This is a genomic window from Streptomyces flavotricini (assembly GCF_020639365.1).
Lineage (GTDB): Bacteria > Actinomycetota > Actinomycetes > Streptomycetales > Streptomycetaceae > Streptomyces > Streptomyces flavotricini.
In genome coordinates, this window is the sequence record NZ_JAINUL010000001.1 from 5,428,092 (window position 1) to 5,485,762 (window position 57,671).

Here is a 57,671-nt window from a genome sequence, read left to right on the forward strand (position 1 = left end):
GGCGCGGCGACGGTCCGCCCGGACGGCGCGGCGGCCGGCCGCGCAAGGGCGGTGGTGGCGGCGGCAGGCGCAAGAGGATCCTGGTCGTCACCGGCGGCACCCTGGCCTTCCTCCTGGTCGCCGGTTCGGTGGGCGCTTACCTCTACTACGACCACCTGAACAACAACCTCAAGGTCACCGACGTCGGCGACGCGGGCACGGGCGGGTTCAAGAAGGACCAGCCCATCAACATCCTGGTCATCGGCACCGACAAGCGCAGCGGCGCGGGCAACGAGGGCTACGGGGACGCGGAGAGCGTCGGCCACGCCGACACGACGATCCTCTTCCACGTCTCCAAGGACCGCAGCAACGCGACCGCGCTGTCCATCCCGCGCGACCTGATCACGAACATCCCGGCCTGCCCGACGAAGCAGCCCGACGGTTCGACCAAGACCATCCCCGGCGAGAAGGGGACCCGGTTCAACATCAGCCTCGGCCAGGAGGGCCGCGACCCGGGCTGCACGATGCGCACCGTGAAGGAGATCACCGGGATCACGGTCGACCACTTCATGATGGTCGACTTCAACGCGGTGAAGGTACTGAGCACGGCGGTCGGCGGCGTTCCGGTCTGCCTGGCCAAGGCCGTGGACGACAAGGACTCCAAGCTGAAGCTGGACGCCGGCGAGCACCGGCTGCAGGGCGAGGAGGCCCTGGCCTTCGTACGGACCCGGCACTCCTTCGGCAACCACGGCGACCTCGACCGGATCAAGACCCAGCAGCAGTTCCTGGGGTCGATGATGCGCGAGATGAAGTCGAAGGAGACGCTGACCAGTCCGAAGAAGTTCTTCTCCCTGGCGGAGGCGGCCACCAAGTCGCTGAACGTGGACTCGGGCATAGGCTCCATCGACAAACTCACCAACCTCGCCGGTGAGTTGAAGGACATGGACCTGAAGAACATCACCTTCACCACGCTGCCGGTGCTCGACAACCCGGCCGAGCCCGAGGGCAAGAAGGCGACCGTCGTCATCGAGCACGGGTCGGCCGATCCGCTGCTGAAGATGATCCAGGGGGACGTCTCCCTGACGGAGGTCGAGAAGAAGGAGCAGGCGGCGAAGGACGCGGCCGACGCGGAGGCCAAGAGCAAGGCGGACGCCCTGCTCCAGGGCAACCGCGCCCCGGCCGGCGACGTACGGGTGGACGTCTACAACGGCGGCGGCCCCAGCGGCTCCGCGTCCACCACGCTGGCCTGGCTGCAGAACACCAAGGGCGTGAACAAGGCCAGCAACCGCGGCAACGCGCCCGCCAAGGTCGACACGACCCAGCTGGAGTACGCGCCCAACCAGGCCGACCAGGCCCGGGCGCTGGCCGACATGATGGGGCTGCCGGCCACGGCGCTGAAGATGGGCTCGGCCGACGCCGCGCCCAAGACCCCGATGAAGCTGACGCTCGGCGCCGACTTCAAGGGGGCGGGGATCTCGCTGAACGCGCCGCAGAAGGCTCCGGAGGACATCCAGCGGGTCGAGGCCGACAAGGCGATCTGCGCCAAGTAAGGCGGCCGAGGCAGGCAGGGACGCAAGGACGCGGCGCGCGGACGGGCCGGCCGGGAGCCGGCCCGCAGGCCGCCGCGCCGCACCACGGCAGGGCAGGCGAGCCGAGCACGACCGAGCAAGGCCAGCAGCCGGGCCGGCAGGGCCGGTGGAACCGACACAGGCACCGACACCGGCACACCACGACACGAAGTGAATCTTGAGGGGGACGTGTGAGGCACAGCAGCGTGCGAGGGGAGGGGGCGCCCGCCCGGTCCGGTGAGATATCCGGCAGTGGATCCGGCACGTCCGGCGCCGTCCCCCCACCAAGAGACGGGTCCGGCGGCGGCGCTCCCAAGCGGCGCGGCCGCCGGCGGGTGCTGCGCTGGGTGTCCTCCGTCCTGTCGTTCCTCATACTCGCGACTGCGGCGGGCGGCTACCTGTACTACCGCCACCTCAACGGCAGCATCAAGACGGACGTCCTGAACCTCGGCGAGAACAAGCTGGGCGGCTCCAAGCCCAACGCCTTCGGCCAGACCCCGCTGAACATCCTCCTCATCGGCTCCGACGCCCGTGACGACGCGGCCAACCAGGCCCTCGGCGGGGCCAAGGACACCTTCGACGGCCCGCCCCTCGCGGACGTGCAGATGCTGCTGCACCTGTCGGCGGACCGCAGCAACATGTCGGTCGTGTCCATGCCGCGCGACACGATGCTGATGATGCCGAAGTGCACCGAGCCGGGCGGCAAGGTCCACCAGGCCAGCAAGGGCCTCGTGCAGACCAACGAGTCCCTCGGCCGCGGCGGGCCGGGCTGCACGGTCGCCGCCTGGACGGAGCTCACGCGCATCCCGATCGACCACTTCATGATGATCGACTTCAAGGGCGTGGTGACGATGGCGGACGCCATCGGCGGCGTCCCGGTCTGCGTCCAGCAGAACGTGGAGTCGCGCACCAAGGACGGCAAGGGCTCCGGCCTGAAGCTGCCCGCGGGGACCAACACCATCCAGGGCGAGCAGGCCCTGCAGTGGCTGCGCACCCGCTACGGCTTCGAGGACGGGACCGACCTCGGCCGCACCCACGCCCAGCACATGTACATGAACTCGATGGCCCGCGAGTTCCGCAAGAACGCCAAGCTCAGCAACCCGGTGAAGCTCAACAGCCTGGCGCAGGCGGCCATCAAGGCCATGGTCGTGGACCCCGGCCTGGACAAGATCGACAAGCTGTACGACCTCAGCATGGAGCTCAAGAAGGTCCCCACCGGGCGGATCACGATGACCACCATGCCGTGGGTGTACAGCACCCGTGAGGAGGGCCGGGTCGAGCCCAAGCCGGTCGAGGCCGAGGCCCTGTTCCGGATGGTCCGCGAGGACATCGCGCTCGACGGCAAGGGCTCCGGGGACCCGGCCGCCACCCCGGGAGGCAGCCCGTCGACGGCCGCCTCCCCCTCGGCCGCGGTCCCGTCCCAGCCGGCCGCCGACCCGGCCGCGCCCCCGGCGAAGATCGCCGTCGCCGTGCGCAACGCGACCGGCGGCAAGGACGGCGCGCAGACCCGGGTCAAGGGCCGGGCCGAGGACGCCGCCGCGATCCTGGTCGGCAAGGGCTTCACCAAGGCCCAGGCCACCCAGCAGACCGGGGCCGAGGACACCACCGTGGTCCGCTTCTCCAGCCCCGACCAGGCGGGTGACGCGGCTGCCGTGGCCACCGCGCTCGGCCTGCCGGCGAGCGCCGTGGAGAAGTCCGAGGACGTCACCGGGATCGTGCTGTTGGTCGGCAAGGACTGGCGGACCGGCAACGCGCCGACCCCGCCGCCGCCCGCCCCGACCAAGGCCCCGGACTCCGCCCGTCCGCTCAACGGGGACGACGACAAGGAGTGCATGGCGATCCAGCCGGGCTTCACCTGGTAGGACCCGTACGCGCGAAGGGGCCCGGTGGCGTCAGCACCACCGGGCCCCTTCGTGCGCGTGCGTACGCGGCCCGCTCAGACCCCGTCGGCGAAGTCCCGGCTCACCGCCGGGCGGCGGCTCGCGATGACCTTGGCCGCGAGCGAGCGCGGGCTGGTCAGGAAGCCGAAGCCCCAGGACATGTGCATGGTGGCCATGGCCACCGGGATCTGCGCCCGCGCCTTGAGGGAGAGCCCCTTGCCGGCCGGGACCGAGCCCACGGTGATCGCCGCGAGGTAGCCGGCCGGGACCGCGAAGCCCCACGGGCTGACGGCCGCACCGACCACGACACCGGCGGCGATCGCGCACAGGGCGGTCGGCGAGGCGAGGTAGCGCAGGTTGATCGAACCCGAGTGGTAGCGGGCCACCACGTGCCGCCAGCGGCCGTAGTCCTTGTACTGCTTGGCGAGCGCCCGTACGGAGGGGCGCGGGCGGTACTGGACCTTCAGCTCGGGCGAGAACCAGATGAGCCCGCCGGCCTCGCGGATGCGGAAGTTCAGCTCCCAGTCCTGGGCGCGGATGAACTCCTCGTTGTAGCCGCCCGCCCGCTCCAGCGCCTCGCGGCGGAAGACGCCGAGGTAGACGGTGTCGGCCGGACCGGCCTTGCCCCCGGTGTGGAAGGCCGCGTTGCCGACGCCGATCCTGGAGGTCATCGCGGCGGCGACGGCGTCCTCCCAGGCGTTCTCGCCCTCGGCGTGCATGATGCCGCCGACGTTCTGCGCGCCGGTCTCCTCCAGGAGGCGGACCGCGGTGGCGATGTAGTTCGGCGAGAGCATGCCGTGACCGTCGACGCGTACCACGATCGGGTGACGCGAGGCCTTGATGGCGGCGTTGAGGGCGGCCGGGGTGCGGCCGGAGGGGTTCGGAACGGTGACGACGCGGGGGTCCTCGCGTACGAGCTCGGCGGCGATCTCGTCGGTGCGGTCCTTGGACGGCCCCAGCGCGATCACCACCTCCATCTCACCGGCGTACTCCTGTCCGAGGATGTGGCGGACGGAGTCACGCAGATGGCGCTCCTCGTTGAGCACCGGCATGATCACCGAGACTGCGGGCTGCTGGGCGGGCATGTGGTCCTTCAAGGTCGGGTATCGGTGTCACGTTACCGCGTACGGGGGAAACGGGTGCGCGCCGCATGATCGGTAGGGACAACGGCTGATCGTATGGGCCTACTGTTCTGACGATCTGCCCGATGTGTCCGGTCCGATGAGTCCGGCCCTGATGTGTCTGGTTCGTCCCGGCAGGCCCAGCAGGCCCTGCTGCCCCCGCGGAGGTGTCCCCCGTGCCCCAGCCGCACCGTCCCACCCGACCCGCCCGGCCCCCGCGGCCGCAGCGCGCGCGGCGCGGCGGTGCTCCGGACCGGCGCCGGGGCAAGGACCGGCCCCGGTGGGGAGTACGGCTGGCGGCCGGGCTGTCCGTGGTGGTACTGGGCTCCGGGGCGATCGGCCACGCCGTGATGACCGGCCTGGACACCGGGATCGAGCGCGTGGACCCGTTCAAGGACATGAAGAACCGCCCGCAGGCCGGGCACGGGCTGAACTTCCTGCTGGTCGGCACCGACGGACGGGACAAGATCACCCCCGCGGACAAGCGCGAGTACCGCCTCGGGGGCGCCCCCTGCCACTGCACCGACACCGTCATGCTGGTGCACCTCTCCGCCGACCGGGAGCGGGCCAGCGTGGTCAGCCTCCCCCGCGACAGCTACGCCGAGCTGCCCGAGCACCGGGACGAGTCCAGCGGGAAACAGCACGGGCCGCACCCCGTGAAGCTGAACGCGGCGTACGCGGAGGGCGGGCCGCAGCTGACCGTGCGGACCGTCGAGAGCATGACCCGGGTGAAGATCGACCACTACCTGGAGGTCGACTTCGCCAGCTTCATGAAGACGGTCGACGCGATGGGCGGCGTGGAGATCTGCACCGCCAAGGCCCTGCACGACCAGAACACCGGCCTGGACCTGCTGCCGGGCAGCCACCGGCTCAGCGGCGGACAGGCCCTGCAGTACGTGCGCTCGCGCCATGTGGACGGGGCCGCCGACCTCGGCCGGATGCAGCGCCAGCAGCGGTTCGTGGCCGCACTGATCAAGCAGGCGACGGGCGGCGGGGTGCTGCTGAACCCGGTGAAGTTCAAGGAGGTCAGCTCCACCCTGCTGGGCTCGGTCCGGGCCGACCGGGGCTTCGGCTCGGAGCAGATGCTGGCCCTGGGCCAGGCCCTGCGCGATTTCACCCCGTCGTCCTCCGAGTTCGCCTCGGTCCCGATCGGGAACCCCTCGTACGCCGTCAAGGGCATCGGCTCGACGGTGAAGTGGGACGAGCCGAAGGCCTCGAAGCTCTTCGAGGCACTGCGCCTGGACCGGCCGCTGGCCCCCGCAGCGCCGGGACGGCAGCCCGCGAGCCGCCCGCAGCGCCGGCCCGCGGTGCCGGTGGACGTTCCGCCGGGGCAGATCCGGGTGCAGGTGGAGAACGGCACCCGGATCGACGGGCTCGGCGGCCGCGTGGACACGGCGCTGCGCGCCACCGGCTTCGACACCACCCGGTCCCCGGGCAACGGCGCGAGCCGCGACGTCAAGCGCACGGTGATCGCGTACGACCCGCGCTGGGACCGCTCGGCCCGTACGGTGTCGACCGCGCTGCCCGGCAGTGAGCTGCGGGCGGTGGCGGGCCAGGGGCGGACCGTCCTGGTGATCGCCGGGGCGGACTACCGGAAGGTGGTGCCGGTCCGGCCCGAGGATCCGCACCAGGGCCAGTTCGGGGTGGTCACGGGCGACCAGGTGATCTGCGGCACGTAGCGGGACGGCGGGAGCGTCAGTCGTCGCCGAAACCCTGGGCCGCGCGCTCCTCGCGCAGCGCCATGATCGCCCGGCGCCGGGCGAGCCGGTGCGTGCGGCGGATCTGGGCCTCCTGGTTGCGGCGGCGGTCCTGGTCGGTCTCGGGGAGCACCGGCGGGACCGTGCGCGGCTTGCCCTCGGCGTCCACGGCGGTGAAGACGAGGTAGGCGCTGCCGACCTGGGTGGCGGGGGTGGACTCGTTCCACCGCTCGGCCAGGACCCGTACGCCGATCTCCATGGAGGAGCGGCCGGTCCAGTTGCACTGGGCCTTCACGTGGACGAGGTCGCCCACGCGGACCGGGGCGAGGAAGGCCATCTCGTCCATGGACGCGGTGACGGCGGGGCCGCCGGAGTGGCGCCCGGCGACGGCGCCCGCGGCGTCGTCCACCAGCTTCATGATCACGCCGCCGTGCACCGTGCCGAGGAGGTTGGTGTCGTTGGCCGTCATGATGTGGCTGAGGGTGGTCCGCGAGGCCGAGATCGGCTTGCCCTGGGGTTCGCCGGCCGTCACGCCCTGTATCTCTGTCATACGGCCACCTTAGGCGGCGAGGCGCGGCGCCGGGCGACCCAGGCCCGGCCCTGACCCGTCGGTCACCGCCCAAAGCCGACGGGCAGGCATCAGCTCTGCAACAGCACCGGAACGAAGCGCCGCCCGGACTGTCGGGCACCCCGTCCGGCCGGGCATCCTAGGCGGCATGAGTGAGTGGCCCGAGGGGCGCAACGACAACGGCGACGACCGGTACGGACGCGGCAGCGCGCAGGCGCAGCCCGAGGGTGCCCGGCGGATGCCGCATGTCCAGCGCCGGCAGCAGCGGCCGGTGCCGCCGCAGCACCAACCGCAGCGACCGGCGCAGCCGCCGGCCCGGCCCGGGCAGCCGCCCGCGTACGGGGTGCCTCCGCAGCAGGCCCCGAGCCACGACACGTACGGCGGCTACGACAGCGGCTACAACACCGGCCATGTCTACGGGCGGCCGCAGAGCAACCCGGCGGGTCCGGGAGGTCCGGGTGCGCCGAGCGGTCCCGGTGGCCCGGGGGGTCCCGGCGGGCGGCCCGGCCGGCCGGCCGGACCGGCCCCGGACTGGCGCAAGCGGATCAAGATCGGCTCCATCGTGCTCGTCACGGCGCTGCTCGCGACCACCATCGGCACTTACTTCTGGGCCGACTCCAAGGTGCGCCGCGAGGTCGACCTCTCCAAGGTCATCGAGCGCCCGAAGGAGGGCGACTGCACGACGTACCTGGTCGTGGGCTCCGACAGCCGCGAGGGCCTGTCCGACGAGGAGAAGAAGAAGCTCCACACGGGCTCGGCCGAGGGCAAGCGCACCGACTCGATGATGATCCTGGCGGCCTGTTCCGGCGGCAACACGATGATCTCGCTGCCGCGCGACTCGGACGTGGAGATCCCGTCCTTCGTCGGCTCCGAGTCCGGGAAGAAGTACCCGGGCACGGGCAAGCACACCAAGCTCAACGCGGCGTACGCGGACGACGGCCCCGAACTGCTCGTGCGCACCGTGGAGCACAACACGGGCCTGCGCATCGACCACTACGCGGAGATCGGCTTCGCCGGGTTCGCGAACATCGTGGACGCGCTCGGCGGTGTCGACATGAACATCGAGAAGGGCTTCAAGGACGAGAAGTCGGGCGCCGACTTCAAGGCCGGCGAGCAGACCCTCAACGGCAGCCAGGCACTGGCCTTCGTCCGGACCCGGTACGCGTTCGCGGAGTCGGACCTGGCGCGCACGAAGAACCAGCAGAAGTTCCTGTCGACGCTGGCCAACCAGGCGGCGACGCCGGGCACGATCCTCAACCCCTTCAAGCTGTACCCGGTGTTGGGCGCGGGCCTGGACACGCTGATCGTGGACAAGGACATGTCCCTGTGGGACCTGGCCGACATGTTCTTCGCGATGAAGGGCATCAGCGGCGGCGAGGGCGTGTCGATGAACATGCCGATCTCGGGCGAGCGCGGCGGCAACCTGCTGTGGGACAAGGCGAAGGTGCAGCAGCTCGTCAAGCAGATCCAGAACGACGAGAAGGTCACCGTCACGGCCAACTAGCCGACGCGGACGCGAAGATGCCGCCGGCCCCTTGGGGGGTCCGGCGGCATCTTCGCGTGCTGTCAGCGGTCGGAGGAGAAACGGACGGCCGCGGAGGGCAGTTCGGCCCCGCACCACACCCGCGCGCCCGCGCGCAGTTCGTTGTCCGAGCCGACGACGGACCCGTCCCCGAGCACCGCGCCGTCCAGCACGGTGCGCGGGCCCACGGTGGCGCCGACGCCGATCAGGCTGGCGCGTACCCGGGTGTCCGCGGAGATGACCGCGCCGTCGAGCACGATGGAGCCGTCGACCACGGCGCCCGCCCCGATCCGGGCTCCGGCGCCCACGACGGTGCCTCCGGACAGCTTCGCCCCGTCCGCCACCTCGGCGCCGGGGAGCACCAGCGACTCGCCGCGCGGGCCCGGCACCGCCGGGGAGGAGACGACTCCGCGTACGAGGTCGGCGGAGGCCTGGACGAAGGACTCGGGCTTGCCGAGGTCCAGCCAGTACGTGTTCTCGGTGACGCCGTGGAGCCGGGCCCCGGAGGCGAGCAGACCGGGGAAGGTCTCGCGTTCGACGGAGACGGGGCGCCCGGCCGGAATGGAGTCGATCACGCTGCGGCGGAAGACGTAGCAGCCGGCGTTGATCTGGTCGGTGATGATCTCCTCGGGGGTCTGCGGCTTCTCGGTGAAGGCCAGCACCCGCCCCCCGGAGTCGGTGGGGACCAGGCCGAACGCGCGCGGGTCCTCGACCTGCACCAGGTGCAGGGAGACGTCGGCGGCGGCCGTCCGGTGGGAATCGACGAGCCCGGCGATGTCGAGGCCCGTCAGGATGTCGCCGTTGAAGACGAGGACGGACGAGTCCGGCCCGCCGGTCAGCCGCTGCGCGGCGTTGCGGATGGCCCCGCCGGTGCCCAGCGGCTCTTCCTCGACGACGTACTCGAGCGAGACGCCGAAGGCGGATCCGTCGCCGAAGTACGGCTCGAAGACCTCGGCGAGGTAGCAGGTGGCCATCACGATGTGCGTGACACCGGCGGCGGCGGCCCTGGCTATCTGGTGGGCGAGGAACGGAACACCGGCCGCGCGCACCATCGGCTTGGGGGTGTTGACCGTGACGGGGCGCAGACGCGTCCCCTGCCCCCCGACCAGCAGGATGGCTTCCAAAATTGTTTCTCCCCACCCGGTTCGGGCCCTATGAGGGTCCCAAGTTAGCCCATCCGGGTAAGCACCCGCCCACGCCCGAAAGAGACGAGGCCCACACCACTCGGCTCCTTCCGGGCGGCCGCTCTACGCGGCGGTGTGGGTGACGCGTTCCGTTTCGGTGCGGGCCGTCAGGGCCTGCGGGTCGAGGCGGTCCAGGTTGCGGCACAGGACCACCGAGGCGTCCGCGGCCAGGGCGGCGAACAGGCCGGCCGAGAGGCCGTCCCAGGTGTCGTAGCCCAGGCCGGAGAGCAGGCGGGAGCCCGCGGTGAGGCCGCGCTCCGCCGCGTCCTGGCGGGCGCGGTCGACGAGCTGGGCGTGCGTGAACTCCTCGCCGTCGACGATCAGCGCCGGACCGTCCGCTTCCACCGGGACGAAGGGGGCGAAGCGGTCGCCCTGGCCCGGGACCTCCACCGCGTAGTCCGCGAACCCGGCGGGCGGCTGCGGGAAGCGGCCGCCCAGCGGCCGCAGCGCGAGCGCCACGCGCTCGCCGTCGCACGCCAGGGCCTCCTCCAGGGTGTCCGGCCCGCTGACGACGAGATCGGCGTCGTCCGGGCGGCCGGCCACCGAGGCCACGACCCCGACCGAGTCGCAGGCGAGCAGCCAGACGGCGCTCTGCCAGTGCGCCGGGAGCAGCAGCGCGAGCCGGTCACCGGGCTCGGCGCCCAGGTCGCCCTGGAGCAGATTGGCGGTCTTGGCCACCCAATTGGCGAAGGTGGCGACGGACAATTCGACCCGTTCGCCCGTGGCGTCGTCGTAGAACGTGATGAGCGGGCGGCCCGGATCGGCGGCGAGCGCGGATCGCAGCAGGTCGGCAGGGGTGCGGTCGGTGGCGTTCACCCGGCCCAGCCTACGCGGGCCCCTCGCCCGTACGGCGGGCGCCGGCTCCTCCGTACGGGCGAGGGACGCGCCGACCGGATCGGACGGGCCGTCAGTTCTCCGATGGCGCCCGGTGGTGACTGTGGTCAGCATCGCTTCCATGCGTGGATTCCTTGCTTCCTCGATCGGTGTCGCGACGGCCGCCGCCCTGGCCCTGCCGCTCGCGCTCTCCGCTCCGGCCCTGGCCGCGCCCCCGCTGGGCGCGGCCGCCGCCCCCGTGACCCCCGCCGGGTCCACCCAGTCGCTGCCGCTCGCCCCGCTGGGTCCCGCGGCCGACCGGTCGCCCGGCTTCCCCGGCATGAGCACCTCACCGCGGCTGCCCGAGACCCGGGGGCTGCCCCCGCGCGAGGTCAAGAGGTTCTCGCTGGTCGGCGTCGTCTGGGACGACGTGAACACCCAGCTGTTCGGCCGGGTCCAGGTCCGCACCCGCGCCGTGGCGACCGGGAACTGGTCCGACTGGCAGGACATCGAGACCCACAACAGCGAACACGCCCCCGACCTCGACACCCGGGAGAGCGGCTCCGGCCGGGTCCGCGGCAGCACCGCCCCGCTCTGGGTCGGCGACTCCGACGGCGTCGAGGTCCGCGTCCAGGCGGAACCGGGAACCCCGGCCACCCGCGCGGGGGCCCGGCTCCCGTCGGGCATGCGGATCGAGCTCGTCGATCCGGGTGCGACGGACCCGGTGACGGTGGTCGACGCCAAGAACGGCTCGGCGGGCACCGCCGACGAACCCGCGGGCGACGACAAGGGCGACGTCGTGGCCCTGCCGGGCATGACCATGGAGACGGCGGAGTCCTCGTCCGCCAACGTCCCGCTGGCCGCCCTCGGCGCGAAGGAGATCACCGCCCTGAACAAGGCCGACTCCACCGCCGACGCCGTCCTCGCCGGGGACGGCACCCTCAGCGCGGCGGCCCGCCCGTACATCGGCCCGCGACCGCGGATCGTGACGCGGCTGGGCTGGGGCGCGGACGAGTCCCTGCGCGAGTCGGGCTTCGTCTACACGAGCACGGTCAAGGCGGCCTTCGTCCACCACAGCGCCTCCGGCAACAACTACGCCTGCAAGGACGCCCCGGCGGTGCTGCGCAGCCTGTACCGCTACCACGTGGTCAGCAGCGGCTGGCGCGACCTCGGCTACAACTTCGCCGTCGACAAGTGCGGCACGGTGTACGAGGGCAGGGCGGGCGGAGTCGCCAAGGCGGTGCTCGGCGCGCACACCATGGGGTTCAACACGGACAGCATGGGCGTCGCCGTGCTCGGCACCTACACGAGCACCGCACCGCCGGCGGCCGCCGTCAAGGCGGTGGCGCAGCTCACGGCATGGAAGCTGGGGCTGTTCAACCGGGACCCGCGGGCGAAGACCACGCTGAAGTCGGGCGGCGGCAACCTCTTCAAGAAGGGCACGAACGTCAAGCTCAACGTGATCTCGGGCCACCGCGACGGCTTCGCCACGGAATGCCCGGGCAAGCTCCTCTACGCGCAGCTCCCGCCCACCCGCACCTCCTCGGCAAAGCTCCAGGGCCGCCCCTAGGGCACGTGCCCGGCGTCGCGGGGCAGGCGGGACCTTGCGGACACCCCCTAGGAGGCCGTCGGCCGGGCTACGCTCGAAACATGGCCGGCCGCTTCGACCCCCTCACCCGCACCGCCGTCCGCGGCGGCCGCACCTCCGTGCCCGCGCCCACCGGGGCCGACGCGGTCACCGCCGCCGGCGCGGGCGCCCGGTCCCGGGAGTGGGCGCCCGGCCGGGGGGTCGATCTCGGGCTCACGCTCGGACCCCTGCGGCGCGGCCCCGGCGACCCCACCTTCCGCACCACCCCCGACGGCTCCGTCTGGAAGACCAGCCGGACGCCCGAGGGCCCGGCCACCCTGCGCGTCGCCCTCGCCCCCCGCACCGGCACCGCCCGCGCCGAAGCCTGGGGCCCCGGCGCCGCGTGGATGCTCGACGGCCTCCCGGCCCTGCTCGGCGACGGCGACGACCCCGCCGCCTTCGTCCCCCGCCACCGCCTCGTGCACGCCAGCCACCGCCGCCGCCCGGGCCTGCGCCTCACCCGTACCGGACTGGTCCTGGAGTCCCTGATCCCGACCGTCCTGGAGCAGAAGGTCACCAGCGACGAGGCGTACCGGGCCTGGCGCCGGCTGGTGTGCGGGTACGGGGAGCCGGCCCCCGGCCCCCGGGGCGGCGTCCCGCACGGCATGTACGTCATGCCCGACGCCCGGACCTGGGTGCTGATCCCCTCCTGGGACTGGCACAAGGCCGGCGTCGACGCCAAGCGCTCCGCCGCGATCATCCGCTGCGCGCGCGTGGCGAACCGTCTGGAGGAGGCCGCCTCGATGGAGCTCCCGCAAGCGGCCGCCCGGCTGGAGGCGGTCCCCGGCATCGGCCCGTGGACCTCCGCCGAGACCCTCCAGCGCAGCAACGGTGCAGCCGACGCCGTCACCACCGGCGATCTGCACCTGCCCGGCATCATCGGCTTCGCCCTCGCCGGGAACCGGGACGCGGACGACGCCGAGATGCTGGAGCTGCTCGCCCCGTACGCCGGCCAGCGCCACCGCGCGGCCCGCCTGATCCTCCTGGCGGGCCGCGTACCGCCCCGCCGCACCCCGAAGATGCCCAAGACGGACATCGGAAAGCTCTAGGGGGTCAGCGGACCTCGATGAACGCCTCCGCCGACCGATCCGGCCGCTGCGCCGGAGCCGAGGCGGCATGGCCCACCGCCACGGCCCCCATCGGGTCCCAGCCCTCCGGCAGCCCGAGCACCTTGCGCACCACGTCCCGGCAGAACATCGTCGAGGACACCCACGCCGAGCCCAGCCGCTCCCCGGCCAGCGCGACCAGGAAGTTCTGCACGCCCGCGCCCATCGCGACCACGAACATCTCCCGCTCCGCCGCATCGCGCCGGGCGTGCCCGTAGTCGTGCGCCCCGTCCGTCACCATGCACGGCACCACCAGGTACGGGGCATTGCGCAGCACATCGCCGCGCCGGACCCGCTGGGCGACGGACTCCTCGGACTTGCCGTCGCGCCGCAGGTCCTCGACCCAGGCGTCGCGCATCGCGTCGAGCAGCTCCAGCCGGGCCTGCGCCGACTCCAGCAGGACGAACCGCCACGGCGTCGTGTGGTGCGGAGCCGGGGCCGTCACGGCCGCCGCCACCGCGCGGCGGACCGCGCCCGGGTCCACCGGCTCGTCGGTGAAGGCCCGTACGGTGCGCCGCTGCGTCACGGCCTCCCGCACCGCCTCCGAGGTGCCCAGCCGGAACATGTCGTCGGCCGGCGCGCGCACCAGGTCGGCCGCGGCCGAACCCTCGCCGAGCACGTGGCCGAGGCCCCGTACGACGGCCACGGGCAGCCCGTTCGCCTTGCCCTTGACCAGGTCCCCGGCCGCCGCCAGTTCGTCCGCCGTGGCCACTATCGTCGCGCTCAGCGGATTGCCGCGGTCGTCCGTACCGCCGCGCAGGTCGTCCAGGACCCGCACCCCGGCCGCGCCGATCGCCACGTCCGTGAGCCCGGAGCGCCAGGGTCGCCCGAAGGTGTCGGTCACGATGACGCCGACGTCGACGCCGAGCAGCTCGCGCAGACCGGCGCGGATCGCGGCGGCCGAGGCGTCGGGGTCCTCGGGCAGCAGCAGTACGGTGCCCGGCTCGGTGTTCGAGGCGTCGACGCCGGCCGCCGCCATGACGAGCCCCTGCCGGTTCTCGACGATCCGCAGCGCGCCCCGGCGCGCGACGACCCGTACGGTCTCGGCGTCTATGGCGTCCTCGCGGGACTCGGCGCGGACGATCCGGCCCTCCGCCTTGGAGACGATCTTCGAGGTGACCAGCAGGACGTCCCCGTCCCGCAGCGCGGGGCCGGCGGCCGCGATCAGCCGGGCGAGGTCGTCGCCGGGGCGGACCTCCGGGATCCCGGCGAGGGCGCGCACCTCGTACGAGGGCACGGCGGGCACCGACGGCCCAGCGGGCACGGACGGCACGCTCACCGGGAGGCCTCCGCCAGCGCCAGCGCGGCCCGGGCCATCTCGGCGGTGGCGGCCAGGTCGGTCATCATCAGCGGTACCGCGCGGCAGGCGATCCCGGCGGCCTCCACCTCGGCGACCGCGTCCGCGTCGGAGGTGTCCACGAGCCAGCCGTCGAGCAGTTCGGCGCCGTAGTGCCGGGCGACGGCCGCCGCGGTGGACTCGACGCCGACGGCGGCGAGCACCTTGTCGGCCATCCCGCGCACGGGCGCGCCCCCGACGATGGGGGAGAGGCCGACGACGGGCGCCCCGGCGGCGGCCACGGCCTCGCGGATGCCGGGCACGGCGAGGATGGTGCCGACCGAGACGACCGGGTTGGACGGCGGGAAGACGATCAGGTCGGCCGCCGCGATGGCCTCCAGCACTCCGGGCGCGGGCTTGGCCTGCTCGGCGCCGACGGGTACGACGGCCTCCGCGTCGGGCGAGGCGCGCAGTCGGACCCAGTACTCCTGGAAGTGGACGACGCGGCGCTCGCCGGTCTCGGGGTCGGTGATCGCGACGTGCGTCTCGACGCGGTCGTCGGACATGGGCAGGAGCCGGACCCCGGGCTGCCAGCGGTCGCAGAGCGCCTCGGTGACGGCGCTCAGCGGGTAGCCCGCGCCGAGCATCTGCGTGCGGACGATGTGGGTGGCGAAGTCGCGGTCGCCGAGGCCGAACCAGTCCGGTCCGACCCCGTACGCCGCGAGCTCCTCCTTCACGGTGAAGGACTCCTCGGTGCGGCCCCAGCCCTGGTCCTCGTTGATGCCACCACCGAGGGTGTACATCACCGTGTCCAGATCGGGGCACACCTTCAGCCCGAACAGGTGAATGTCGTCACCGGTGTTGCCGATGACCGTGATGTCCGCGTCGGGGACGGCGGCCTGGAGGCCGCGCAGGAAACGGGCGCCGCCGATGCCGCCGGCCAGAACAACAATGCGCATGCGGACAGTCTGTCAGCCGGCCGCGGGCCGTCGTCGACGGGTGGCGGTCGGGCGGCGGGCGGCGGGCGGCGGGCGGGAGTGCCGGGCGGCGGGCGGTCAGGCGGAGACGGCCTCGGGCAGGGCCGGGGAGCAGCTGTGCATCGGCATCTCGGTCAGGCCCGGGAAGTAGACGTGCAGGCTGACGGCTCCTTCGAGGGTGTCGTTGACGACCTCGTGGGCGTAGCCGGGGGCGAAGACGCGCTGGGCGCCGGCGCCGAGGGTGAGCGGTCCGCGCGGGCCGTGCTCGGTGAGCTCGCCGTCGAGGACGGTCAGGACGCCGGAGGAGGCGCCGTGGTCGTGGCGGCCGCTGCCCTGGCCGGGGACCCAGCTGAGCAGCCAGACCTCGTAGCCGGGGCCGGTGCGCAGCCGGTGGTACCAGCGGGTGGTGGCGTCGTACTCGACCAGGTGCTCCCACTCGGCGCGGTTCGCGGCGATGGAGCGGGCCAGGCCGACGAACTCGGCGACGGTGGCCGGGTGTTCGCTGGCGGGCTGCAGGAGGTGCTGGACGGAGAGGATGTCGCCGGCGATCTGGAGGTCGCTCTCGACGGTGACGGGAGCGGTGACGGGAGCGGCGGTGGCGGTGGTGCTGTTCATCGTGGGGGTGTCCTCGACGGATGTCAGTCGTGCTGGCGGTCGCTGTGGGGGTGGCCGGAGCTCAGGGGAGCCGAAGCTCCGAAGGCATCAACAGCTGCAACAGCGACAGCGAACCTGGACAGCACTCAGGAACCCACGAATGGGGGTCCGGGTGGCGGTCGAGGTCACTGACATGGGGACAAGGAGACCGGGTCGAAGGCCCGACTGTCAACCCAATGCCTCGTATGGCCGCAAAAGTTTCATCTGATCCGGTTGCCGTGCTGGAAGAAAGGTTTGTGCAAACCGATGAAGGGGAGGTGGCGCTCACATCGCGCCGATGCCACACAGGCCCTGCCCAAACCCGACGCGCCGCCCCGTGATCGAAATGTGATCTGCGCCGCTTCTTTGGCTTGATCGCAACCGCACTGCGGAGTGACACGTCGATTGCGGGTGAACACGAGCCCTGTGGGGCACCGGATGCATGTGTCACGATTTTTGGCGATATGAACACTTTCTGCATACGCTTGGTTCCGCAGAGTGAATAAGGGGCCCAATAGCAGATCTCGGCTTGACTGCCCGGGAGCGGCCCACTTGTAATTTCACTCGTGTCGTTACGTAGCGATGAGTAACGACATCACCACGGGGACGCACAGACAGAGCGAGGGGCGCACATGACCGAGCTGTTTCAGGAACTGCTGGTCGAGGAGGCGGACGAAGAGCTCGGATGGCAGGAGCGCGCTCTGTGCGCCCAGACCGACCCCGAGTCCTTCTTTCCCGAGAAGGGCGGCTCCACCCGCGAGGCCAAGAAGGTCTGCCTCGCCTGCGAAGTCCGCTCCGAATGCCTTGAGTACGCACTCGCCAACGACGAGCGGTTCGGCATCTGGGGCGGCCTCTCCGAGCGTGAGCGCCGACGGCTGAAAAAGGCGGCCGTCTGAGCACGCAGCGCAACACCGCGCAACACCGCGCGACGCACGGCGGTACGCGGAACACCGCGCGGCGCACCGTGCGCAAGACCGCACGCAAGACCGCACGGAACAGAGCAACGAGCAGAGCAAACGGTCCGCCTCCTGCACCTTCCCCGCAGGAGGCGGACCGCTGTGTTTCCAGCCGTTAGTGTGGGGCGCTGTCCAGCAGCCTCCGGGAGCACACCACCCCCGGATCCACTCCCCGGACCGCGTCCGGGGGGACCCCCAGGCCGGAGGGCCAGTAGAGCGATGTCCCTGCACAGCCAGTCGACGGCCTCCCACCAGGCTGCCGCCACACCCGAGTTCCCCCGGCACGTCGTCACCGCGGTCCTCGTCGCCCACGACGGCGCCCGCTGGCTGCCCAAAACGCTCGCCGGCCTCCTCGGCCAGGAACGCCCCGCCCAGAGCCACGTCGCCGCCGACACCGGTAGCGCCGACGACTCCGCGCGCCTGCTCGGCGAGGCCCTCGGCGAGGACCGCGTCCTCCACCTCGCCCGCCGGACCGGTTTCGGCGCCGCCGTCGACGAAGCCGTCCGCAACGCCGGCACCCTGACCCCCGAGGACCTCCCGTACCTCAAGCGCCCCAGCGGCTGGGACCCCGTCAGCCGCACCTGGCGCGACGACGCCTACGACCTCCCCGAACTCCCGCACGGCGAACCCGTCCAGTGGCTCTGGCTGCTCCACGACGACAGCGCCCCCGAGCCCGACGCCCTCACCGAACTGCTCCGCGTCGCCGACGAGAACCCCGACGCCGCCGTCATCGGCCCCAAGCTGCGCGGCTGGTACGACAAGAAGCAGCTCCTCGAAGCCGGCGTCACCATCGCCCGCGGCGGCCGACGCTGGACCGGACTCGACCGCCGCGAACAGGACCAGGGCCAGCACGACCAGGTCCGCCCCGTCCTCTCCGTCTCCACCGCCGGCATGCTCGTACGCCGCGACGTGTACGAAGCCCTCGGCGGCTTCGACCGCCGCCTGCCGCTCATGCGCGACGACGTGGACCTCTGCTGGCGAGCCCAGAGCGCCGGCCACACCGTCCTCGTCGCCCCCGACGCCGTCCTGCGCCACGCCGAGGCCGCCGCCCGCGAGCGCCGCACCGTCGACTGCGCCGGACGCACGAGCTCCAGCCCGCACCGCGTCGACAAGGCCGGCGCCGTCTACACGGTCCTCGCCAACAGCTCCGGCCGCGCCCTGCCGTACGTCCTGCTCCGCCTGCTCGTCGGCACCCTGCTCCGCACCCTCGCCTACCTCGTCGGCAAGGCCCCCGGCCAGGCCGTCGACGAGATCACCGGCCTCCTCGCCACCCTCCTGCGCCCCGGCCGGATCCTCGGCGCCCGCCGCAGACGCGGCCGTCCCGCCGTCCCCGCCAAGGAACTGCGCCCCCTGTTCCCGCCCCCGGGCGCGAGCGTGCGGGCCAACGCCGAACAGCTCGCCGGCTACTTCGGCGCCGACCGCGACACCGACACGGCCGCCGTCGGCCGGCACGGCGGAGCCGTCGAATCCGGTCCCGGCGGCGACGACGCCGACTACCTCGAGATCGAACAGTTCGCGCGCCTCAAGCGGATCGCCCGCAACCCCGCGCCCGTCCTCTTCGCCCTCCTCCTGCTCGTGTCCGTCATCGCCTGTCGCGCCCTGCTCGGCGGCGGCTCCCTCATGGGCGGTGCCCTGCTGCCCGCCCCCGACAGCGGACTCGCCCTCTGGCGCGCCTACACCGACGACTGGCAGCCCGTCGCCGTCGGCTCCACCGCCGGAGCGCCCCCCTACCTCGCGGTCCTCGGCGCCCTCGCCACCGTGCTGTTCGGCTCCACCAGCGCCGCGCTGACCCTGCTGCTCGTCTGCTCGGTCCCGCTCGCCGGGCTCACCGCGTACTTCGCCTCCCGGCCGCTCGTCGAATCCCGGCTGCTGCGCGCCTGGGCCGCCGTCGCCTACGCCTTCCTGCCCGCCGTCACCGGCGCCCTCGCCGGCGGCCGCCTCGGCACCGCCGTCCTCGCGATCCTGCTGCCGCTCATCGCCCGCTCGGCCGTCGCCGCCTTCGCCTTCGGCTCCGCCGAACCCGCGGGCGGCGCCGGCGGAGCCGAAGGCGAACGGTCCGGCTGGCGCCCGGTGTGGACGTACACCCTCCTGCTGACCCTGGCCACCGCCTTCACCCCCGTCGTCTGGCCGCTCGCCGCCGTCCTCGGCACCGCCGCCCTGGTACTGCGCCGCGCCGAGTGGAAGACGTACGGCCTGCGGCTGCTCGCCACGCTCGCCGTCCCGCTCCTCGTGCTCGCACCCTGGTCGCTGAGCCTGCTCACGCACCCCGGCCGGCTCCTGCACGAGGCCGGCCTGCCCTACGGATCCGGCTCGGCCACCGCCCTGGACCTGCTCGGCATCAGCCCCGGAGGCCCCCGCACCGCCGGCGGCCTGCTGCTCGTCGGCATCGTGCTCGCCGCCCTGGCCGCCCTGCTGCGCTCCGAGCGGCAGTTCGCCGTCCGCAGCGCCTGGGCGGCCGCCCTCGCCGCGCTGCTGCTGGCCGTCGTGGTCAACCGCACCGGCTGGGCCGGGCCCGCCACCCTCGTCTACGGACTGGCCCTCCTCGCCGCCGCCGTCGTCGGCGCCGACGGCGCCAAGGAGCGGGTCGCCGCCAGCAGCTTCGGCTGGCGCCAGCCGCTCGCCGCGCTGATCGCGCTCGCCGCGGCCGCCGGCCCGCTGCTCGGCGCGGCCGGCTGGATGATCAGCGGCGCCGACGGCCCGCTGGAGCGGCGCGACCCGGTCCAGGTCCCCGCGTTCGTCGCGGAGGAGAGCGGCACCCGCGACCAGGCCCGCACCCTCGTCCTCGGCGGTGCCTCGCCCGCCACCGTCTCCTACACCCTCGTCCGCGGCTCCGGCGGCCGCCTCGGCGACGCCGAACTCGCCGCCGCCGCCGGCAGCAGCCCCCAGCTCGACAAGGTCGTCTCCAGCCTCGTCGCCGGCTCCGGCGCCGACCAGAGCGACCAGCTCAGCGGGTTCGCGATCCGCTACATCCTGGTCCGCGACGGGGCCCCGCAGCAGATGCGCAAGGTCCTCGACGCCACCCCCGGCCTCAGCCGCCTCAGCCAGCTCGACGGCAGCGCCCTGTGGCGGGTGGACCGCCAGGTCGCCCGCGCCACGATCGTCTCCGGCAAGCCGGGCGAGGCGCCCATCCCCGTCGCCTCCGGCCCCGTCGAGGTCCACACCAAGATCCCGGCGGGCGAGGCGGGTCGCGTGCTGCGCATCGCCGACCGGACGGCCCCCGGCTGGGCGGCCGCCCTCGACGGCAAGCCCCTCAAGCCGAAGACCCTCGACGGCTGGGCCCAGGGCTTCGAACTGCCCGCCGCGGGCGGCCGCCTCGACCTCGTCCACGAGGACGCGCTGACCCGGACCGCCTGGCACTGGGCCCAGGGCCTGCTCGCGCTCGTCCTGCTCGTGATGGCCCTGCCGGGCCGCCGGGCACGCCTCGACGACGACCTGCCCGAGGAGGAGGCGGAAGGCCCCGAGCGCTCCGCCGCGGGCGAGGCCGGAGAGGGCCGCCGGGCCCGCCGGCTGCGTGCGGAGGCGCAGTCCGCCGACGCCGCGACGGCCACCGCCGAGGAGCCCCCGGGCGCGGTCGCGGACCCGTACGCGCAGATCCCGGCGCAGCCGGTGTACGGGGAGGACGCGTACGCGTACCCGGCGTACGACGACCAGGGCTACGCGTACGAGCAGCAGCCCCAGCAGCCCCAGCAGCCGTACGTGCCGGCGCCCGCCCAGGCCCCCGAGTACGAGCAGTACCCGTACCCGCAGCAGGGCTACGAGGCCCAGCCGGCGTACCCGCAGCAGCCCCAGCAGCAGCCGTACCCCTACCCGCCGTACGAGCAGCCGTACGACACCTACGGACAGCACGAGCCGCGTCCCGACGGGAGCCCCCAGCAGTGAAGCAGCGCGCACCCCTGACGCTGGCGGCGGTGGCCGCGGCCCTGGCGGCCGTCACCGGCGTCGGGTACCTCACCGCCCCCGCCGCCCCGGCCGCCGAGGCCAAGCCGGCCGCCGCGGCCCGGATGCCGGTGGAGCGGTCCGCGCTGGTCTGCCCGGCGCCCAGCTCCTCGGACATCGCGGAGACCACGTACACGGCGATCACCCCCGGCGCCGCCGGGGGCGGCAAGGGCACGGCCCGGCTCCTCGGCGCGACCAAGGAGGCCAAGCCGGTGCTGGAGCTCAAGGAGCGCGGCAAGCCGGCCGGAGCCACCGCCTCCGGCGCGGAGGCGCCCGCGCTGACGGGCGTCGCCGACGGGATCCTGGCCCCCGGCTGGACCGCGCAGCAGACCACGAAGGTCGCGGTCGGCCGGGCGCGCGGCGTCCTCGGCGTCGGTTGCACCACGCCCGGCACCGACTTCTGGTTCCCCGGCGCGAGCACGGCCAAGGGGCGCGAGGACTACGTGCACCTCACCAATCCGGACGACACCGCGGCCGTGATCGACATCAAGATGTTCGGCCCCGACGGGGCGGTGAAGTCCGACGGCGGCACCGGCGAGAACATCCGGATCGACCCCAAGTCCACCAAGGCCGTCTCACTGGCCTCGCTGGCCCCCGGAACGCAGCTCCCGGACGTCACCGCCCATGTGACGACCCGTGCGGGCCGGGTCGGCGCCTCCGTACAGGTCGGCGAGGAGGGGGTGGGCTCGGACTGGCTGCCGGCCTCCGCCGACCCGGCGGGCTCGCTGGTCCTGCCCGGGATCCCGGCGGACGCCACCTCCGTACGGCTGGTGGCCTTCGCGCCGGGCGAGGAGGACGCGGACCTCACCCTCAAGCTGGCCGGGCCGAACGGCTCGATCAGCCCCGCCGGCAGCGAGCAGCTGCACGTCAAGGGCGGGATGACCGCGAGCGTCGACCTCAAGGACGTGACCCGCGGCGAGGCGGGCGCGCTGGTGCTGGTCCCGGCGAACGGCAAGAAGGCCGTACCGGTGGTGGCCGCCGTGCGCGTGGTCCGCGGCAGCGGCGCCAAGCAGGAGCTGGGCTTCGTCCCGGCGACCGCTCCGGTGGGCACGCGGGCCACGGTCGCCGACAACCGGGCCGACGAGAACGCGACGGTGCTCTCGCTGACGGTGGCGGGCGGCCCGGACGCGAAGGTCAAGGTGACGGCGTCGGCGGGCACGGAGGCCGGGGAGCCGGCCTCGAAGGAGGTCACGGTCAAGGCGGGCACGACGCAGGCGGTGACGCTGGCCCCGGCGGGCGCCAAGGGCGCGTACGCGCTGACGGTCGAGACCGTCTCCGGCGGGCCCGTGTACGCGGCCCGGACGCTGACCCTGCCGCACGAGGGGATCCCGATGTTCACGATCCAGGCGCTGTCGGACGACCACGCGATGGTCTCGGTCCCCAAGGCCACCCAGGACCTCACGGTCCTCACCGACTAGCACCCCGTACGGGCGGCCGGGACGGTCCGGGGCGGAAGGCCCCGGGCACGACCCGGGCGCGTACGGCTGCCCGTCAGTCCTGCCCGTACCGCGGGTCCACCGTCTCCGGGGACAGCCCCAGCAGCTCGGCCACCTGCTCCACCACGATCTCGTGCACCAGCAGCGCCCGCTCGTCCCGGCTCTTCGTCCGGATCTCCACCGGCCGCCGGAACACCACGACCCGCGCCGGCCGCCCCGCCCCGTCCGACTCCGACAGCGCCCCGAGCGGCACCGCCTCGTCGTTCCAGCCGGCGTCCGGACCACCCGGCGGCCCCGGCACGTCGGCGACCACGAACTCCACCTCCGCCAGCTGGGGGAACCTCCGCTCCAGCCGCTCGACCGAGTCCCGTACGAGGTCCCCGAACAGCTCCGCCCGGCTCGCCGACAACGGCACCTGCGGCGGCGCCAGCGGCCCCCGCATCCCCCGCCCGTGCCGGTCGCGGCGGCGCGGCCGCGGCTCGGCGGGAGGCTCGGCGGGGCGGGGCGGGGCGGGGGGCAGGGGGCTGTCGGTCACCCCCGCAGCGTAGCCCTCGCGGCCCCTCCCACCCGGGCGTTTCCGGACCCGCCGCGCCCCTCCGCGGGCACGACACGGGGGAGCGGGCCGGGGGAGAGTCGTCGCGGCCCGGTCAAGAGTGCGGTACCGTCCAACGTCGTGAGCCTTGTACGTCGCTGTTCGCGCACCGCGTGCGGCCGCCCTGCCGTCGCGACACTGACGTACGTCTACGCCGATTCGACCGCAGTCCTCGGCCCGCTCGCCACCTACGCGGAACCCCACTGCTACGACCTGTGCGCCGAGCACTCCGAGCGCCTGACAGCCCCGCGGGGCTGGGACGTCGTGCGCCTGACCGACGGCTCCGCGCCCTCCCGCCCGAGCGGCGACGACCTCGAAGCGCTCGCCAACGCCGTCCGTGAAGCGGCCCGTCCGCACGACCGCGCGGCGCAGGCCGGCGGATCAGGTCCGGGCAGCGGCGGCAGCGGCGGCGGCGGCAACGGCACCGGGGAGACGCGCCGCGGACACCTGCGCGTCCTGCGTTCGCCCGACTCCTGACATCACATGGTCTGAAAAGCCGCTCTCCGTGCAGGTAGGTTTGCTCCACCGCACAGCACTTCAGGAGGGCAGGCAGTGGCCGCAGATCTTTCGAACATCGTCAAGGCGTACGACGTACGTGGTGTCGTACCCGACGAGTGGGACGAGTCGCTGGCCGAACTGTTCGGGGCCGCCTTCGTCGAGGTCACCGGTGCCACCGCGATCGTCGTCGGCCACGACATGCGGCCCTCCTCCCCCGCGCTGTCCGGGGCCTTCGCGCGCGGCGCCGCCGCCCGCGGCGTGGACGTCACCCTGATCGGGCTCTGCTCCACCGACCAGCTGTACTACGCCTCCGGCACGCTGGACCTGCCCGGCGCGATGTTCACGGCCTCGCACAACCCGGCCCGCTACAACGGCATCAAGCTCTGCCGGGCCGGCGCCGCCCCCGTCGGCCAGGACTCCGGGCTCTCCACCATCCGCCAGCTCGTCGAGCGGTGGTCCGAGCAGGGCGCCCCGGCCGTCGCCGAAGGCACCGCCCCCGGCACGATCACCGAGCAGGACACCCTCGCCGGCTACGCCGAGCACCTCAAGAGCCTGGTCGACCTCACCGCGATCCGCCCGCTCAAGGTCGTCGTCGACGCGGGCAACGGCATGGGCGGCCACACCGTCCCGACCGTGTTCGAGGGCCTGCCGCTGGACGTCGTCCCGATGTACTTCGAGCTCGACGGCACCTTCCCGAACCACGAGGCCAACCCCCTCGACCCGAAGAACATCGTCGACCTCCAGGCCCGCGTGCGGGCCGAGGGCGCCGACCTCGGCCTCGCCTTCGACGGCGACGCCGACCGCTGCTTCGTCGTCGACGAGCGGGGCGAGGGCGTCTCCCCGTCCGCCGTCACCGCCCTGGTCGCGGCCCGCGAACTGGCCCGCAACGGCGGCACGGGCACGGTGATCCACAACCTGATCACCTCCTGGTCCGTCCCCGAGGTCGTCCGCGAGCACGGCGGCACCCCCGTCCGCACCCGCGTCGGCCACTCCTTCATCAAGGAGCAGATGGCCACCTCCGGCGCCATCTTCGGCGGCGAGCATTCGGCGCACTACTACTTCAAGGACTTCTGGAACGCGGACACCGGCATGCTCGCCGCGCTCCACGTCCTCGCGGCCCTCGGAGGCCAGGACGGCCCGCTCTCCGGGCTGGTCTCCTCGTACGACCGCTACGCGGGCTCCGGCGAGATCAACTCCACCGTCGCCGACCAGGCCGGCCGGCTCGCCGCCGTCAAGGCCGCGTACGGCTCCGCCGAGGGGATCAGCCTCGACGAGCTCGACGGCCTGACCGCCACCTCCGCCGACTGGTGGTTCAACCTGCGCGCCTCCAACACCGAGCCGCTGCTGCGCCTCAACGTCGAGGCCCGCGACCCCGAGACCCTCGCCAAGGTCCGCGACGAGGTCCTCGCCCTCGTCCGGGCATAAAGCCCTGTCACGGCCGGGCCGCGCGAGGTGCGGCCCGGCGGTACGCTGACCTCGCCCAATCCGCATGTTCGAAGGGAACCGCCCCATGCCGCTCGAAGCCGGTCTTCTGGAGATCCTCGCCTGCCCCGCCTGCCACTCGCCCCTCGAGGACAAGTCGGCGGACGAAGCGGCTCCCGAGCTGATCTGCACCGGCCAGGACTGCGGCCTCGCCTACCCGGTCCGCGACGGCATCCCGGTCCTCCTCGTCGACGAGGCCCGCCGCCCCGCCTGAGGCCGCCACCCCGGGCCGCGAGCCCCGGGACGCACAGGCACCAAGGGGCGCCCGGCGCAGCGCCGGGCGCCCGAGCAACCGAGTCGCCCGCCCTTCTGAACCAGCCGGAGGCCGCAATGCTCGACGAGTCGCTCCTCGACGCACCGGACGAGCTCGCCCGCGCCGACCGCCGCGGTCTGCTCCGCGGCGCCGCCGAGGCCGGAGCCCGAGTCCGTACCGCGGCCCGGCACGCGACCGACGCGGGCCTCGCCGACCTGCGCCCCGACGGCCGTCCCCGCGCCGTCCTCATCGCCGGCTCCGGCACCGCCGCCACCGGCGTCGCCGACCTGCTGGGCGCCCTCGCCGGAGCCTCCGCACCGGTCATCCGCCTGCACCCCACCGGCGTCGCCCACGCCGCCGGCGCCCTGCGCTGGGCGCTGCCCGGCTGGGCCGGCTCCGTCGACCTGCTGCTCCTCGCCACCACCGACGGCACCGAGCCCGGACTCGCCCTCCTCGCCGAGCAGGCGTACCGGCGCGGCTGCACCGTCGTCGCCGTCGCGCCCCAGCGGTCGCCGCTGAGCGAGGCAGTGGACGGCGCGCACGGGCTCCTCGTACCGATGGCCAAGGCCCCGTACCAGGAGTACGACGAGTCCGCCGCGGCCGGCCCGGGCGCCCTGTGGGCCCTGCTGACCCCGCTGCTCGTGCTCCTCGACAAGGTCGGGCTGATCACCGCCGCCCCCGAGACCCTGCAGGGCGTCGCCGACCGGCTCGACCGCACCGCCGAGCGCTGCGGGCCGGCCATCGCCACGTACTCCAACCCGGCCAAGACCCTCGCCGCCGAGCTCGCCGACTCCCTCCCGCTCATCTGGAGCGAGGGCGCCGGAGCCGGACCGGCAGGCCGCCGCTTCGCCGCCACCCTCGCCGAGCTCGCCGGCCGCCCCGCACTGGCCGCCGACCTGCCCGAGGCACTGCCCGCCCACGGGGTCCTGCTCGCCGGCTCCTTCGCCGCCGGCGCCGACCCCGAAGACTTCTTCCGTGACCGGGTGGAGGAGCCCCAGGCCCTCCGTGCCCGCATCGTCCTGCTGCGCGACCGGCCCACGGGCGGCCTCACCGCCGCCCCGGCCGCGCGCGAGCTCGCCCTCAGCCACGACACGGCCATCAGCGAACTCGAACCGGAGGAGGGCAGCGAACTGGAACAGCTCGCCGAACTCCTCGCCGTCACGGACTTCGCCACCGCCTACCTGGCGCTGGCGACCAGGGGACACGGCTGAGCACACCACCGTGCCGGCCCTTCATCCAGGAAGACGGACGAAGATGGACCGCCTGACGAATACGATCCGCCCTTACGCCTGGGGATCGACCACCGCGATCCCAGGGCTCCTCGGAGTCGAACCCACCGGGGAACCCCAGGCCGAGATGTGGATGGGCGCCCACCCCGGCGCCCCCTCCCGCCTCGACCGCGGCGCCGGCGTGACCACCCTCGCGGACGTCATCGCCGCCGACCCCGAGCGCGAGCTCGGCGCGGCCGCCGTCACCAAGTTCGGCCCCCGGCTGCCCTTCCTCCTCAAACTCCTCGCGGCCGGCGCCCCGCTCTCCCTCCAGGTCCACCCCGACCTGGAGCAGGCCGAGGCGGGCTACGCCGACGAGGAGTACCGCGGGATCCCGGCCGACGCGGCCCACCGCAACTACAAGGACCCCAACCACAAGCCCGAGATGATCTGCGCGCTCACCCCCTTCGACGGCCTGTGCGGCTTCCGCCCGCCGCTGGAGGCCGCCGGACTCCTCGAAGGCCTCGGCGTGGACTCGCTCAAGCCGTACGCCGACCTGCTGCGGGCCCACCCGGAGGAGGCGGCCCTGCGCGAGATGCTCACGGCCGTACTGACCGCGGACCGCGCCGAGATGGCCCGTACGGTCGCCGAGGCGGGCGCCGCGATCGAGCGGCTCGGGGGCCCGTACGCGCCCTACGCCCCGCTCGTCCACCACTTCCCGGGCGACCCGGGAGTGATCGCGGCCATGCTGCTCAACCACGTACGACTCCAGCCCGGTGAGGCGATGTTCCTCGGCGCCGGAGTGCCGCACGCCTACCTCGACGGCCTCGGCGTGGAGCTGCTGGCCAACTCCGACAACGTGCTGCGCGCCGGGCTCACCCCCAAACACGTGGACGTGCCCGAACTCCTGAAGATCGTCCGCTTCGAGCCCGGCGACCCGGCCGTGCAGCGCCCCGAGGGCAACGGCGAGGAGGTCTACGAGAGTCCCGTCGACGAATTCCGGCTCTCCCGCTTCGTCCTGGCCCCCGGCGCCGCCCCCCACCTCCTCCCCGACGCCGCCCCGCAGATCCTGCTCTGCACGGCGGGCCGCCCGAAGGCCGGTGAACTGGCGCTGTCCCCCGGTGAGTCGGTCTTCGTCCCGGCCGGCGAAAAGGTCGAACTGTCCGGTATCGGTACTGTTTTCCGGGCCACCGTGTCGGTGTGAACGTGGCGTCCGCCGCTACGGCTGCAACAATGTGCCGCCGTAGCGCGGCGCCCCGGGCCGGGGCGCCGTACCGAGGAAGGGACTCCGAAAACCCATGAGCGCGTCAGGCGGTACCAGGGCGATCGTGGCGGCACTCGCCGCCAACCTCGCCATCGCTGTAGCCAAGTTCGTGGCCTGGTTCTTCAGCGGCTCGTCGTCGATGCTCGCGGAAAGCGTCCACTCACTGGCCGACTCCGGCAACCAGGGGCTGCTGCTCCTCGGAGGCAAGAAGGCCCAGCGCGAGGCGACGCCGGAACACCCCTTCGGGTACGGGCGCGAACGCTACATCTACGCCTTCCTCGTCTCCATCGTGCTCTTCACCGTCGGCGGCATGTTCGCCATCTACGAGGGCGTCGAGAAGGTCCAGCACCCGCACCCCATCGAGGCCTGGTACTGGCCGATCGGCGTGCTCGTCTTCGCCATCATCGCCGAGAGCTTCTCCTTCAAGACGGCGATCAAGGAGTCGAACGAGATCCGCGGCTCCCTGTCGTGGAGCCAGTTCATCAAGCGCGCCAAGGCCCCCGAGCTTCCGGTGGTCCTGCTGGAGGACTTCGGCGCGCTCGTCGGCCTGGTCCTCGCCCTCGGCGGCGTCGGCCTCGCGCTGGCGACCGGCAACGGCGTCTGGGACGGCATCGGCACCCTCTGCATCGGCACCCTGCTGCTCGTCATCGCGGTCGTGCTGGCGGCCGAGACCAAGTCCCTGCTGCTCGGCGAGGCCGCCGGCACGGAGGACGTCGAGAAGATCAAGGCCGCGCTCGTCGACGGCGACGTGGTCACCCGCGTCATCCACATGCGCACCCTGCACCTCGGTCCCGAGGAGCTCCTGGTCGCCGCGAAGATCGCCGTCGAGGGCGACGACACGGCGACCCAGGTGGCGGACGCGATCAACGCCGCCGAGGCCCGGATCCGCGAGGCGGTCCCGATCGCCCGCGTGATCTACCTGGAGCCGGACATCTACAAGGCGGAAGCCGCCGCGCAGGGCTGACGCCGCCCCCGCACCACGCACGAAGGCCCCCGCCGCGCGCAGACCGCGCCGGGCGGGGGCCTTCTCCGTTGCCGATGACGTAGATGAAGCCCGCGCCCGCCTTCGAGTCGTACAACGCCCTCGGCGCCGATGGAGCCCTGCGTCTCCACCTTCATGTCGATGCCGAGGCGGGCTGCGGCCTGCTGGAGCTTCTCGGCGGCCATGTACGTGTGCGCGATCCCGGTGGGGCACGCGGTCACGGCGACTGAAACGGCCCGGCGGACGGCCCGGTTCGGCGGCGAGTTCTTCCCCGGCCCCCTGGGGCCCGCTCGGCCGATCGGTGTAGATTCGTCATCAGTGTCAGGCGTCGCTGCTGATGGCGGTCGGGCGGTCTCCGTGACCGGCCGAGGGGAGAGAGGACCCCCGACGGACTGAGTGCCCGGTGCACCGCCCGCACAGGCGATGCGCGCCTCAGCCGTACCCACCCTCTCGACCCATGAGGAGCAGCACCCATGGACTTCAAGGTCGCCGACCTTTCCCTCGCCGCCTTCGGCCGCAAGGAGATCACCCTCGCCGAGCACGAGATGCCCGGCCTGATGTCGATCCGCCGCGAGTACGCCGCGGCCCAGCCCCTGGCCGGCGCCCGCATCACCGGCTCGCTGCACATGACCGTGCAGACCGCCGTCCTGATCGAGACCCTGGTCGCCCTCGGCGCCGACGTCCGCTGGGCCTCCTGCAACATCTTCTCCACCCAGGACCACGCGGCCGCCGCCATCGCGGTCGGCCCGAACGGCACCCCGGAGAACCCGCAGGGCGTTCCCGTGTTCGCCTGGAAGGGCGAGACGCTGGAGGAGTACTGGTGGTGCACGGAGCAGGCGCTGACCTGGCCGAACACCCCCACCGGCGGCCCGAACATGATCCTCGACGACGGTGGTGACGCCACCCTCCTCGTCCACAAGGGCGTCGAGTTCGAGAAGGCCGGCTCCGCCCCGGACCCGTCCACGGCGGACTCCGAGGAGTACGGCCACATCCTCACCCTGCTGAACCGCACCCTCGGCGAGACCCCGCAGAAGTGGACGCAGCTCGCGTCCGAGATCCGCGGCGTCACCGAGGAGACCACCACCGGTGTCCACCGCCTGTACGAGATGATGGCCGAGGGCACCCTGCTCTTCCCGGCGATCAACGTCAACGACGCGGTCACCAAGTCGAAGTTCGACAACAAGTACGGCTGCCGCCACTCCCTCATCGACGGCATCAACCGCGCCACCGACGTCCTCATCGGCGGCAAGGTCGCCGTCGTCTTCGGCTACGGCGACGTCGGCAAGGGCTGCGCCGAGTCGCTCCGAGGCCAGGGCGCCCGCGTCATCGTCACCGAGATCGACCCGATCTGCGCGCTCCAGGCGGCCATGGACGGCTTCCAGGTCGCGACGCTGGACGACGTCGTCGAGACGGCCGACATCTTCATCACGACCACGGGCAACAAGGACATCATCATGGCCGCCGACATGGCCAAGATGAAGCACCAGGCGATCGTGGGCAACATCGGCCACTTCGACAACGAGATCGACATGGCCGGCCTGGCCAAGGTCGAGGGCATCGTCAAGGACGAGGTCAAGCCGCAGGTCCACACCTGGAAGTTCCCCGACGGCAAGGTCCTGATCGTCCTCTCCGAGGGCCGTCTGCTGAACCTGGGCAACGCGACCGGCCACCCGTCGTTCGTGATGTCGAACTCCTTCGCGGACCAGACCCTGGCCCAGATCGAGCTCTTCACCAAGCCCTCGGAGTACCCGACCGACGTCTACGTGCTGCCCAAGCACCTCGACGAGAAGGTCGCCCGCCTCCACCTGGACGCCCTCGGCGTCAAGCTGACCACCCTCCGCAAGGAGCAGGCCGACTACATCGGCGTCAAGGTCGAGGGCCCGTACAAGCCGGACCACTACCGCTACTGATCCCGCACCGGTTCCCGCGGATCCGCAGCACCGAGCAGGCCCCCGGCACGTACGCCGGGGGCCTGCCCCATGAGCACGACCCGTACGACCCGTACGCCCCGGTACGACGCACGCAAGGACGGCACCCCATGCCCCGCGGCCGCTACTCGCTCCACGACCCGCACGACCACACGCCCCTCGGCGAGGAGCACTTCCACTGCGCGCCCGGCCCGTCCGGCTGGCGCTACGTCTCCCAGCTCACCGGCCCGGACGGCGACCACCGCGGCTCGGTCGACCTGGCGATCGACGAGCTCGGCCGCCCCATCCGCCTCGAAGCCAACGCTTCGAGCTGGCAGGTCCGCGGCGCAGCCATCGACGGGGTCACCTGGGTGCGCTCCGACCCCGCCGGCGCCGAGGCCACCGAGGGCAACGTCCCCGCCGCGGGCTTCACCGGCACCTCGCCGGCCTTCCTCGTCGCGACGGCCCGCCTGCTGCGGCTGACCCCCGGCGCCCCCGCGACCCGGGTCCGGCTCGTCGCGCTCACCGACCCGGTGCTGGCGCCCCGTACGGTCGACCAGGCCTGGGCGCTGCGGGGACGCGCCGAGCACGCCACGGACAGCGGACCGCTCGTGGTGGACGAGTACCAGGTCACCGCACTGGACACGGGCGAGGTCCACACGGTCCACATCGCGGGGGACGTGGTCCTCGCGGCCCCCGGCATCGAGCTGGAGCACCTGGAGACCCCGCCCTCGGCCTTCCCCGAGGACTGACGTCCCCGTCCGGTTCCCCGGCCCCGCGTCAGCGCTGCTCGTCGGGGTGGCTCCACTCGACCGCGCACGTCGCCGCGGGCGCGGCCTCCTTCGCGTACCAGGCGACGGACTTCTCGAACTCCGGGCACCACAGGTGGGCGCGGCTGACGGAGACCGGGAAGTCGGTCCCGCCGGTGACGACGTGCCGGCCGCCCTCCGTCCGGACACCGATGCTCACCTGGCCGCCGATGGCCTCGTCCCGCATCAGCTCCCGGAGCTCCTCGACGACCGCCCGGGCCCGGCCCTCGTCCTCGATGCCCGTGACGCGGAAGGTGAATGAGATGTTCGCCGACATGCGGTGCAGGCTAGGCGATCACCGGTCAGGCCGGGGGCGCGAACCCGGTCGCGGGCCGCGGCGGCACGGGAGCCGCCGGAGCGGGCGCGGCGGGCGTCCCGCCCGCGAGCGGGGCCGGAGCCGGCCGACCCGAGTGCGGTACGGCCGCAGGCGCGTACGCCCCGGGAGCCGGGTGCCCCCACGCGGGCGGCATCCCCGCAGACGAACCCGGCAGGCCGGCCACCGCCCCGGGCACCCCGTGACCGGCACCGAAGGCGCGGGCCGCGTCGCGGGACTGCCGCTCGTGCACCACCGCCATCAGGAACGCGGGAGCCGGCACCCCCACCGGCGGCGGAGCTCCCGTGCGCGCCACCAGATCATCGGCGAGCCGCACCGCCATCGCGGCGCCCACCTGCGGGTCCAGCTGGTTCATCCGCGTCAGGTACTGCCGTATCGCCAGCCACAGGCCGTCCGGCACGGCCGACAGGTCCAGCCCCGAGAACCGCCCGGCCAGCCAGGGCGGCGGAGGCGGCACCGGCATCACCCGCGCCCCCGGCACCCGCTCCCGTACGACCAGCGCCCCCGCGAACACGTCCCCCAGCCGCCGGCCCCGAGCCGAGACCAGCGAGGCGATGCAGGCGATGGCACCGAAGGTGGCCAGCAGTTCCACGACCCCCATCGCACCGCGCACCAGCGCGTGCCGGAACCGGATCGGCCCCCCGTCGTCGCGTACGACGCGCAGCCCGCAGGCGAGCTTGCCGAGCGAGCGCCCGTGGGACAGCGTCTCCACCGCGATCGGTATGCCGACCAGCACCAGGAGGAAGCTCGCCACCGACACCGCGGCCTGCGCGGCCGGATCCAGCGAGGCGGTCGCGAGGGTCAGCCCGATCGAGATGAGCAGGTACCCGGTGAGGTAGACGAGCAGGTCGAGAAGGATCGCCAGGGCCCGGCTCGGCAGTCTCGCCGGCCGCAACCCCAGGACGACCGCGTCCCCCGTCACCAGATCGCTCACCCTGCACACCTTTCCCGTGACCGGACCCGCCCCTTGAGGCATCCAGTCTGCCAAGCTGACCACGGTAGAAGTAGGCGGAAGCAGGCAGGTCCTGGGGCAGGGGAGCGGTAACCGGATGGATCTCGACGTCTTCGTGACGGCCCACCGGGCGGAATGGGACCGCCTGGAACAGCTCCTCGGCCGCGGCCGCCGGCTGACCGGCGCCGAGGCGGACGAGCTCGTCGCCCTGTACCAGCGGGCCTCCACGCACCTGTCGCTGATCCAGTCCAGCACCCCGGACCCGATGCTCACGGGCCGCCTGACGCAGCTCGTGGCCCGCGCCCGCGCCACCGTGACCGGTGCCCGCAAGGCCGGGTGGCGCGATGCGGCCCGCTTCTTCACCGAGGGCTTCCCGGCCGCCGTCTACCGCAGCCGCCGCTGGTGGATACCGACGGCCCTGATCTCCACGGCGGTCGGCGTCCTGCTCGGATGGTGGATAGCCACGCATCCCGAGGTCCAGGGCGCCATCGCGGCCCCGGAGGACCTGAAGGCGCTCACGAAGCCGGGCGGCGGGTACGAGACGTACTACTCCAGCAACCCGGCGGGTTCCTTCGCCGCCCAGGTCTGGACGAACAACGCCCAGGCGGCGGCGGTCTGCCTGGTCCTGGGTGCGTTCCTGGGGATACCGGTGCTGTGGATCCTCTTCGTGAACATGCTCAACCTCGGCACGGGCATCGGCCTGATGGCCTCGGCAGGCCGCCTCGATGTCTTCCTCGGCCTGATCCTGCCGCACGGCCTGCTAGAGCTGACGGCGGTCTTCGTGGCCGCGGGCACGGGCCTGCGCCTCGGCTGGACGGTCGTCGACCCGGGCCCGCGCACCCGCCGGGCCGCCCTCGCCGAGCAGGGCCGCGCCGCGCTGGGCATGGCGATCGGACTGGCGGTGGTGCTGTTCGTATCGGGCCTGATCGAGGGCTTCGTGACTCCGTCAGGCCTCCCGACCTGGGCCCGCGTCACGATCGGCGTCGCCGCCGAGGTCCTGTTCCTGACGTACGTCTACGTCCTCGGCGGGCGGGCCGCGCGCGCAGGTGAGGCGGGCGATGTGGAAGCAGCAGACCAGACGGCCTCGCTGCCCACGGCGGCCTGATGTGCGTCGGACCCCGTTCAGCTGCTAGTCTCCTGGTCGTCCCGCAGCGACTGTTGACACCGTCGCCGTGGGGAGGTAGATTCGAACGGTTGCCTCGAACTGGACAAGTTCGGCAGTGATGGTTTAAAGTCTCTCTCGCCCCCAACAGGAATTGAATTCCAGTGGGGCACAATCGACTCCTCATTCAGGAATCTGAAGCCGGGAAATCCGGTGGAAAACTTCTGATAGAGTCGGAAACGCCGGAAAGGGAAAACGCGAAAGCGAAGAACCTGGAAAGCAAGCGGAACTGACTCTGATAGAGTCGGAAACGCAAGAACGAAGAACGAAAGCCCGGAGGAAAGCCCCAGCAAGTGTTGCTGAGGGTGAGTACAAAGGAAGCGTCCGTTCCTTGAGAACTCAACAGCGTGCCAAAAGGGGGGACCCTGTGGGAGAGTAGGACGCCGCCGAACAATCATTGTGGGAAAGCCCCGCACCTTATGGTGCGGGGCTTTTCTGCGTTCTGGGCCCGTTTGGAGTGGAAGCAGTCCGGCTCCGCTTTTTCTCACCAGTCGGCGGGGTGGCTCCTGAGGCTGGCGGTATCGAGCGTCCAGCGGCCGGCGGTGACGGTGTCCCCGAACACGTAGGGGACCTTCTTGCGGTAGCGGGTGCCGTCGGGTCCCTCCGAGGGGTCGCCGTGCAACGTGACGGTCTTCTTGTCCTTGCGGGGGTCCACGACGACGTACAGAGGGGCACCCATGCGGGGGTAGTCGTGCCGCTTGTCGCGGATGTCGGTGAGGGAATTCGTACGGGAGGCGACCTCCACCACCATCAGGACATCGCGGGACGGCCTAGAGGCGGCCTGCGGATTTCAGGGACAGGTAGGCGTCGGCCAGGGCCGGGGCCAGGGTGTCCGGGGTGGCATCGACCACGTGGACTCCGTGGCGGGACAGCTGGTCCGCGGTGCGGCGGCGGCTGGCCTGGGACTGGGTGCCGGCCGCGGCCTCGTAGACCGCGTCCAGCGTGCCGCGGGACCGGGTCATCTCCTCGACGCGGGGGTCCGCCACCGAGGCCAGCAGGACCGTGTGGCGCTGAGTGAGGAGGGGGAGGAGCGGGAGCAGGCCTTCCTCGGTCGGGGCTGCGTCCAGGCCCGTCAGCAGGACCACCAGGGACCGGCGCGGGGCGTTGCGCAGGATCGTCGAGACCAGCGAGCGGGCGTCGGTCTCGACGAGTTCCGGTTCCAGCGTGGCCATGGCGTTGACGAAGGCGGGCAGGACGTCGCCGGCCGCGCGGCCCTGGACCTGCGCGCGGGTGCGGCGGTCGTGGGCCAGCAGGTCGACCCGGTCGCCGGCGCGGGAGGCGAGGGCGGCCAGCAGCAGGGCCGCGTCCATGGCCGAGTCCAGGCGGGGGGCGTCGCCGACGCGGCCCGCCGACGTACGGCCGGTGTCCAGGCAGATCAGGATGTGCCGGTCGCGTTCCGGACGCCAGGTGCGGACGGCGACCTTGTGCCGGCGGGCGGTGGCCCGCCAGTCGATGGAGCGGGTGTCGTCGCCGGGAACGTAGTCGCGGAGGCTGTCGAACTCGGTGCCCTCGCCGCGGGTCAGGACGCTCGTACGGCCGTCCAGTTCGCGCAGGCGCGCCAGGCGCGAGGGGAGGTGCTTGCGGCTGGTGAAGGGCGGCAGGACCCGGACCGTCCAGGGGACGGTGTGGGTGCCCTGGCGGGTGAGCAGGCCGAGCGGCCCGTACGAGCGGACCGTCACGCGGTCGGCCCGCCGGTCTCCGCGCCGCGTGGGGAGCAGCCGGGTGGTGATCCGGCGGCGTTCCCCGGCCGGGATCGCGAGGGTGTGTCGGGAGGCGCCGGTCTCGGTGCCCGGGAGCCAGCTGCTGGGGGGCCAGGCGTCGCGGATCCGGGCGCGCAGGGGGCGGGCCCCCGGGTTGGCGACCGTGAGGTGGACCTCGGCGGGCTCGCCCAGACGGACGGAGGTGTCACCCGACCGGGTGAAGATGAGGCTTCGGACCGGCGCCGCGAGGGCGTAGTCGACGGCGCAGGCCAGACCGAGGGCGCCGTTGACGGCGAGCATCCCCGTCCAGCTCGGTTCGAGGATGCCCACGGGGAGGCTGCCGAGGGCCGCCAGCAGGGCGGCGCGTCCGGTGAGGGCCATCAGCGGGGGACGGGGACGTGGGACAGGGTCGCGGTGATGACGGCGTCGGCCGTGACCCCTTCCATCTCGGCCTCCGGGCGCAGCTGCACGCGGTGGCGCAGGGTCGGCAGGGCGAGGGCCTTGACGTCGTCGGGGGTGACGTAGTCGCGGCCGGTGAGCCAGGCCCAGGCGCGGGCGGTGGCCAGCAGGGCGGTCGCGCCGCGCGGGGAGACGCCGAGGGTGAGGGACGGCGATTCGCGGGTGGCGCGGCAGACGTCGACGACGTACCCGGCGATCTCCGGGGAGACGGACACCTTGGCGACGGCCTCGCGGGCGGCTTCGAGGTCGGCCGGACCGGCGACGGGGCGCAGGCCCGCGGCGTGGAGGTCGCGGGGGTTGAAGCCGGCCGCGTGCCGGGTCAGTACGCCGATCTCGTCCTCGCGGGAGGGGAGGGGCACGGTGAGCTTGAGGAGGAAGCGGTCGAGCTGGGCCTCGGGGAGGGGGTAAGTGCCCTCGTACTCGACGGGGTTCATCGTGGCCGCGACGAGGAACGGCTCGGGCAGCTTGCGCGGGGTGCCGTCGACGGTGACCTGGCGCTCCTCCATGGCCTCCAGGAGGGAGGACTGGGTCTTGGGCGGGGTCCGGTTGATCTCGTCCGCGAGGAGGAGGTTGGTGAAGACCGGGCCGTTCTGGAAGGAGAACTCGGCGGTGCGGGCGTCGTAGACGAGCGAGCCGGTGACGTCGCTGGGCATCAGGTCCGGGGTGAACTGGACGCGCTTGGTGTCGAGTTCGAGGGAGGCGGCGAGGGCCCGCACGAGGAGGGTCTTGGCGACGCCCGGAACGCCTTCGAGGAGGACGTGGCCGCGGCACAGCAGGGCGACGACGAGACCGGTGACGGCCGAGTCCTGGCCGACGACGGCCTTTCCGATCTCGGTGCGGATCGCTTCCAGGGCGGAGCGGGCGCTGTCCGTGGTGGCCGTCATGAGGTGCGGACCTCTCTTTCGAGGGCGTCGAGGTGGTCGGCGAGCGCGACGAGCGCCGCGTCGGTGGCGGGTGTGGTGCCGAAGAGGAGGGCGGTCAGGTCCTGCTGCCGCTCCGTCAGGCGGCCGGATACGGCGGGGAGCAGGGCCGCGGGGTCGTGGGCCTGGGCGGGCGGTACGCCGACCAGGGCGGCCAGGCGTTCGCGGGCGGCGGCGCGCAGCACGGTGGCGGCGCGGTCGCGGGCGCCGGCCTTGCGGTAGAGACGGGCGCGGCCCTCGGTGGTCTCGGAGGCGCGGATGGCGACGGGCAGCTTCTCGGTGACGAGGGGGCCGAGCCGGCGGGCGCGCCAGAGGGCGGCGAGGGCGGCGGCGACGAAGAGCTGGAGGAAGGCCCAGCTCCAGCCGTGGGGGAGGAGGTCGAGGAAGCTCTGCTCCTGGGCGGGGTCCTCGTCCTGGGCGTCGGCGAGGGAGGGCAGGTACCAGACGAGGTCGGGGCGGGAGCCGAGGAGTTGGAGGGCGAGGGAGGCGTTGCCCTCGGAGGCGAGCTTCCTGTTGAGGAGGATCGTCTCGGAGCCGAGGAGGACGGTGTCGCCGCCGGTGGTGCCGGTGGGGAGGACGAGGAGGGTGGGGTGGCCGCCGCTGGGGTAGCAGGCGGTGCCGGTGGCTCCGTCGGTGGTGTAGCGGTGCTCGCCGCCGGTGCCGGCGCGGCCGGCGGAGACGGCGGCGGGCAGGGCGCAGCCGGGGTCGAGGTCCTGGTCGAGGGCGGTGCCCTTGGTGCGGGCGGCGGGGGCCAGGTCGGGGAGGCTGGGGCTGCCGGGGGCGAGCAGGACGGTGCGGCCGCCGGAGAGGTCGATGGCGGAGCGGATGGCGCGCAGCTGGCTCTCGCCGAGCAGGTCGGGGTTGGTGACCAGCAGGGTGGTGTCGGGGCCGGCCGCGGCTGCGGCTTCGCGGGCGGTGGTGACGACGCGGGTGGTGACTCCGCGGGCCTGGAGGAGTTCGGCCACGGCCCGGCTGCCGTCGGGGTCGGCGGAGCGGGGGTCGAGCCGGCCGTGCCGGCTGCCGGACGCGAGGGCGGCGAGCGTGACGGCGGCGACGAGCAGGATGCCGAGGCAGATCAGGAAGCCTCGGCCCCGGCGCCACAGGGCGGCGGGTGTGGCGGCGGGGGCTGCCGTCCGGGTGGCTGCGCCGGGGGCGGTGCGCGGCGCCGGGTCGCCGGGGCTCGTACGGGGCAGGCCGTTGCCCGCGGCGGCGGACGGGGCCCGGACGCCGTCCGGGCCGGGTGCGCCGGGTGGCGGGGTGTCGGCCGGGGGCGCGCCGTGGCGTGCGCCGGGCGGCGCGGGGGTGTGCGGGGCCGGGCGGGGTGCGTCGGCGGCGGTGTCCGGGGTGCTCGGGTCCGGGGCCGTCATGACGGGGTGCCCGTCAGGAGGGGCTTCGTCCGGGTCAGGGCGAGGTCCAGGGTGCGCAGGTGGGCGTACATCTCGGCGTTGGCGGTGCGGCCGCCGTACGTGACGTCGTCGAAGGCGCGGGCCGCCGTGCGGAGGGCTTCGGCGTGGTCCGGGAGGGAGGCGGCGGCTTCGGCGGCGGCCTCGTCGGCGGTGCGGCCGGGGCGCGGGTCGAGGAGGGTGCGCTCCTCCAGGGAGCGGACGACCGCCCGCATGCGTTCCTGGACGGCCGCGGTCCAGCGGCCCTCGGCGGCGTACGCCTCGGCGGCGGTGCGGTGGTCGGCGGCGCTGCGCAGGCCGTCGCCGAACAGGGCGGCCGCGGCGGTGGCGGTCCGGCGGGGGGAGCCGAGCCGCCACCACAGGGCGGCGATGCCCAGGAGGACCAGGGCGGCGATCGCGACCAGGCCCAGGGTGCCGCCGGGGGTGGCGCCCGAGGCGTGGTCGAAGAGGTTGCCGACCCACTCCCAGAACCGGTCCAGGGCGCGCTGGAGCAGCCCCGGGTCGTCCTGGTGGTACAGCGGCTTGGACAGCTCGCGTTCGGCCGCCTCGCGGGCGGGACCGCGCGGTGTCGTCACCGGTGGTTCCTCCGCGGTCGGCAGGAGCGCCGCGGAGCGTGTGATGAGGCCCCCCGTACTCATCATCGGCGCATCAGCCCCCGGTCGGCGGTGCGGCCGGGTGCGATCCGTAGTTCTCCAGGCCCGCCGCCCGGGCGAGCTCCAGGTCGAGGGCTTCGCGGCGGATGCGCTGGTCGACGTAGAGGAGGACGGTGACGCCCGACTGGATCGGCATGGTGATGGTCTGCGCGATGACGGCGCCGACCGCCGAGAGGATGAGCGCGGCCCAGCCGGTGGCGGCGGTGCCGTTCTCCAGGCCCGTCACTCCGCCGTCGGCGAGGCCGATCGCGAGCCCGACGGCTGTCAGCGGCCAGACGATGATGGCGGAGACGAAGGTGGTGATGAGGCCGGTCAGGGCGGTGATGCCGAAGATGCGCCACCAGGAGCCCTGGACGAGCCGCGAGGAGCGGCGCAGCGAGGTGGCCACGCTGCTCTTCTCCAGCATCAGGGCGGGCGAGGCCAGGCTGAACTTGATCCCGAGCCAGAGGACGAGCGGGAGGGCGGCGAAGCCGCCGAGGATGCCGAGGCCGAGGCTGCCCAGGGCGATGCCGGGCAGGAGCAGGACGCCGACGAGGGCGGCGCCGCCGATGCCGAGCAGGAGGGTCAGCCCGAGCAGGCGGAGCAGCTGGGGGCGGGCCTCGCGCCAGGCGGTGCCGATCGTGGAGCTGTGGCCGAGCACGGCCCGGCTGAAGATCATGGTGACCATGGCGGTGGCCACGATGGTGCCGATGAGCTGGATGAACCCGTTGGCGACCAGGGCGAGCATGCTGCCGCCGAGGGTGTCGACGAGTTCCCGCAGGCTCGCCTCGTCGCCGGAGGTGACGGGCAGGTCGGAGAGCGTGTACTTCTGCACGATCACGCTGATGACCTGGACGACGGTGGCCACGACCAGGGTGATCGGCAGGACCGAGCGCCAGTGGCTGCGCACGGTGGCGACGGCGCCGTCGAGGATCTCGCCCAGGTCCAGGGGGCGCAGCGGGATCACGCCGGGCTTGGCGGCCGGGGGCTTGCCCCACTGGCCGGGGGCGGCGGGGTGGCCGTACGGGCCGCCCTGCGGGCCCTGCGGGCCGCCGTACGATCCCCAGCCCGTGCCCGGCTGCGGCTGCTGTGGCTGCTGCTGCGGGGTCTGGGGTGCCTGGGGGCTGCCGGGGCTGGACCACTCGCCGGGCGGCGGCTGCTCGGCGGACCACTTCGGCCCGCCGGCGGGGGGCGGCTGCGCGCCCTCGGCGGCGCCCTGGCCGTCGGGGGTGCCGGACCGCTCGCCGTCGGACGGGGAGGGTCCGGGCGCGGCCCAGCCCGGAGAGTCGTTCATCGTCGCTCCTTCACGTGCACTGCGGGGGCGGGGCCCGTTCGGCTGCCATCGTGCCACGTGGGAACGTTGAGCGGACCGGCCGTACCCCCCGGATCTCCGGCAGCCCGCGCCTTCAATTGTCGCCCCGATCCGGGGCAGACTGGTCGCGCTGATCTCCACGCAGGTCCGAGGGTCGATTTCCAGCCCTTTTGGCTGTGGGACAGCTCACCGCCGGGTAACGATTGGCTAATGGGATGATGTCAAGCATGAAGGGACGAGTCCTTGTCGTCGACGACGACACCGCGCTGGCCGAGATGCTCGGCATTGTGCTGCGTGGAGAAGGTTTTGAGCCGTCGTTCGTAGCTGACGGTGACAAGGCGCTGGCTGCCTTCCGCGAGGCGAAGCCGGATCTCGTGCTGCTCGACCTCATGCTTCCCGGTCGGGACGGCATAGAGGTCTGCAGGCTGATCCGGGCCGAATCGGGCGTGCCGATCGTCATGCTCACCGCGAAGAGCGACACGGTGGACGTGGTCGTGGGCCTGGAGTCCGGGGCCGACGACTACATCGTCAAGCCGTTCAAGCCGAAGGAGCTGGTCGCCCGTATCCGAGCCCGCCTGCGCCGGTCGGAGGAGCCCGCGCCCGAGCAGCTGGCCATCGGTGACCTGGTCATCGACGTGGCCGGGCACTCGGTCAAGCGCGACGGCGCCTCGATCGCCCTGACCCCGCTCGAGTTCGACCTGCTGGTCGCCCTCGCGCGCAAGCCCTGGCAGGTGTTCACCCGCGAGGTGCTGCTGGAGCAGGTCTGGGGCTACCGGCACGCGGCGGACACCCGCCTGGTCAACGTGCATGTGCAGCGGCTGCGCTCCAAGGTCGAGAAGGACCCGGAGCGCCCCGAGATCGTCGTGACGGTGCGCGGTGTCGGCTACAAGGCCGGACCGAGCTGACGTGCCGCCCGGCAAGCCCCGCAGCGGCTCCCGCCGAGGAGTCCTGAGGGGAGGCCGGCAGCTCCGTCAGATGGCCGACGGAGCGCCGGGCGGTCCGGTGCTGCGGTTGTTCGTACGCCTCGTACGACGACCGCTGCTTCCGGCTGTCCGGCTGTGGCGGCGCAACATCCAGCTGCGCGTGGTCGCCGCGACGCTCCTGATGTCGCTGGCCGTGGTCCTCGCGCTGGGTTTCGTGGTGATCGCCCAGGTCAGCAAGGGGCTCCTCGACGCCAAGGAGGAGGCCGCGCAGAGCCAGGCGGCGGGCGGTTTCGCCGTCGCGCAGGAGAAGGCCAACACGCCCTCGGCCGTGGACGGGCCCGACGCCACCGACAACAAGGTCGGGCGGGACGCCAGTACCTGGATGAACTCGCTGGTCAAGCAGCTCGCCAGTGGCGGCCAGACCGCCTTCGAGGTGGTCGCGCTGGGCGCCGGCCCCGACGCGGGCGGGCAGCCGAGCGGGCCGTTCGTCTCGGGAGTCAAGGGCGCCCGCGCCTCCGGGAACGTGGATCCGACGGCGAGCGTCCCCGCGGCGCTGCGCCGGGACGTCAACCATGCGACCGGCACCTTCAAGACCTTCTCGCAGATCCGCTACACCGCCGGGTCCGGGGACAAGGCGCCCGAGCCCGCGCTGGTCGTGGGCAAGCGGCTCACCGACATCAACGGGGACCCGTACGACCTGTACTACCTCTTCCCGCTCACGCAGGAGGAGGAGTCCCTCAACCTCATCAAGGTCACCATCGCCACCGCGGGCGTGTTCGTGGTGGTGCTGCTCGGCGCGATCGCCTGGCTCGTCGTACGGCAGGTCGTGACGCCCGTGCGGATGGCCGCCGGGATCGCCGAGCGGCTCTCGGCCGGGCGGCTCCAGGAGCGGATGAAGGTCACCGGCGAGGACGACATCGCCCGTCTGGGCGAGGCCTTCAACAAGATGGCGCAGAACCTCCAGCTCAAGATCCAGCAGCTGGAGGACCTGTCGCGGATGCAGCGCCGGTTCGTCTCCGACGTCTCGCACGAGCTGCGCACGCCGCTGACGACCGTACGGATGGCAGCCGATGTCATCCATGACGCCCGGGTCGACTTCGACCCGATCACCGCCCGCTCCGCCGAGCTCCTCGCGGGCCAGCTCGACCGCTTCGAGTCGCTGCTCGCGGACCTGCTGGAGATCAGCCGGTTCGACGCGGGCGCCGCGGCGCTGGAGGCGGAGCCGATCGACCTGCGGGACGTCGTGCGCCGGGTCATCGACGGCGCCGAGCCGCTCGCCGAGCACAAGGGCACCCGGATCCGGGTGCTGGGCGACACCCAGCCCGTCATAGCGGAGGCCGACTCCCGGCGCGTGGAGCGGGTGCTGCGCAACCTCGTCGTCAACGCCGTGGAGCACGGCGAGGGCCGCGACGTGGTCGTCCGGCTCGCTTCGGCGGGCGGTGCGGTGGCCGTGGCCGTACGGGACTACGGGGTCGGGCTCAAGCCCGGCGAGGCCACCCGCGTCTTCAACCGCTTCTGGCGGGCGGACCCGGCACGGGCGCGTACGACGGGCGGTACGGGCCTGGGCCTGTCCATCGCCGTCGAGGACGCGCGGCTGCACGGCGGCTGGCTGCAGGCGTGGGGCGAGCCGGGCGGCGGTTCGCAGTTCCGGCTGACGCTGCCGCGGACCGCCGACGAGCCGCTGCGCGGGTCCCCGATCCCGCTGGAGCCGGAGGACTCCCGGTCCAACCGGGCCAGGGCCGCGGCCGAGGCGGCGGGCGCGCAGGCGTCCCCGAAGGCGCAGCAGGGCCCCGTCCGCGGCGACCGGTCGCCGATACCGCCCCGGTCGGCGGTGGCCGGTGCGCTGCCGGTGCCGGCGGACCCGACGGCCCTGCCGGGCAGCGGGGCCCGGGTCGTGGCCCGCCCGGCCGATCCCGACCAGGTGGCGGCGGACCAGGTGGCGGCCGAGCGCGCCGCCGGCGCCGAGCAGTCAGCAGCAGCAGCACGGGAGGATGGCGCAGGTGGACGCTGAGCCCGCACGGGTGCGCAGGGACGGCCGCCGCCGGTGGCGGACGGTGCGGGCGTACGCCTTCGGCGCGGCCGGGCTGCTGCTGGCGGGCTGCGCCTCGATGCCCGACCACGGAGAGATCCGCGAGGTGAAGGCCTCGCAGGGGGTCGACTCGCAGGTGCGGGTCTTCGGGGTGCCGCCGGCCGACAAGGCCGGTCCGGCCGACATCGTCGACGGCTTCCTGGAGGCCATGACCAGCGACGACCCGCAGCTGCAGACCGCCCGCAAGTACCTCACCGAGGAGGCGGCGAAGAACTGGAAGCCCGGTTCCGCCGTCACCGTGCTCTCCGCGGGCATCGACCGGTTCTCCGTGGGCAACGAGAAGGACGCTCCGGGCCCCCGCTGGAAGATGACCGGCAAGAAGCTCGCGACGGTGGACGAGCGCAGCGCCTATCAGCCGGAGCCCGCGGGCCGCCGCTACGAGGAGTACCTCCAGCTGGTCCAGGAGAACAAGCAGTGGCGGATCGCGACGCCGCCGAGCGGTCTCGTGCTCAGCGAGTCCGACTTCCAGCGCATCTACATGCCGGTCAACAAGTACTACTTCGCGGGCGGCGCCCTCGTCGCCGACCCGGTGTACGTGCGCCAGCGCAGCGACCCCGACTCGCGGATGGACCCGACCACGCAGACCGTGCAGTCGCTGCTGGCCGGCCCGTCCAAGTGGCTTGGCCCCGTGGTCACTTCGAGCTTCCCGACCGGCACCGAGCTGCGGGAGGGCACCAAGTCCCTGACCTACGACGGCCAGAACGTGCTGAAGGTGCCGCTCAACGACAAGGTCGACAACGTCGCGCAGCCGCAGTGCGAGAAGATGGCCGCGCAACTCATGTACACCGTGCAGGACCTGACGTCCTCGCGGATGGCGCGGGTCGAGCTGCTGCGCTCGGACCGTTCCTCGCTGTGCTCGGTGACCGAGCCGACCGCGGCGGGGATCGCCCACCGGCCGCAGGGGCCGGAGTACCAGTACTACGTCGACGGCGAGGGCCGGTTCGTCCGGATGAAGCTCGACGTCACCAGTGAGGACCAGCAGTACAGGCCGGAGCCGGTGCCGGGGCCGCTGTCGCCCAGCGCCGGGAACCCCGGGTTCAAGGTGGGCTCCGCGGCCGTCTCGTACGACGAGAAGCGTGCGGCGGTGGTCTCCGAGGACGGGCACGGGCTGTACCTGGTGAACCTGACGACGGCCGGGCCCATGCCGCAGCCGGTGCTGACCGGCAAGGGCGCCAAGCCGAACGGGCTGGGCACCCCGAGCTGGGACGCGGCGGGCGACGTGTGGATCGCGGACCAGGATCAGGCGAATCCGGCGCTGTACCGGGTGCCGGGCGGGACCGGGATCCCGCAGAAGATCGACGTGGCCGGGCTGGACGGCGGGCGGATCACCGCGCTGAAGGCTTCGCCGGACGGGGTGCGGATCGCGCTGCTGGTGCAGTCGGGGAACAGCAAGAACCTGTACATCGGGCGGATCGAGCGGCCCGGGGGCAAGGGCGACGCGGCGCCGGTGTCGGTGCGCGAGCTGCGCCCGGCGGCCCCGCAGATGGCGAGCGTGACGGCGCTGAGCTGGGCGCCGCGCGGGCGGCTGCTGGTGGTGGGCCGGGAGAACGGCGGGGTCGTGCAGGCCCGGTACATGCTGGCCGACGGGTCGATGGTCGCGGCGAGCCTGCCCGGGGCGACGGGGCTGGACGCGGTCGCGGCGACGGAGGACGAGAAGAAGCCGGTGGTCGCGCACTCGGACGAGGACGGGATCGTGTGGCTGCCGCCGGGGGCGCAGTGGCGCACGGTGGCGCCGGGCGGCCGGGCCCCGGTCTACCCGGGCTGACCTGCCCTTCGCCCACCTCTTCCGCGGCTTTCGCGGCGCGCCGTACGTTGTCCACAGGGGTGGCGGGGCGCGCGGGCGGCCCGGCACAGTGGGCGGATGCGGGGGTGGTGGCAGGAGCTCGCCGGACTGGTCCTGCCGGCCGGCTGCGGAGGCTGCGGGGCTGCCCGGGTGCTGCTGTGCCCCGGATGCGCGCGGGCGCTGAGCGGGGCCGCGGCGGGCCGTGTGCGGCCCTCTCCGCGGCCCGCGGGGCTGCCCGTGGTGCATGCGGCCGCCGCGTACGAGGGCGCGGTACGGGAGGTCGTACTGGCGCACAAGGAGCGCGGGGCGCTTCCGCTGGCCGGGCCGCTCGGCGCCGCCCTGGCGGCGGCCGTCTCCGGGGTGGCGGGCGCGGGTGCCGCGTCGGCGGGGGAGGAGCTGGTCCTGGTACCCGTGCCCTCGGCGCGGCGGCAGGTGCGGGCGCGCGGGCACGATCCGGCGCGCAGAACGGCTCTGGCGGCCGCGGCGCGGCTGCGGCGGGCCGGTGTTCCGGCGCGGGTGGCGTCCGTACTGCGCCAGGTCCGGCCGGTGGCCGACCAGGCGGGGCTGGGGGCCCGGGAGCGGCGGGAGAACCTCACGGGGGCCCTGGGGGTGCGCGGCGGGTGCGGGGGGTTGCTCCCGGCCACCGCGCGGATCGTGCTGGTGGACGACCTGATCACCACCGGAGCCACCCTCGCGGAGGCGGCCCGGGCGTTGCGGGCGGCGTCGGTCGGGGTGGTGGCGGGGGCGGCCGTGGTGGCCGCCCCGGCAGGATCCTTCGTAGGAAATCGGTCGACAACCCGTACAGAGCAACGCTCTTGTGAATAGATTTGGAACTGTTGGGGAAGGCGCATCGTTGCAGGTAGTAAGAGAGAACAGCCACCTGAACGGAGGTACGGTCCGGTAGCGGGTGCCGACAACCGGCATGGAGGGATATGTTCGGTTGTAAGGAACTGGCGAGTCCTGGTCGCACGCACCGGATCGAGAGGTGAATGTCGCCAAGTCCGTGGCTCCGGTGTTCACCGGGGCCTGGTGCGAAAGGGAGACGCTTCGCCCCATGAGGCGGAGCTATCCGGGAACGGAGTTCTGCGTGGACATCGTCGTCAAGGGCCGCAAGACCGAGGTGCCCGAGCGGTTCCGCAAGCACGTGGCCGAGAAGCTGAATCCCGAGCGGATCCAGAAGCTCGACGCCAAGGTGATCAGCTTGGACGTCGAGGTGTCCAAGGAGCACAACCCGCGCCAGGCCGACCGTTCCGACCGCGTGGAGATCACCCTGCGTTCGCGGGGCCCCGTGGTCCGCGCCGAAGCCGCCGCCACCGACGCGTACGCGGCGCTCGACCTGGCACAGGAGAAGCTGGAGGCGCAGCTGCGCAAGCAGCACGACAAGCGCTACACCCGCCGCGGCAACGGCCGGCTCTCGGCGGCCGAGGTCGCCGACACGGTTCCCGGCGTGGCCCGGCTCAACGGCAGCGGCCAGCCGGTCACGGAGGAGCCGGGGGACGCGGTCCCGACCACTCGGATCGGATCGCTGGAAGTACAGGGCGAAGGCCCGCTCATCGTCCGCGAGAAGACGCACTCCGCGGCACCCATGCCGCTCGACCAGGCACTGTACGAAATGGAACTGGTCGGCCATGACTTCTATCTGTTCGTCGACTCCGACACCAAGATGCCGAGCGTCGTCTACCGGCGCCACGGCTATGACTACGGCGTGATCCACCTCAATTCCGACGAGGCCTCCAGCTCGGCCGAGCCCGGTGCGGGCGCGGGCGGGGCGCTCGGCGGCTGATGCCGCGTCCTGATTTTCCGTGAAGTGCCCCCGGGGATGCCGCGGCGTCTCCGGGGGCCTCTGTGTGACTCGTATGCGCCAGGTGGCCGCCGCGGCCTCCCCGGCGGGTGGCGCGGGCATGGAATCATGGCGGGCAGTCAACCGGCCGGAGTTCCGGTCCGGTTGACCCGGCAGCTCGGTACATGCAGGGGGAGGAACGATGGCGGACAGCTTCGGGCCGGTGCGAGGTGACGACGGCGGCGAGCCGATCCGGGTGCTCGTCGTCGACGACCACGCACTCTTCCGGCGCGGGCTGGAGATCGTCCTCGCGCAGGAGGAGGACATCCAGGTCGTCGGTGAGGCGGGGGACGGCGCGGAGGCGGTGGACAAGGCGGCGGACCTGCTGCCGGACATCGTGCTCATGGACGTGCGGATGCCCCGGCGCGGCGGGATCGAGGCGTGCACCTCGATCAAGGAGGTGGCCCCCTCCGCGAAGATCATCATGCTGACGATCAGCGACGAGGAGGCGGACCTCTACGACGCGATCAAGGCGGGCGCCACCGGGTACCTCCTGAAGGAGATCTCGACCGACGAGGTGGCGACGGCGATCCGCGCGGTGGCCGACGGGCAGTCGCAGATCAGCCCGTCGATGGCGTCGAAGCTCCTGACCGAGTTCAAGTCGATGATCCAGCGGACGGACGAGCGGCGGCTGGTGCCGGCGCCGCGCCTGACGGACCGCGAGCTGGAGGTCCTCAAGCTGGTGGCGACCGGGATGAACAACCGCGACATCGCCAAGGAGTTGTTCATCTCCGAGAACACCGTGAAGAACCACGTCCGCAACATCCTGGAGAAGCTCCAGCTCCACTCCAGGATGGAGGCCGTGGTCTACGCGATGCGGGAGAAGATCCTCGAGATCCGCTGAGGTCAGAGGGCCGCCAGTGCCGCCGTGACCGCGGCGGCCTCCTCGGGGGAGCTCGCGCGCTCGACGCGGACGGCGTCGCAGCCGACCCACTCCGCCGCCTCGCGCAGCGCCTGCGCCATCGGGAGGGCTGCCCCGGGGGTGGTCAGGGAGAGCTGCCGGGCCACCAGCGTGGTGCCCTCGCGGGCCGGGTCGACCCGGCCCTGCAGCCGCCCGCCCGCCAGCAGCGGCATCGCGAAGTACCCGTGTATCCGCTTGGGCTTGGGGACGTACGCCTCCAGCCGGTGCGCGAAGCCGAAGATCCGCTCCGTGCGCGGCCGGTCCCAGACCAGGGAGTCGAACGGGGAGAGCAGGGTGGTGCGGTGGCGGCCGCGGGGGGCCGTCGCCAGTGCGGCCGGGTCGGCCCAGGCCGGCTTCGTCCAGCCCTCGACCTCGACGGGGACCAGCCCCGAATCGGCGATCACCGCGTCGACCTGCTCGCCCTTGAGGCGGTGGTAGTCCGCGATGTCGGCGCGGGTGCCCACGCCCAGGCTCTGCCCGGCCAGCGTCACCAGGCGGCGCAGGCACTCGCGGTCGTCCAGGTCGTCGTGGAGCAGCGCGTCCGGCACCGCCCGCTCGGGCAGGTCGTAGACGCGCTTCCAGCCGCGGCGCTCGGCGCAGACCACCTCGCCGGTGTCCAGCAGCCACTCCACCGCGATCTTGGTTTCGGACCACTCGAACCACTCGCCGCCGTTCTTGGCGCCGCCCAGCTCGGTGGAGGTCAGCGGGCCGTCCGCCTTGAGGCGGTCCAGGACCGCCCGCGTCGAGCGCTCCTTGTCCTGCAGGACGTGCCACCGGTGCCCGCGGGCACGGCGGGAGCGGCGCCGGAACGCGAAGTGCGGCCACTCCTCGATCGGCAGGATGCAGGCCGCGTGCGACCAGTACTCGAAGGCGTGGCCGCCCGACCAGTACGCCGACTCCACTGCCGGCCGGCCCACCGCGCCCAGGCGCGCGTACGGGATCAGCTCGTGCGAGCGGGCCAGGACGGAGATGGTGTCCAGCTGGACGGCGCCCAGGTGGCGCAGGACGCCCCGCACCCCACCCCTGCGGTCGGGCGCCCCGAGGAAGCCCTGCGCGCGCAGGGCGATCCGGCGCGCTTCGTCGGCGGACAGGGACACGGAGGGTGCGAGCGTCATGCCCGCAGCCTAGGGGCGGCCACTGACAGCGGGCAGGTACGGCAGCGAGGGGGCCAGGCCCAGGTCCGCGGGCAGCAGGGCGCCGATCCAGGAGTCCCGCGCGGTGCCGCCGCGGAGCACCGCGGCCCGCAGTACGCCCTCGAAGCGGAAGCCGGTCTTCTCCGCGACGGCCCGGGAGCCCGTGTTGCCGACCTCGGCGCGCCATTCCAGGCGTACGGCGCCCACCTCGGTGAAGGCCCAGCGGGAGACGGCGGCGACGGCCTCGGCCATGTAGCCGCGGCCCCGGTGCTCCTTCGCCGCCCAGTAGCCGATCTCGTACGAGCCCTGCCCGCGCACGTGCACGCCGACGGCCGCGACCAGCGGACCGTCCGCCCCGAGGCGGACCGCGAAGCTGTACGCGGTGTCCTCGCGCCAGCCGGCGGGGACGGTCTCCAGGACGAAGCCGCGCGCGTGCTCGCGCGAGTAGGGGGAGGGGACCATCGTCCAGCGCTGGATCTCCGGATCCTGCACCGCGGTGTACACCTCCTCCTCGTCCGCGGGGACGAAGGGGCGCAGATGCAGCCGGGCCGTGTTCAGTGTCGTGGGCTCCATGTACGGATTCTGCGGGGCCGGGGCGGGTCGGGCGAGCAGTTTTCGGGCAAGACGTGTCGGGGACACCGGCACCTTCCGGGTACCTCGTACGTTCTCCTTCTGGGCGCCCGTGTCCTGCGGGATGCGGCGGGCCTCCCGGCGCGGCCGCGTCCTCGCTTACGATGGCCGTTGCGGTGGGGCCCACCCTCCGTGCCCGTGTACGAACCAGTGCCCAGGCCCGACCGGCAAGGAGACAAACCTCGGTGTCCGTCTTCAACAAGCTCATGCGTGCAGGCGAAGGCAAGATCCTGCGCAAACTGCACCGCATCGCGGACCAGGTCAACTCCATCGAAGAGGACTTCGTCAACCTCTCCGACGCCGAGTTGCGGGCGCTCACGGACGAGTACAAGCAGCGCTACCAGGACGGCGAGAGCCTGGACGACCTGCTGCCCGAGGCGTTCGCGACCGTCCGCGAGGCCGCCAAGCGCGTCCTCGGCCAGCGGCACTACGACGTCCAGATCATGGGCGGTGCCGCGCTGCACCTCGGCTACGTCGCCGAGATGAAGACCGGTGAGGGCAAGACCCTCGTCGGCACGCTCCCCGCCTACCTGAACGCGCTGTCCGGCAAGGGCGTCCACCTGATCACGGTGAACGACTACCTGGCCGAGCGCGACTCGGAGATGATGGGCCGGGTGCACAAGTTCCTCGGTCTCGAGGTCGGCTGCATCCTGGCGAACATGTCCCCGGCCCAGCGCCGGGAGCAGTACAACAGTGACATCACGTACGGCACGAACAACGAGTTCGGCTTCGACTACCTGCGCGACAACATGGCGTGGTCGCAGGACGAGCTCGTCCAGCGCGGCCACAACTTCGCCGTGGTCGACGAGGTCGACTCGATCCTCGTCGACGAGGCCCGTACCCCGCTGATCATCTCCGGCCCGGCCGACCAGGCCACGAAGTGGTACGCCGACTTCGCGAAGCTGGTCACCCGCCTGAAGAAGGGCGAGCCCGGCGAGCCCCTGAAGGGCATCGAGGAGACCGGCGACTACGAGGTCGACGAGAAGAAGCGCACCGTCGCCATCCACGAGGCCGGTGTCGCCAAGGTCGAGGACTGGCTCGGCATCGAGAACCTCTACGAGTCGGTGAACACCCCGCTCGTCGGTTACCTGAACAACGCCATCAAGGCGAAGGAACTGTTCAAGAAGGACAAGGACTACGTCGTCATCGACGGCGAAGTCATGATCGTCGACGAGCACACCGGCCGTATCCTCGCCGGCCGCCGCTACAACGAGGGCATGCACCAGGCGATCGAGGCGAAGGAAGGGGTGGACATCAAGGACGAGAACCAGACCCTCGCCACGATCACCCTGCAGAACTTCTTCCGCCTGTACTCCAAGCTGTCGGGCATGACCGGTACGGCCATGACCGAGGCCGCGGAGTTCCACCAGATCTACAAGCTCGGCGTCGTCCCGATCCCGACCAACCGCGACATGGTCCGCAAGGACCAGCCGGACCTGATCTACCGGACCGAGGTCGCGAAGTTCGCCGCCGTCGTCGACGACATCGCGGAGAAGCACGAGAAGGGCCAGCCGATCCTCGTCGGCACCACCTCGGTCGAGAAGTCCGAGTACCTCTCGCAGCAGCTCTCCAAGCGGGGCATCCCGCACGAGGTGCTCAACGCGAAGCAGCACGAGCGCGAGGCCTCGATCGTCGCCCAGGCCGGCCGCCGCGGCGCCGTCACGGTCGCCACGAACATGGCCGGCCGCGGTACCGACATCAAGCTCGGCGGCAACCCGGACGACCTCGCCGAGGCCGAGCTGCGCCAGCAGGGCCTGGACCCGGAAGAGCACATCGAGCAGTGGGCGCACGCGCTGCCCTCCGCGCTGGAGCGCGCCGAGGCGGCCGTGAAGGCCGAGTTCGAAGAGGTCAAGTCCCTCGGCGGGCTGTACGTGCTGGGCACCGAGCGGCACGAGTCGCGCCGTATCGACAACCAGCTGCGCGGCCGCTCCGGCCGTCAGGGCGACCCCGGCGAGTCCCGGTTCTACCTGTCGCTGGGCGACGACCTGATGCGCCTGTTCAAGGCGCAGATGGTGGAGCGCGTCATGTCGATGGCGAACGTGCCGGACGACGTGCCGATCGAGAACAAGATGGTGACGCGCGCGATCGCGTCGGCCCAGTCGCAGGTCGAGACCCAGAACTTCGAGACGCGCAAGAACGTCCTGAAGTACGACGAGGTCCTCAACAGCCAGCGCGAGGTCATCTACGGCGAGCGCCGCCGCGTCCTGGAGGGCGAGGACCTGCACGAGCAGGTGCGCTTCTTCATGGACGACACGATCGACGCGTACATCGCGGCCGAGACGGTCGAGGGCTTCGCCGAGGAGTGGGACCTGGACCGGCTGTGGGGCGCCTTCAAGCAGCTCTACCCGATCAAGGTCACGGTCGCCGAGCTGGAGGACGCGGCGGGCGACCGCGCGGGCATCACCGCCGAGTTCATCGCGGAGTCCGTCAAGGACGACATCCACGAGCAGTACGAGGCGCGCGAGAAGGCGCTCGGCTCGGACATCATGCGCGAGCTGGAGCGGCGCGTGGTCCTGTCGGTGCTGGACCGCAAGTGGCGCGAGCACCTGTACGAGATGGACTACCTGCAGGAGGGCATCGGCCTGCGGGCGATGGCCCAGAAGGACCCGCTGGTCGAGTACCAGCGCGAGGGCTTCGACATGTTCAACGCCATGATGGAGGGCATCAAGGAGGAGTCCGTCGGCTACCTGTTCAACCTGGAGGTCCAGGTCGAGCAGCAGGTCGAGGAGGTTCCGGTGCAGGACGCGGCGCCTTCGATGACCAAGGAGCCGGCGGGCGTGCGGCCGGAGATCCGGGCCAAGGGCCTGGACGCCCCGCAGCGCCCGGACCGGCTGCACTTCTCGGCCCCGACGGTGGACGGGGAGGGCGGGGTCGTCGAGGGCGACTTCGACGCAGACGAGGCGGGTGACGGCATGACGCGTGCCGAGCGCCGCAAGGCGCAGAAGGCCGCCGGCGGCCGTCGCCGCAAGAAGTGACCTCCGCCCGTACGGGCACCCCCGCCGGGGCCGGACACCACACGGTGTCCGGCCCCGGCGCCGTTGTACGGGGCCGGGCGGGCCGAGTGCGGACCGTCCCCCGGGCGCCGTCGCTGTGCACATCGTCAAAGTCCACCCCCTGCTTTTGTACAGATCCGGCCTTTGCCAAGCGGGCTGCAGCCGGTGCTTAACTGGGGCCATGGACAAGCGAGTTGAGAGCAGGCGGCAGCAGCCGCAGTTCGAGCTGCGGTGGGGCGGGCTGCACGTGATCATCCACCGTGTGCCCGTCTGGCTCGTCACGCTGGTGACCACGGCCGCCGGCTCCGGGGCCGCCGCCTGGTGGACCGGCCGGTAGGGCCCGCTCACGCGAGGGGATCCATTTCGATGGCCGCGCAGCGCCAGCGCAGGTCCGGGCCCTGTTCCAGGCGGAAGGCCATCGCCGAGACGCGATCGCCCGTCGTGATGCGCGCGAAGGCCTCGATGACGCCCGGGCCGGGATGGAAGCGGCCGCACCGGCGCAGGACCGGGCGCAGGCGGTCGCGCAGCGGGCCCGCGGGGGCCAGCGTGACCAGCTGGTCGTAGGCCGGGCCGACCGTGTGGCCCAGCAGCGAGTGGACGGGGCGCTGGCCGCTGACCACCGCGAGCAGCCGCTCCGCGAACCAGTCGTGCGGGCCGCGCGGGGTGCGGGCGGGGTGGGGGCGGCGCTGGTCGTGGCGGCCGGGGGGCCGGGTGGCGTTCCTGGTCCTGGTCATGGCGGTCGTCCCCGAGAAGTCCGGGCCCGGAGCGGTACCGGGCGGTAACTTGGTAGGGGACTTCTACGGTCCGTGACCACCCTTCGCAACGACGCCCGCGGGGCCCGGACGGGCCGGGCCGGTTCACCTATCCGGGTGGGTGCCGTGCGGCCCCGGGCCGGTCCCGGCGCCGGTGGGGGCGTGCGGTGGACGGTGCCGGGCCGCGGGCCGGCACCCCGAAGGGGGACGCCGCCCGTCACCCACCGGAGTCCGGTACGCCCTTCCGGAGCCGGGAAGGGGCCGGCACCGCGGGGAGGTCGCCGCGGCGGGTGGGGTCGGTCGTATCCTGAGGGCGTTTCCGACTACCGAAAGCAGCCGGCCATGCGCGTGTACGTCCCCCTGACCCTCCCCGGGCTCGCCGAGGCGCACGAGGCGGGTGAGCTGGGCCCCGCCCCGCTGCGGGCGTACGCCGTCACTCCCGGGCTGCGTGAGTGGTACGTGTCGGACGACCTGGAGGAGCTGGAGTACGCCGCCCTCGGGCGGGCCGCGGCCGCCTCCCTGCGGATGCTCGCCGCCGACGCGGCCGCCCCGCGCAAGCGCGTGGTCGTCGCCGTCGACGTGGACGACAAGGCCGCCGCCGCGACCCCCGGGGTCGACGAGGCCACGCTCGGCCTGGTGACCCTCGCCGCGGCCGTACGGCTGGCCGTGGCGGCCGCGGTGCACGTGGACGCCGACGATGCCCTGGAGGACGTGACGGCCGCCGCCGCCGCTCTGGAGGCCGCCGAAGCCGGGGACGACGACGCGCAGTTCACCGTGGACGGCGCCGAGGACCACGAGCTGCTGTGGTTCGGCGTCCAGGAGATCCCGGGGCTGCTGAAGTGAGCACTTCCCTCGTCCCCGGCGCCCCCGCCGCCGCCCCCCTCCACATAGTGTGGGACTGGAACGGCACCCTCCTGCACGACATCGACGCCGTCATCGCCGCCACGAACGCCTCCTTCGCCGAGTTCGGCTTCGCGCCGATCACGCTGGAGCGCTACCGCGAGCTGTACGTCGTACCGGTGCCGAAGTTCTACGAGCGGCTGATGGGCCGGCTGCCCACCGACGCCGAGTGGGAGGTCATGGACGAGACCTTCCACCGCTACTACTGGGCCGCGGCCGACGCCGCCGGGCTCACCGCCGGGGCCCGCGAGCTGCTGCGCGACTGGCAGGCGGACGGGCTCACGCAGTCCCTGCTCTCGCTCGCGCCCCACGAGAAGCTCGTACCCCTCGTGCAGGCACACGACATCGAGAGGCACTTCCTGCGCGTCGACGGGCGGATCGGGCCCTCGCACACGAGCAAGGCCGGACATCTCGTACGCCACATGGAGGCCCTGCGGCAGACCGGTGTGACCAGCAGCCGTACGGTTCTCATCGGAGACGCCGTGGACGATGCACTGGCCGCACAGCACGTCGGTGCGAGAGCGGTCCTCTACACGGGCGGTTCGCACAGCCGACGCAGTCTGGAATCGGCAGGGGTCGAAGTCGTCGACACCCTGGCAGAGGCCGTATCCGCTGCTCGCCGCATGGCCGAATAAATACGCTCAGAATATGCCCCCGTCACTGCGCACATCGTCAAAGTTCGAGACCTGCTTTTGTACAGATCCGGCCCGTGACGGACAGGGGGTCCGGCGAGATAGCCTGGTACCCGTGATCAGCGCGATAGTCATCGGAGGCGCCGCAGCCTCCGGCCTGCGCCCGGCGCACGACCGTGCCCGGGCCTTCGCTGATCCCTGCTGCCGGGAGCCCCAGCCGATCATGGCCAGTTCCCTCCCGGTCGGCTCTCATCACGGCACAGCGCCGATCCCCAGCGGTCACCCCGCGTCGCGGCGCCACGCCATTCCTTCCTTCACCTACGTCACGCAATGGCGCGCGACAGGAGCCAGAGGACATGCAGACCAAGCTGGACGAAGCAAAGGCCGAGCTGCTCGCGCGGGCGGCCCGGGTAGCTGAGCACAGCCCGGCCGGGGGGCTACTTCCGACTGGGTCCGAGCAGGGGGAGCGTCCCGACCGGGACACCACTCTCGCCTACCTCCAGCGCTACTACCTGCACACCGCCCCAGAGGACCTCCTGGACCGGGACCCGGTCGACGTGTTCGGGGCCGCTCTCTCCCACTACCGGCTCGCCGAGACCCGGCCGCAGGGCACCGCGAACGTGCGCGTGCACACCCCGACGGTCGAGGAGAACGGGTGGACCTCCAGCCACTCGGTCGTCGAGGTCGTCACCGACGACATGCCCTTCCTCGTGGACTCCGTGACGAACGAGCTGTCCCGGCAGAACCGCGGCATCCACGTCGTGATCCACCCGCAGGTCGTCGTCCGCCGTGACGTCACCGGCAAGCTGATCGAGATCCTCGGTCCCGACTGCGACGCGCACGGCCCCAAGACCGCGCGCCCCCACGACTCCCTCGTCGAGTCCTGGATCCACGTCGAGACCGACCGCGAGACCGACCGCGCCGACCTCAAGCAGATCACCGACGACCTGCGCCGCGTCCTGTCCGACGTCCGCGAGTCCGTCGAGGACTGGGAGAAGATGCGCGACGCCGCGCTGCGCATCGCCGACGACCTCCCCGACGAGCCGACCGCCCCGGACCTGCGCGAGTACGAGCTCGAAGAGGCCCGCGAGCTGCTGCGCTGGCTCGCCGACGACCACTTCACCTTCCTCGGCTACCGCGAGTACAACCTCACCGACGGCGACGCCCTGGCCGCCGTGCCCGGCACCGGCCTCGGCATCCTGCGCTCCGACCCGCACCACAGCGGCCAGGAGGACGACCACCCCGTCTCGCCGTCCTTCAACCGGCTGCCGGCCGACGCCCGCGCCAAGGCCCGCGAGCACCGCCTGCTGGTGCTGACCAAGGCCAACAGCCGCGCCACCGTGCACCGCCCCTCCTACCTCGACTACGTCGGCGTCAAGAAGTTCGACGCCGAGGGCAACGTCGTCGGCGAGCGCCGCTTCCTCGGCCTGTTCTCCTCCGCCGCGTACACCGAGTCGGTGCGCCGAGTCCCGGTCATCCGCCGCAAGGTCGCCGAGGTCCTCGACGGCGCCGGCTTCTCGCCGCACAGCCACGACGGCCGCGACCTGCTCCAGATCCTGGAGACCTACCCGCGCGACGAGCTGTTCCAGACCCCGGTCGACAAGCTCCGCGAGATCGCCACCTCCGTCCTGTACCTGCAGGAGCGCCGCCGGCTGCGGCTGTACCTGCGCCAGGACGAGTACGGGCGCTACTACTCGGCGCTCGTCTACCTGCCGCGCGACCGCTACACCACCGGCGTGCGGCTGCGCCTGATCGCGATCCTCCAGGAGGAGCTCGACGGCAGCAGCGTCGACTTCACCGCGTGGAACACCGAGTCGATCCTGGCCCGCATCCACTTCGTCATCCGCGTCCCGCAGGGCAAGGAGCTGCCCGTCCTGACGGACGGCGACGTCGAGCGCATCGAGGCCCGCCTCGTCGAGGCCGCCCGCTCCTGGGCCGACGGCTTCGCCGACGCCCTGGTCGCCGAGGTGGGCGAGGAGCGCGCCGCCGAGCTGCTGCGCAAGTACGGCACCTCCTTCCCCGAGGGCTACAAGGCCGACCACAAGCCGCGCGCGGCCGTGGCCGACCTCTGCCACCTGGAGCGGCTCTCTGCCAGCGACCGCGAGTTCGCGCTGTCGCTGTACGAGCCGGTCGGCGCGGGCCCCGGCGAGCGCCGCTTCAAGATCTACCGCACCGGTGAGCAGGTCTCGCTGTCCGCGGTCCTGCCCGTGCTCCAGCGCCTGGGCGTCGAGGTCACCGACGAGCGCCCGTACGAGCTGCGCTGCAGCGACCGCAGCAACGCGTGGATCTACGACTTCGGCCTGCGGATGCCGCTGCCCGCCGGCAACGGCGACGCGTACCTCGGGGACGACGCCCGCGAGCGCTTCCAGGACGCCTTCGCCGCGGTCTGGCAGGGCGACGCCGAGAACGACAACTTCAACACCCTGGTGCTGTCCGCCGGGCTCACCTGGCGCCAGGCCGTGGTGCTGCGCGCGTACGCGAAGTACCTGCGCCAGGCCGGCGTGAACTTCAGCCAGGACTACATGGAGGACACCCTCCGCAACAACGTCCACACGACCCGGCTGCTGGTCTCGCTGTTCGAGGCCCGGATGTCGCCCGGCCGCCAGTCCGCCGGCACCGAGCTCATCGACGCCATGCTGGAGGAGCTGGCCGGGGCCCTGGACCAGGTCGCCTCGCTGGACGAGGACCGGATCCTGCGGTCGTTCCTCACGCTGATCAACGCCACCCTGCGGACCAACTTCTTCCAGCTCAACGACGCGGGCGAGCAGCACTCCTACGTGTCGATGAAGTTCGACCCGCAGGCCATCCCGGAGCTCCCGGCACCGCGCCCGGCGTACGAGATCTGGGTGTACTCCCCGCGCGTCGAGGGCGTCCACCTGCGCTTCGGCAAGGTCGCCCGGGGCGGCCTGCGCTGGTCCGACCGCCGCGAGGACTTCCGTACGGAGAT

Annotated in this window: 47 protein-coding genes and 2 pseudogenes (1 of these 49 only partly in view); 29 read left to right on the plus strand and 20 right to left on the minus strand. The window is 72.8% G+C overall.

What is annotated here, in order from left to right; translation table 11 throughout:
- Together K7B10_RS24700 and K7B10_RS24705 are read left to right on the plus strand one after the other, a co-directional pair.
- A partial coding sequence (locus K7B10_RS24700) for an LCP family protein (protein WP_229339191.1) occupies positions 1-1,529 on the plus strand: 1,529 nt, incomplete at its 5' end.
- Between the two features lie 224 nt (positions 1,530-1,753).
- The gene (locus tag K7B10_RS24705) at positions 1,754-3,409 is read left to right on the plus strand and encodes an LCP family protein (RefSeq protein WP_372481561.1); all 1,656 of its coding nucleotides are present in this window, start codon (positions 1,754-1,756) and stop codon (positions 3,407-3,409) included.
- 74 nt (positions 3,410-3,483) lie between these two features.
- Here the strand turns inward: K7B10_RS24705 and K7B10_RS24710 are convergent, their stop codons facing one another.
- Complete coding sequence (locus K7B10_RS24710; RefSeq protein ID WP_229339196.1) at positions 3,484-4,512, minus strand: glycosyltransferase family 2 protein; 1,029 nt, start codon at positions 4,510-4,512, stop codon at positions 3,484-3,486.
- 212 nt (positions 4,513-4,724) lie between these two features.
- Between K7B10_RS24710 and K7B10_RS24715 the strand changes: the two genes are divergently transcribed.
- On the plus strand, positions 4,725-6,227 hold the full coding sequence (locus tag K7B10_RS24715) for an LCP family protein (protein WP_372481455.1): 1,503 nt from the start codon (positions 4,725-4,727) through the stop codon (positions 6,225-6,227).
- Positions 6,228-6,243: 16 nt separating this feature from the next.
- On the opposite strand, the gene K7B10_RS24720 is transcribed toward K7B10_RS24715, so the two are convergent.
- The gene (locus K7B10_RS24720) at positions 6,244-6,795 is read right to left on the minus strand and encodes an acyl-CoA thioesterase (protein WP_229339198.1); all 552 of its coding nucleotides are present in this window, start codon (positions 6,793-6,795) and stop codon (positions 6,244-6,246) included.
- A 166-nt stretch (positions 6,796-6,961) separates the two neighbouring features.
- On the opposite strand from K7B10_RS24720, the gene K7B10_RS24725 reads away from it, so the two are divergent.
- Entirely contained in the window at positions 6,962-8,317 is a 1,356-nt protein-coding gene (locus K7B10_RS24725) for an LCP family protein (protein ID WP_229339200.1), read from the plus strand.
- A 62-nt stretch (positions 8,318-8,379) separates the two neighbouring features.
- Here K7B10_RS24725 and manB read toward each other — a convergent pair whose 3' ends face one another.
- On the minus strand, positions 8,380-9,462 hold the full coding sequence (manB, locus tag K7B10_RS24730; RefSeq protein ID WP_229345370.1) for a mannose-1-phosphate guanylyltransferase: 1,083 nt from the start codon (positions 9,460-9,462) through the stop codon (positions 8,380-8,382).
- Between the two features lie 120 nt (positions 9,463-9,582).
- Positions 9,583-10,335, minus strand: a complete 753-nt coding sequence (locus tag K7B10_RS24735; protein WP_229345372.1) for a TIGR03089 family protein — start codon at positions 10,333-10,335, stop codon at positions 9,583-9,585.
- A gap of 139 nt (positions 10,336-10,474) precedes the next feature.
- Here K7B10_RS24735 and K7B10_RS24740 point away from each other — a divergent pair, with 139 nt between their 5' ends.
- Both K7B10_RS24740 and K7B10_RS24745 read left to right on the plus strand, forming a co-directional pair.
- On the plus strand, positions 10,475-11,902 hold the full coding sequence (locus K7B10_RS24740) for a peptidoglycan recognition protein family protein (protein WP_229339202.1): 1,428 nt from the start codon (positions 10,475-10,477) through the stop codon (positions 11,900-11,902).
- 80 nt (positions 11,903-11,982) lie between these two features.
- On the plus strand, positions 11,983-13,008 hold the full coding sequence (locus K7B10_RS24745) for a DNA-3-methyladenine glycosylase family protein (protein WP_229339203.1): 1,026 nt from the start codon (positions 11,983-11,985) through the stop codon (positions 13,006-13,008).
- A 4-nt stretch (positions 13,009-13,012) separates the two neighbouring features.
- Here K7B10_RS24745 and K7B10_RS24750 read toward each other — a convergent pair whose 3' ends face one another.
- The 3 genes from K7B10_RS24750 to K7B10_RS24760 all read right to left on the minus strand — a co-directional run bounded on the left by K7B10_RS24750 (position 13,013) and on the right by K7B10_RS24760 (position 15,933).
- The gene (locus K7B10_RS24750) at positions 13,013-14,329 is read right to left on the minus strand and encodes a coenzyme F420-0:L-glutamate ligase (RefSeq protein ID WP_229339205.1); all 1,317 of its coding nucleotides are present in this window, start codon (positions 14,327-14,329) and stop codon (positions 13,013-13,015) included.
- A gap of 11 nt (positions 14,330-14,340) precedes the next feature.
- Positions 14,341-15,300 carry a 2-phospho-L-lactate transferase gene (gene cofD, locus K7B10_RS24755; protein ID WP_229339207.1) on the minus strand — a complete coding sequence of 320 codons (960 nt, stop codon included), beginning with the start codon at positions 15,298-15,300 and terminating at the stop codon, positions 14,341-14,343.
- A gap of 96 nt (positions 15,301-15,396) precedes the next feature.
- Positions 15,397-15,933, minus strand: a complete 537-nt coding sequence (locus K7B10_RS24760) for a cysteine dioxygenase (RefSeq protein ID WP_229339209.1) — start codon at positions 15,931-15,933, stop codon at positions 15,397-15,399.
- A 650-nt stretch (positions 15,934-16,583) separates the two neighbouring features.
- Here K7B10_RS24760 and K7B10_RS24765 point away from each other — a divergent pair.
- The 3 genes from K7B10_RS24765 (at position 16,584) to K7B10_RS24775 (ending at position 22,261) form a co-directional block, all read left to right on the plus strand.
- Complete coding sequence (locus tag K7B10_RS24765; protein ID WP_003983763.1) at positions 16,584-16,847, plus strand: WhiB family transcriptional regulator; 264 nt, start codon at positions 16,584-16,586, stop codon at positions 16,845-16,847.
- 279 nt (positions 16,848-17,126) lie between these two features.
- On the plus strand, positions 17,127-20,786 hold the full coding sequence (locus K7B10_RS24770; RefSeq protein WP_229339211.1) for a glycosyltransferase family 2 protein: 3,660 nt from the start codon (positions 17,127-17,129) through the stop codon (positions 20,784-20,786).
- The gene (locus K7B10_RS24775; protein ID WP_229339213.1) at positions 20,783-22,261 is read left to right on the plus strand and encodes a DUF5719 family protein; all 1,479 of its coding nucleotides are present in this window, start codon (positions 20,783-20,785) and stop codon (positions 22,259-22,261) included. The genes K7B10_RS24770 and K7B10_RS24775 overlap by 4 nt, the downstream gene beginning before the upstream one ends.
- A gap of 73 nt (positions 22,262-22,334) precedes the next feature.
- Here the strand turns inward: K7B10_RS24775 and K7B10_RS24780 are convergent, their stop codons facing one another.
- Positions 22,335-22,814 (minus strand): metallopeptidase family protein, encoded by a 480-nt coding sequence (locus K7B10_RS24780; RefSeq protein ID WP_372481456.1) that lies wholly within the window; start codon positions 22,812-22,814, stop codon positions 22,335-22,337.
- A 138-nt stretch (positions 22,815-22,952) separates the two neighbouring features.
- Here K7B10_RS24780 and K7B10_RS24785 point away from each other — a divergent pair, with 138 nt between their 5' ends.
- The 6 genes from K7B10_RS24785 to K7B10_RS24810 all read left to right on the plus strand — a co-directional run bounded on the left by K7B10_RS24785 (position 22,953) and on the right by K7B10_RS24810 (position 28,540).
- The gene (locus K7B10_RS24785) at positions 22,953-23,348 is read left to right on the plus strand and encodes a DUF3499 domain-containing protein (protein ID WP_229339215.1); all 396 of its coding nucleotides are present in this window, start codon (positions 22,953-22,955) and stop codon (positions 23,346-23,348) included.
- A 75-nt stretch (positions 23,349-23,423) separates the two neighbouring features.
- Positions 23,424-24,794 (plus strand): phosphomannomutase/phosphoglucomutase, encoded by a 1,371-nt coding sequence (locus tag K7B10_RS24790; protein ID WP_229339217.1) that lies wholly within the window; start codon positions 23,424-23,426, stop codon positions 24,792-24,794.
- An 85-nt stretch (positions 24,795-24,879) separates the two neighbouring features.
- The gene (locus tag K7B10_RS24795) at positions 24,880-25,065 is read left to right on the plus strand and encodes a Trm112 family protein (RefSeq protein ID WP_030156407.1); all 186 of its coding nucleotides are present in this window, start codon (positions 24,880-24,882) and stop codon (positions 25,063-25,065) included.
- A gap of 116 nt (positions 25,066-25,181) precedes the next feature.
- Entirely contained in the window at positions 25,182-26,315 is a 1,134-nt protein-coding gene (locus tag K7B10_RS24800; protein WP_229339218.1) for an SIS domain-containing protein, read from the plus strand.
- Between the two features lie 43 nt (positions 26,316-26,358).
- Entirely contained in the window at positions 26,359-27,516 is a 1,158-nt protein-coding gene (gene manA / locus K7B10_RS24805) for a mannose-6-phosphate isomerase, class I (RefSeq protein WP_229339220.1), read from the plus strand.
- 94 nt (positions 27,517-27,610) lie between these two features.
- The gene (locus K7B10_RS24810; protein WP_229339221.1) at positions 27,611-28,540 is read left to right on the plus strand and encodes a cation diffusion facilitator family transporter; all 930 of its coding nucleotides are present in this window, start codon (positions 27,611-27,613) and stop codon (positions 28,538-28,540) included.
- Between the two features lie 110 nt (positions 28,541-28,650).
- Here the strand turns inward: K7B10_RS24810 and K7B10_RS41655 are convergent.
- Positions 28,651-28,857: pseudogene (locus K7B10_RS41655) on the minus strand (PTS fructose transporter subunit IIB); the annotation flags it as partial.
- A 174-nt stretch (positions 28,858-29,031) separates the two neighbouring features.
- Here K7B10_RS41655 and ahcY point away from each other — a divergent pair.
- Both ahcY and K7B10_RS24825 read left to right on the plus strand, forming a co-directional pair.
- Entirely contained in the window at positions 29,032-30,468 is a 1,437-nt protein-coding gene (gene ahcY / locus K7B10_RS24820) for an adenosylhomocysteinase (RefSeq protein WP_199813698.1), read from the plus strand.
- Positions 30,469-30,596: 128 nt separating this feature from the next.
- Positions 30,597-31,217, plus strand: a complete 621-nt coding sequence (locus tag K7B10_RS24825) for a hypothetical protein (protein ID WP_229339223.1) — start codon at positions 30,597-30,599, stop codon at positions 31,215-31,217.
- A 28-nt stretch (positions 31,218-31,245) separates the two neighbouring features.
- Here K7B10_RS24825 and K7B10_RS24830 read toward each other — a convergent pair whose 3' ends face one another.
- Together K7B10_RS24830 and K7B10_RS24835 are read right to left on the minus strand one after the other, a co-directional pair.
- The gene (locus K7B10_RS24830; RefSeq protein ID WP_229339225.1) at positions 31,246-31,551 is read right to left on the minus strand and encodes a hypothetical protein; all 306 of its coding nucleotides are present in this window, start codon (positions 31,549-31,551) and stop codon (positions 31,246-31,248) included.
- A gap of 25 nt (positions 31,552-31,576) precedes the next feature.
- Positions 31,577-32,542 (minus strand): RDD family protein, encoded by a 966-nt coding sequence (locus K7B10_RS24835; RefSeq protein WP_229339227.1) that lies wholly within the window; start codon positions 32,540-32,542, stop codon positions 31,577-31,579.
- A gap of 115 nt (positions 32,543-32,657) precedes the next feature.
- Between K7B10_RS24835 and K7B10_RS24840 the strand changes: the two genes are divergently transcribed.
- Positions 32,658-33,665: a stage II sporulation protein M gene (locus tag K7B10_RS24840; RefSeq protein WP_229339229.1), complete on the plus strand. Its 1,008-nt coding sequence runs from the start codon at positions 32,658-32,660 to the stop codon at positions 33,663-33,665.
- A gap of 541 nt (positions 33,666-34,206) precedes the next feature.
- Here K7B10_RS24840 and K7B10_RS24845 read toward each other — a convergent pair.
- The 6 genes and pseudogenes from K7B10_RS24845 to K7B10_RS24870 form a co-directional block, all read right to left on the minus strand.
- Positions 34,207-34,482, minus strand: a pseudogene (locus tag K7B10_RS24845) (Uma2 family endonuclease); the annotation flags it as partial.
- A gap of 10 nt (positions 34,483-34,492) precedes the next feature.
- On the minus strand, positions 34,493-35,803 hold the full coding sequence (locus K7B10_RS24850) for a DUF58 domain-containing protein (RefSeq protein WP_229339233.1): 1,311 nt from the start codon (positions 35,801-35,803) through the stop codon (positions 34,493-34,495).
- The gene (locus K7B10_RS24855; protein ID WP_229339235.1) at positions 35,803-36,765 is read right to left on the minus strand and encodes an AAA family ATPase; all 963 of its coding nucleotides are present in this window, start codon (positions 36,763-36,765) and stop codon (positions 35,803-35,805) included. Before K7B10_RS24855 ends, K7B10_RS24850 begins: the two co-directional genes overlap by 1 nt.
- Positions 36,762-38,168, minus strand: a complete 1,407-nt coding sequence (locus K7B10_RS24860; protein ID WP_229339237.1) for a DUF4350 domain-containing protein — start codon at positions 38,166-38,168, stop codon at positions 36,762-36,764. The genes K7B10_RS24855 and K7B10_RS24860 overlap by 4 nt, the downstream gene beginning before the upstream one ends.
- On the minus strand, positions 38,165-38,845 hold the full coding sequence (locus K7B10_RS24865) for a DUF4129 domain-containing protein (protein WP_229339239.1): 681 nt from the start codon (positions 38,843-38,845) through the stop codon (positions 38,165-38,167). The genes K7B10_RS24860 and K7B10_RS24865 overlap by 4 nt, the downstream gene beginning before the upstream one ends.
- A gap of 7 nt (positions 38,846-38,852) precedes the next feature.
- Positions 38,853-40,130 (minus strand): hypothetical protein, encoded by a 1,278-nt coding sequence (locus tag K7B10_RS24870; RefSeq protein ID WP_229339241.1) that lies wholly within the window; start codon positions 40,128-40,130, stop codon positions 38,853-38,855.
- Positions 40,131-40,363: 233 nt separating this feature from the next.
- On the opposite strand from K7B10_RS24870, the gene mtrA reads away from it, so the two are divergent.
- From mtrA to K7B10_RS24900, 6 genes are all read left to right on the plus strand, one after another.
- Positions 40,364-41,053 (plus strand): two-component system response regulator MtrA, encoded by a 690-nt coding sequence (gene mtrA, locus K7B10_RS24875; RefSeq protein WP_189973359.1) that lies wholly within the window; start codon positions 40,364-40,366, stop codon positions 41,051-41,053.
- Between the two features lie 70 nt (positions 41,054-41,123).
- Positions 41,124-43,082, plus strand: coding sequence for an MtrAB system histidine kinase MtrB (mtrB, locus tag K7B10_RS24880; RefSeq protein WP_229339243.1), 1,959 nt, complete (start codon positions 41,124-41,126; stop codon positions 43,080-43,082).
- Positions 43,072-44,925, plus strand: coding sequence for an LpqB family beta-propeller domain-containing protein (locus K7B10_RS24885; RefSeq protein ID WP_372481457.1), 1,854 nt, complete (start codon positions 43,072-43,074; stop codon positions 44,923-44,925). The genes mtrB and K7B10_RS24885 overlap by 11 nt, the downstream gene beginning before the upstream one ends.
- A gap of 96 nt (positions 44,926-45,021) precedes the next feature.
- Positions 45,022-45,768, plus strand: coding sequence for a ComF family protein (locus K7B10_RS24890; RefSeq protein ID WP_229339248.1), 747 nt, complete (start codon positions 45,022-45,024; stop codon positions 45,766-45,768).
- Between the two features lie 262 nt (positions 45,769-46,030).
- Complete coding sequence (gene hpf, locus K7B10_RS24895) at positions 46,031-46,726, plus strand: ribosome hibernation-promoting factor, HPF/YfiA family (RefSeq protein WP_372481562.1); 696 nt, start codon at positions 46,031-46,033, stop codon at positions 46,724-46,726.
- Positions 46,727-46,925: 199 nt separating this feature from the next.
- Entirely contained in the window at positions 46,926-47,627 is a 702-nt protein-coding gene (locus K7B10_RS24900) for a response regulator (protein ID WP_030161389.1), read from the plus strand.
- A gap of 2 nt (positions 47,628-47,629) precedes the next feature.
- On the opposite strand, the gene K7B10_RS24905 is transcribed toward K7B10_RS24900, so the two are convergent.
- Entirely contained in the window at positions 47,630-48,799 is a 1,170-nt protein-coding gene (locus tag K7B10_RS24905) for a winged helix-turn-helix domain-containing protein (RefSeq protein ID WP_229339252.1), read from the minus strand.
- A 9-nt stretch (positions 48,800-48,808) separates the two neighbouring features.
- Positions 48,809-49,390, minus strand: coding sequence for a GNAT family N-acetyltransferase (locus tag K7B10_RS24910; RefSeq protein WP_229339254.1), 582 nt, complete (start codon positions 49,388-49,390; stop codon positions 48,809-48,811).
- Positions 49,391-49,632: 242 nt separating this feature from the next.
- Here K7B10_RS24910 and secA point away from each other — a divergent pair, with 242 nt between their 5' ends.
- Together secA and K7B10_RS24920 are read left to right on the plus strand one after the other, a co-directional pair.
- Complete coding sequence (gene secA, locus K7B10_RS24915; RefSeq protein ID WP_229339256.1) at positions 49,633-52,422, plus strand: preprotein translocase subunit SecA; 2,790 nt, start codon at positions 49,633-49,635, stop codon at positions 52,420-52,422.
- Positions 52,423-52,621: 199 nt separating this feature from the next.
- A complete protein-coding gene (locus K7B10_RS24920) occupies positions 52,622-52,777 on the plus strand; it encodes a hypothetical protein (protein WP_158734354.1) in 156 nt (51 codons plus the stop codon).
- A gap of 7 nt (positions 52,778-52,784) precedes the next feature.
- Here K7B10_RS24920 and K7B10_RS24925 read toward each other — a convergent pair whose 3' ends face one another.
- Complete coding sequence (locus K7B10_RS24925; protein WP_030866681.1) at positions 52,785-53,174, minus strand: Rv3235 family protein; 390 nt, start codon at positions 53,172-53,174, stop codon at positions 52,785-52,787.
- A gap of 360 nt (positions 53,175-53,534) precedes the next feature.
- Between K7B10_RS24925 and K7B10_RS24930 the strand changes: the two genes are divergently transcribed.
- The 3 genes from K7B10_RS24930 to K7B10_RS24940 form a co-directional block, all read left to right on the plus strand.
- Entirely contained in the window at positions 53,535-54,035 is a 501-nt protein-coding gene (locus K7B10_RS24930; protein WP_229339258.1) for a DUF6912 family protein, read from the plus strand.
- Positions 54,032-54,727, plus strand: a complete 696-nt coding sequence (locus tag K7B10_RS24935; RefSeq protein WP_229339260.1) for an HAD family hydrolase — start codon at positions 54,032-54,034, stop codon at positions 54,725-54,727. Before K7B10_RS24930 ends, K7B10_RS24935 begins: the two co-directional genes overlap by 4 nt.
- A 353-nt stretch (positions 54,728-55,080) precedes the next feature.
- Positions 55,081-57,671, plus strand: partial view of an NAD-glutamate dehydrogenase gene (locus K7B10_RS24940; RefSeq protein ID WP_229339262.1) — the 5' portion only. The gene runs 2,377 nt beyond the window's last position; 2,591 of the gene's 4,968 nt are visible here — the first part of the coding sequence; its start codon is at positions 55,081-55,083; its stop codon lies off the right edge, out of view.

Excerpts from the sequence above, each read along its gene's own strand:
- cofD (WP_229339207.1), bottom strand. The coding sequence starts at position 15,300 with ATGCGCATTGTTGTTCTGGCCGGCGGCATCGGCGGCGCCCGTTTCCTG.
- K7B10_RS24855 (WP_229339235.1), bottom strand. The coding sequence starts at position 36,765 with ATGACGGCCACCACGGACAGCGCCCGCTCCGCCCTGGAAGCGATCCGC.
- K7B10_RS24760 (WP_229339209.1), bottom strand. The coding sequence starts at position 15,933 with ATGAACAGCACCACCGCCACCGCCGCTCCCGTCACCGCTCCCGTCACC.
- K7B10_RS24905 (WP_229339252.1), bottom strand. The coding sequence starts at position 48,799 with ATGACGCTCGCACCCTCCGTGTCCCTGTCCGCCGACGAAGCGCGCCGG.
- K7B10_RS24830 (WP_229339225.1), bottom strand. The coding sequence starts at position 31,551 with ATGTCGGCGAACATCTCATTCACCTTCCGCGTCACGGGCATCGAGGAC.
- K7B10_RS24840 (WP_229339229.1), top strand. The coding sequence starts at position 32,658 with ATGGATCTCGACGTCTTCGTGACGGCCCACCGGGCGGAATGGGACCGC.
- K7B10_RS24770 (WP_229339211.1), top strand. The coding sequence starts at position 17,127 with ATGTCCCTGCACAGCCAGTCGACGGCCTCCCACCAGGCTGCCGCCACA.
- K7B10_RS24850 (WP_229339233.1), bottom strand. The coding sequence starts at position 35,803 with ATGGCCCTCACCGGACGCGCCGCCCTGCTGGCGGCCCTCGGCAGCCTC.
- mtrB (WP_229339243.1), top strand. The coding sequence starts at position 41,124 with ATGGCCGACGGAGCGCCGGGCGGTCCGGTGCTGCGGTTGTTCGTACGC.
- K7B10_RS24920 (WP_158734354.1), top strand. The coding sequence starts at position 52,622 with ATGGACAAGCGAGTTGAGAGCAGGCGGCAGCAGCCGCAGTTCGAGCTG.
- manA (WP_229339220.1), top strand. The coding sequence starts at position 26,359 with ATGGACCGCCTGACGAATACGATCCGCCCTTACGCCTGGGGATCGACC.
- ahcY (WP_199813698.1), top strand. The coding sequence starts at position 29,032 with ATGGACTTCAAGGTCGCCGACCTTTCCCTCGCCGCCTTCGGCCGCAAG.
- K7B10_RS24740 (WP_229339202.1), top strand. The coding sequence starts at position 10,475 with ATGCGTGGATTCCTTGCTTCCTCGATCGGTGTCGCGACGGCCGCCGCC.
- K7B10_RS24870 (WP_229339241.1), bottom strand. The coding sequence starts at position 40,130 with ATGAACGACTCTCCGGGCTGGGCCGCGCCCGGACCCTCCCCGTCCGAC.
- K7B10_RS24890 (WP_229339248.1), top strand. The coding sequence starts at position 45,022 with ATGCGGGGGTGGTGGCAGGAGCTCGCCGGACTGGTCCTGCCGGCCGGC.
- K7B10_RS24865 (WP_229339239.1), bottom strand. The coding sequence starts at position 38,845 with ATGATGAGTACGGGGGGCCTCATCACACGCTCCGCGGCGCTCCTGCCG.
- K7B10_RS24930 (WP_229339258.1), top strand. The coding sequence starts at position 53,535 with ATGCGCGTGTACGTCCCCCTGACCCTCCCCGGGCTCGCCGAGGCGCAC.
- K7B10_RS24795 (WP_030156407.1), top strand. The coding sequence starts at position 24,880 with ATGCCGCTCGAAGCCGGTCTTCTGGAGATCCTCGCCTGCCCCGCCTGC.
- K7B10_RS24765 (WP_003983763.1), top strand. The coding sequence starts at position 16,584 with ATGACCGAGCTGTTTCAGGAACTGCTGGTCGAGGAGGCGGACGAAGAG.
- mtrA (WP_189973359.1), top strand. The coding sequence starts at position 40,364 with ATGATGTCAAGCATGAAGGGACGAGTCCTTGTCGTCGACGACGACACC.
- K7B10_RS24745 (WP_229339203.1), top strand. The coding sequence starts at position 11,983 with ATGGCCGGCCGCTTCGACCCCCTCACCCGCACCGCCGTCCGCGGCGGC.
- K7B10_RS24900 (WP_030161389.1), top strand. The coding sequence starts at position 46,926 with ATGGCGGACAGCTTCGGGCCGGTGCGAGGTGACGACGGCGGCGAGCCG.
- K7B10_RS24720 (WP_229339198.1), bottom strand. The coding sequence starts at position 6,795 with ATGACAGAGATACAGGGCGTGACGGCCGGCGAACCCCAGGGCAAGCCG.
- K7B10_RS24800 (WP_229339218.1), top strand. The coding sequence starts at position 25,182 with ATGCTCGACGAGTCGCTCCTCGACGCACCGGACGAGCTCGCCCGCGCC.
- K7B10_RS24725 (WP_229339200.1), top strand. The coding sequence starts at position 6,962 with ATGAGTGAGTGGCCCGAGGGGCGCAACGACAACGGCGACGACCGGTAC.
- K7B10_RS24825 (WP_229339223.1), top strand. The coding sequence starts at position 30,597 with ATGCCCCGCGGCCGCTACTCGCTCCACGACCCGCACGACCACACGCCC.
- K7B10_RS24925 (WP_030866681.1), bottom strand. The coding sequence starts at position 53,174 with ATGACCAGGACCAGGAACGCCACCCGGCCCCCCGGCCGCCACGACCAG.
- K7B10_RS24860 (WP_229339237.1), bottom strand. The coding sequence starts at position 38,168 with ATGACGGCCCCGGACCCGAGCACCCCGGACACCGCCGCCGACGCACCC.
- K7B10_RS24910 (WP_229339254.1), bottom strand. The coding sequence starts at position 49,390 with ATGGAGCCCACGACACTGAACACGGCCCGGCTGCATCTGCGCCCCTTC.
- K7B10_RS24710 (WP_229339196.1), bottom strand. The coding sequence starts at position 4,512 with ATGCCCGCCCAGCAGCCCGCAGTCTCGGTGATCATGCCGGTGCTCAAC.
- K7B10_RS24810 (WP_229339221.1), top strand. The coding sequence starts at position 27,611 with ATGAGCGCGTCAGGCGGTACCAGGGCGATCGTGGCGGCACTCGCCGCC.